The following is a 43,950-nucleotide window of genomic DNA, read 5'->3' as shown; positions in this document are numbered from 1 at the left end:
CCGGATCGGCAGACGAAACTGACTGTCTTGCGCCAGCGCGGCAACCATCAGGTCAAGGGCGGCCTGCCCTGCTTCTGGTGATGTTCACCTCGGGCGTTCTCGAGGTGGGCGCTATTTGACGCTTACCTTGGGCTGGTGCAGTTGGCCTGATCATTACGTATGGAAGTGACGCGATGCTCGGTCCCGCGGTCACCAGAGCGGTGGCCGGTGCTGCCCCTCTCCAACTCGCAACGAGTTTGGGTCTGCTCGGTAGTGTCCGCTCGCTGGTTCCCATTGCAGGGTCTTTGGCTTCGGCTATGGTGGCAGAGTCACTCGGTTGGCACTCTTTGTTCCTATTGAAAGCCTGCTTGCTATCAGGGGTCAGTGTGCTGCTGCTCAGAGTTCCCATGGGTGGAAGTACAGGCACACTTCAGAGCGGGCCGACGGCCGGTGCTACTAGGCGCATGGACCCTGTTGTGGCTTTGATCGCAGTGGGTGCTGTAGGCTTTTGCGCCCTAGATTTTGCGCCTGCGTTCCTGCCGTACCTGCTCACCAGTAAGTTCACAACCAGCGCAGTGCCGATGGGGATCCTCGATTCCATATACAACTTGGTGTGGGCCGTTGGGGCACTACCCGGGGGGATTCTGGCAGACAGAGTCGGCGCCTACTCAGTCACGGTGGTTGGCTATATGTTAACGGGTTTGTCCCGGCTGGTCTATCCTTTCGCGCCAAGTCTCCCTTTCGTTTACCTCGCAGGCTTTGTGAGCGCGGCGGGGAACTGCCTCGGTTCAAACGCGCCCGCTTTCGCAGTACGGCTGTTGGGTGAACGCAGGTCTGGAGTAGCAGCAGGCTACTTTTCGGCGGCCGTGGAGACCGGAAGCCTAATTGGCATGATGCTTGGCGGGGTGCTCTGGTCTAAGGTGGGTCCCGTGGCTGCATTCATAATCTCGTCGCTCGGATCTGCTTGGGCTATTACCTGTTACACCGTCGCCTGGCTTCGTCACCGCTCTCAGTGTGCACGATCGTGATGGTCGGCGCGGTTCCGGCCTACCCGTGTGCCTCCTCAGGGTGGCGGATAACCACTAAGTAGTTCATGACGCTGCACGCCGCCAGCGGGGATGAAAATCTCGTGCGAATGCGGTAGGCTGGTGGCCAAACAGCAGGACGCAGAAGACCGCGGGGTCTTGGTGCCACGAGCCCGTCACCAAGTTGGGTCTGGATGCCCTGAGGCGGCACCGTCTGTTGCCACCTTTCCAGGGTGAGCACGCGCGGGAGAACCGCGGGAAAGAGGGGGTACTCCGCCGGGGTTTGGGAGGCGCAGAGGATGCAGGTGGAGTACGAGCGGTGCCCTACTAATTCCTGGGATACTCGAGTTAGCGTTCATTGTCCGACGGCGCGGCCCCTGCGGTGGGGGGACAAAGTGGTGGCGGCGCGCTTGAAGGCCGCCGCTTCGGGTCGCATAACGTTGGGGCATGGGCTCTTGCCCGGCTCGGGGCGGGCCGGGTGGGTTTGTGGTGCGCTCCCGCAAGTCGTGTTCGTGCCCCGGGGCGCGTGACTGGTCTGCCGGGGCCCGCGACGAGTGCGGCGTCATGGCCGATCGGATGGCGGTCGGCGCCAGGACGCGGGGCTGCACTCCGGGGGCTTTCTCTTGGGTGACCTGCTTTCTGCCGGGTCCGTATACTGTTAGCGGCCCGACAGGAGGTGCCCGAGTTGGCGGTGCCCGTACCCCGCAATGCCGACGAAGTGCTCGAATGGGTTCGGCAGGGTGTGGTCTCGGCGCCGGAGGCCCTGGATTTGCTCAGCCGCCTGTGGGACGGGGGCGGAGGTGAGGGGTCGCTGGGCCCCCGGGCGGTGTCGCCCCCGCCGGAATACGGGGGTCTCCCTACACGGGCGGGATCGCCTGCCATGTGGAGGGGAGCGGGTCCGCGGACGGCGGTCCCGGCAGGGCGCCCCGGGGCACCGGATGCTTGGCCGGGACCGGCGGGAGGGAGCGCGGAGAAACCGGCGGGCGATACCCGCTCCCTCGAGGCTGTCTGGCGTGAACTGGACTCCCTGGTGGGGCTCAGAGACATCAAGGAACTGATCCGGGAGATTCACGCCTTCGCCGAGATCCAGAAGCGGCGGCAGCAGGAGCACCTGGCCGCGGAGCCGCCCGTCCTGCATATGATCTTCCGGGGCAACCCGGGCACCGGGAAGACCACGGTGGCCCGCATCCTGGCCCGCATGTTCAAAGAGATGGGCATCCTCAGCAAGGGCCACCTGGTGGAGGTGGAGCGGGCGGACCTGGTGGGGGAGTACATCGGCCACACCGCCCAGAAAACCCGGGAGCAGATCAAACGTGCCCTGGGAGGTGTTCTCTTTGTGGACGAGGCCTACTCCCTGGCCCGGGGTGGGGAGAAGGACTTCGGTAAAGAGTCCGTTGACGTGCTTGTAAAGGCGATGGAGGATCATCGTGACAACCTGATCGTCATACTGGCCGGCTACCGCCACGAGATGGACCACTTCCTGCGCACCAACCCGGGGCTCAGGTCGCGGTTCCCCATCCACATGGATTTTCCCGATTACTCACTGGACGAACTGGTGGCCATCGCGGAGCAGATGGTGAGGCAGCGCCAGTACACCTTCAGCCCTGCGGCCCGGGCACGGCTGGAGCGCATCCTGGCCGGGCGACTGCAGAGAGGGGAGGGAGCTACCGGTAACGCCCGGCTGGTGCGCAACCTGGTGGAGAAGGCTATCCGCAGACAGGCAGTACGCCTGGTGACGGCCGGACGCTTTTCACGTGGCGACCTCGTCCTGCTCACGGAGCAGGATCTGGGGGATGAATGACGGTGGAATGCATGCTCGTGGGTAGGCCCGGCAGCGGCAGGAGTTCCCTTCTGACTGCCCTGCTGCGCTCGTGGGGGTGCCGCAGCCTGCCCGTGACCACCTGGTTTCCCGGCGGGTCGCCATCGCGCTGGCGCGTGCGCCTCCCCGAAGAGGAACGGAAGGTTCACAGGCTGCGGCCCGCGGGGGGATTCCTCGCGATAGAGGTCGCCGCGGCGACGCTGGGCTTGCCCGGCCGTCGCTGGACGTTTGTCGAAACTCCCGGGATGGATGAAGAGGTGCCGGATGACCAGACCGTGCGCGAGGGGGTGGCAGAAGCCCTGGGAAGAATACTGGCTACAGACATGGTCGTTCATGTCGTGGACGGGGCAGCCACTGGAGAGCGGGGGCGGGTGTATGCCGCCGACATCGCTCTGTGGCGTTTGGCCCGGCTCCGGCCACGGTATCTCCTGGTGGTGTCCAGGATGGATTGTGCTTCTTCCCTGGCGGGCCTGGCCCTGGTGAGACAGATGTACCCGGAGATCGCGCTGGTGGCATCGTCTGCCTGGACAGGGCAGGGCATCCGCCGGTTGCGCAGGCTGCTCGCCGGCCGGGCTTAAGGCACCCGTTCTGCCGCAACGCTGCATGCACGATATCCAGGTGCTGGAGGAGAAGCCTGGCGTTCGCCCGGGCGTGGTATAATGGTGGCGGGAGCAGAGGAGGTGCCAGAACATAGGTAGAAGCGCCGAAAGGACGCTGGAACTTGTCAAGGCGCTCCGCAAGAGGAGCCTGCAGCCGGGCAGGGTAGTCGAGGACGAGTGGGCCCAGGACCTGGCGCGCCTGGTGGCGCGGGACAGGCAGGACTGGGCCGCCTTTTTTGACCGGCGTGGCCATCAGGTGGCTCTGGTTCGGGGAGGAGCAGCCTTTGCTCAGTGGGAACCACCCGTACGGAGGGGGTTGTGCGGAGTCCGCTGCATCCGGGCCAAGGCCGGGGGTACTCTGGGCCGGGAACTGGTACTGGCCCAGGCCTGGCGTCTTGACTCCCTGGCCGTGGTGCAGGTCAAGAACGGCCGTCCGACCGGGGTGGTGGTGGCATACCCGCGGGCGGACGATACATCATCCCCTGTTTACCAGGTAGTAGGACCCCTTTCCGTCGAGGAGGCCGCGCTCCTGGACATTACTTCCGAGGTGGAACGGGCTCACCGCATGCTCGACCACGCACGGGCGGGAGGGCGTACGGACCGGGTGCTGGTGGTCTCCCTGCACCTGGGCGACGAGCCGCCCTGGCGGGCGCAGGACGTGGCCGGCGAGATGGTGCTGCTCGCGCGGAGCGCCGGAGCCGGAGCCGTGCATTCCGTGGTCGTTAGCATCCGAGAACCAGACGCGGCAACCCTGGTGGGCAGGGGGAAGGCGCAGGAAATCGAGGCTGCCCGGCGGGAGGCGGGAGCCGACCTCGTGGTCTTTTCCCACGAACTGGCGCCAGCCCAGGCCCGCAACCTGGAAGGAATCATAGGCGGGCGAGTACTGGATCGCACCCAGCTGATCCTGGACATCTTCGCCCAGCGAGCCCGTACCCGGGAGGGCAAGCTGCAGGTGGAACTGGCCCAGCTCAATTACCTGCTTCCCCGCCTGGTACGGGCGCGGCCGGAACTGGACCGTCTGGGGGGCGGCATCGGCACGCGGGGACCGGGAGAAACCCGGCTCGAAGTCGACCGCCGGCGGGTGAGGGAGCGCATTCACCAGCTCGAGCGGGAAATCGCAGAGGTGCGCCGCACCCGCACGCTGCAGAGGAGCGAAAGAAAGTCTGTCCCTTACCCGCTGGTGGCCCTGGTGGGATACACCAATGCGGGCAAATCTACCCTGCTGAACGCCCTGACCGGGGCTTCTGTGCTCACCGAGGACCGCCTGTTTGCCACCCTGGACCCTACCACCCGCATCCTGGTCCTTCCTTCGGGACAGCGCGTCTTGATCTCGGACACCGTCGGTTTCATACGTGACCTTCCCCACCACCTGGTAGCAGCGTTCCGGGCCACCCTGGAAGAAGTCGTCGAAGCAGACGTGCTGTTGCACGTCGTGGACGCGGCTCACCCGGCCCGCGAGGAACAGGTACGGGCGGTGGAGGATGTGCTCCGCGAGCTGGGTGCCGACCGCACGCCAAGGCTGACGGTGTTCAACAAGGTGGACCTCCTCCCCCCGGGGGAAGGGCAGGGGTGGAACGGCAACTCGGAGTGCGCGGCTGTTTCGGCCCTCACCGGGCAAGGGTTGCACCTCCTGCTGGAGAAGCTGGACACCTTCTTCCGGCACGAACGGAACGTCCTCGACCTCTCCCTGGGATACGATGAGGGATGGGTCCTTTCGTGGATTCATCAGGCCGGTCGGGTGGCAGGGGTGGAATATACGCCGGAGAAGATACACGTGCGGGCAGAACTGGACAGGGTACGGGCGGCCCGCCTGATGAGGATGCTGGAAAGGGAAAGGTCATTCGCAGGAGCGGCTGCCGCCCCCGCGGAGGGAGTGCATAACGCATGAGTCCCAGGAGCAGGTGAGGCGAAGTATGAGTGTGCTGGCATCGTCTTTCTGGCAGGCTGCAGAGTCGGCCTTTTCTGTGGATCCTGACCTGGTGGCCCTGGCGAGGGAGGCCTGGGAAGGGAGCAGGCAGGAACGGGAAAAATACCAGGCACGGGCTGCCCTCAACCAGGTGCGGGTGACGCTTGCTCTGGCTCGTTCGGGGCTGGACGAGCCGGGCCTGGCTGGCTCCTGGGGCTATGGGTACGGGGACCGGGGGCGGGAGAGCCTGGAGCGGGCCTGGAGCGAGGTCTTTTCGGCGGAGGCCGCGCTGGTGCGGCCACAGATCGCCACCGGGACCCAGGCACTGGCCCTCTGCCTCCAGGCGCTGCTGCGGCCCGGTGATGAGGTGCTCACCTGGCCCGGCCACGCCTACGACACCATGTGGGGAGTACTAGGGGATCTGGCCGAGTGGGGGGTAGGAGCACGCGCCGTCGCGGTCGATCCCCATGACGATATCCGGGGATGGCTGGACGCACTGGGGGATGCTGTGGTGCCGCGCACCCGCCTGGTCCTGATACAGAGGTCGCGGGGATACTCCCTGCGCCGTGCACTCACGGTGGGGGAAATAGGGCGGGCGGTGGAGGTGGTGCGCAGCCATTCTCGCCGTGCCCTGGTGCTCGTGGATAACTGCTACGGCGAGTTCGTGGAAGAAACCGAACCCTGCGCGGTGGGTGCTGACCTGTGCGCGGGTTCTCTCATCAAGAACCCGGGGGGAGGACTGGCCCCCACGGGCGGATACATAGTGGGAAGGGTCGATCTGGTGGCGCGGGTGGCAGCAAGGCTGTATGCACCCGGGCAGGGCGGGGAAGTGGGGCCCACGGGGAGCTGGTTGCGCCTGGCTGCCCAGGGGTTCTTCTGGGCCCCCCACGCCGTGGGGCAGGCGCTGGGCACGGCGGTTTTCGCGGCTCATTTCTTCGCCAGGCTGGGCCTGGAGGTGTCGCCGGCGGCAGGGGAGGAGCGGGGGGATATCGTACAGTCGGTGGTGCTGGGGACTCCAGCTCGCCTGCGTTTCTTCTGCCGGGGGTTACAGCAGGCCGGTCCGGTGGACGCCCACGCCCGCCCGGAACCCGGGGAGATGCCGGGTTACCGGGACCGGGTTATCATGGCGGGAGGCACGTTTGTCCCGGGTGCGTCCCTGGAACTGGGGGCCGACGCCCCCTTGCGACCGCCTTACGCCGCCTATCTGCAGGGTGGCACCGTCACCGCCCACGGTGTGCTGGGATGCATGCTGGCCGCCGCCCGGCTGCGTAAAGACCACCGGGAGGATGCGGTATGAGTGCGCAGCGGCGTGACGAGTCCCTGGTGCACGGGATCGCGGTGCTCGGCGTCGCCGGCTTTGTGGCCAAGCTCCTGGGGGCGGTGTACCGCATCCCGCTCACCCGACTCATCGGGGCAGAAGGCGTGGGCATTTACCAGCTCGCCTATCCCGTCTACGTCACGGTGCTTTTCCTTGCCCGGGCGGGCATCCCGGTGGCGGTGTCCAAACTGGTGGCAGAGTACCACGCCCTGGGAAAGGACTCCCATGCGCGCCGGGTGTTCTGGCTGAGTTTGTTCTTGCTGGTCGCAAGCGGCCTGTTCTTTACCTTAGGCCTGGGGCTGGGGTCGCGAGTGGTGGCCCGCTGGCTGGGGGACCCACGGGCGGCACTGGCGTTGGCCGCCGTGGCCCCGGCCATCCTTCTGGTGGCCGCCGGGTCGGCGTTCCGCGGCTACTTCCAGGGCCTGCGCCTCATGACTCCCAGTGCCATAGCCGATGTGGCCGAACAATTCGTCCGGGTGGTGGTAATCCTGGTACTGGCCTGGGTGCTGGCTCCCCGCGGGGTCGAGGTCGCAGCAGCGGGGGCAGCCGGGGGGGCCGTAGCCGGGAGCCTCATCTCCCTCGCATACGTGGCGGGTCTCTACCTTCGCGGCGGGAGGCGCCTTCTTCGTGCCGAGCCGCCGCCCCGCGGGCAGGACGCGCTGCTGGCCCGGAGGGTGCTGGCCCTTGGTATACCCGTGGCCGCGGCATCCCTGGCCCTACCCCTGATGGGCTTCCTGGACGCGGTCATCGTGCAGAACCGCCTGCGGGTGGCGGGGTTTTCCCTGCGGGAGGCCACCACCATGTACGGGCGCCTCACCGGACTGGCCATGACCCTGGTGAACCTGCCCGCGGTGCTGGCGACCGCCATCGCGGCCAACATGGTGCCCTGGATCTCCCAGGCTCACGCCACCGGCAACCGGCGGGAACTGGGCCGTCGTGCTTCGCTGGGGGTGCGCGCGTGCTGCCTGTTTTCTGTACCGGCGGCAGCAGGTCTACTCGTCCTGGCTACACCCATCACGGATCTGCTCTACGCTGATGCGGAGGCGGGGCCGGTGCTGGCCTGGGTGTCGCTGGCCGTGGTGTTCCTCAACCTTTACCTGGTAACCACTTCGATCCTGCAGGGCATGGGATTGCCCGCGCTGCCCATATACCATATAGCGGCGGGGGGACTCGCCAAGGTCATCACGTCGTATACGCTGACCGCCATCCCGGCCTGGAATGTACGCGGGGCCGCCCTGGGGTCGGTGCTGGCGTACCTGGTGGCAGCGCTGCTCAACCTGCGCGCGGTGATGGTGCGGACACAACTGGCCCCCGACTGGCGGAGGTGGGTGGCGATCCCGGCGGGAGCCTCCCTGATCATGGTCCCCGTGGCCTTGCTCGTCCACAGGTATTGGCCGTGGGGCCGACACCCGGGGACCCTCGTTGCCATCGCTGTGGCTGCCCTCGTGTACGGTGTGGTGGTCCTGCTGGCGGGCGGAGTAAAGAAGGAAGAAATCGTGTCCCTGCCCGGTGGGGGAAAGCTACTCGGCCTGGCCGGCCGGCTCCGACTGCCCATCCGCTGAGTAGGGGCCTGGCCAGGGCTGAGAAGAGGTGCGCAAGCGGTGGAGGAAGTTGAAGTGCAGCAGGCGAGAGAGGCCCAAGTGCCCGCAACCGGGGCCAATGCCGCCACGCGAGGCGCCGCGGCCACAATACGAGGCGGCGCGGCAGCTACCCCTGGGGCCGAGGGTACTGTACAGGGGGCTGAGGCTCCGGGAATGGTCGTCTCGGATACATGCGTGGAGGTAGGGGGGAGGCGCTACCGTCGCCTTCTCGTGCGTACCCATGTCATCGGCGCGGGGGAAGACGTCCCCGCCCTCATGAAAAGGTACCTGGGGCCGCACGTGCGGCCCGGCGACATCGTCTTTATCGGACAGAAAGCCGCTGCGGCTGCCCAGGGCCGTGCCTACCCGGTGGACCAGATCCGACCCCGGCCCCTGGCTCGCTTCCTCTGCCGGTTTGTGCGCAAAGTGGGGTATGGGATTGGCCTTGGCATCCCCGAGACCATGGAGATGGCCATCCGGGAAGTAGGAGTGTGGCGTATCCTGCTCGCAGCAGTGGTGGGGGCCATCGGCCGCTTGCTGGGGCGACGGGGGGATTTCTACCGGGTGGCGGGCCGGTCTGTGGCCGCCATAGACGGCCCCACGCCTTACACGTTACCCCCGTACAACCGTTACGTTGTGCTGGCACCCCGGGACCCCAACGGCCTGGCCAGGCAGATTGCCTCTGCCTTTGCCCCCATCCGGGTGGCTGCGGCCGTGGTGGATGCCAACGACATCGGGTGCAACGTCCTTGGCGCCACCCCCGGGCTGGACCGGGTTCTGCTGGTGAGCGTCATGCGAGACAATCCCATGGGACAGGGTGTACAGCGCACCCCGCTGGGCATCATCAGAGCAGCCAGCTAACCGCAGTGGAACCGTTACCGGACCGCCAAGGGCAGGCGGTCGGACAGCCTGGACGGACAGCTTACTCGGGCCGGGTACAGGGAGCGGCCAGGCGGGCGGACGCGTCAGATACGACGGTACAGGCCGATTACTTTGCCCAGTATCTTTACATCCCTGGTGTAAATGGGTTGCATGGCCGGGTTCTCGGGTTGCAGCCTCACGCCGTCCTGGTCCTTGAAGAAACGCTTCACGGTTGCTTCTTCGCCCACGAGCGCCACCACGATGTCACCATTGTCGGCCGACTCCTGCTGCCTCACCACTACCCGGTCCCCGTCCAGGATGCCCGCACCGGTCATGCTGTCTCCGCGCACCGTGAGTACAAACACGTTCCCATCTGCGCCCCCTGTTAGCTCCCAGGGTAGCGGGACGTATTCCTCTATGTTCTCCACTGCCAGAATGGGCTCACCAGCCGTTACCCGACCGACCAGGGGCACCATGGCGACCTTGCCCCGGTAGCGAGTGCCGCCCGGCCCCAGGACCTCGAGGGCGCGGGAGGTCATGCGGCCGCGCCTGATGAGACCCTGCTTCTCAAGGCGGTCAAGCTGGGTGTGCACCGACGCCGGCGACTTGAGTCCCACCGCGCGTGCGATCTCCCTCACGGACGGTGGATATCCGCGCTCCTCGAGTGATTGCTGGATGAACTCCAGGATGCGCTGCTGCCGCTCGCTGAGTTGCTGCCTGTCCCTCGGCATCCCGATTCCTCCCCCCGTACAGGGATTCATGCCTGGCCTATTGTACCATGTCCTGTTACCGCGCGTAAACATCCATTCGAAGTCTCCACCCGGTTGATACGTAACTACATCCGTCCGGGGACCCAACAATCTTGCTACAGCCCCGGCCAGGCCGATTTGCTGGAGCTCCGTGCCGGGTGAGGCGCAACATTGCCCTGGGCCCAGGGAGGTGGCCTTGCCGGCAAGTCCAACGGGCGGCGCGTGTGGGAGGCGATCAGGGAGGCGAAAGATCGGGGTCGACGGTTCTCCTCACCACCCAGGCCATGGATGAGGTAGAGGAGTTGGCCGATGAAGTGTGCTTCCTGCGGACTTCCTTATTCATTTTTTGCTTTAGCCGCTGCTCGGGAAAGAAAATGCTGTTCATTGACAATAAAGCGTACGTGGGTACCACGGCCAATCAGCTCTTTGTCGTCGTACGCCTCTACCCGGAAGACCAGCCTCTTGCCGTCAATTTCTAATAGCTCCGAGCGGGCGGTAACTTTCATCCCTACAGGGGTGGCCGCCAGGTGCTCTACGTCCACCCGGATCCCGACAGTTATGTGGCCGGGTTCCAGCAGGGGGTCTACAGAAGAAAGGGCTGCGTTTTCCATCAGGCCAATCATAGCTGGAGTGGCAAAAACCCTTGCCCCCCCGCTGCCGTAGGCAATGGCAGTATTTTCTTCCCCAACCGTGGTTGAAGCTTCCCCCCGCAAGCCTAGTTTCAACGCCGCAGACATGTTTTTCACCCCCCGGTGTATTCTTCGTTTAAGGCAGTCACTACAGCCTTATTACACGAGCCAATATCGGAAGCCGAAAAACACCGATGGCGTACAGGTAGAAGCAGTGGCCTCCGATGGAAGGGGGCCCAGAAAGGAGCCGCAAAAGCCGCAGGTAGTGTACCACGCCACCGCAGCGGACGGCAATACGGGGTCCGGTGACCGCGCGTGCTTGGGCTTGCACCCCCTGTTGTTGTGGGCCAGGGCTGCTGCGCCGTTTACTTTCATTCCTCCGCCTTGAGGCGCTTAACCTGGCGTTCGCTGAGGCCAAGGAGCTGGGCTGCGAGCGATGGTGAGCTTACCCTGGAGCGCCTGTTCCATCACGTAGAGCCTTCTCGATTCCTTCCCGTTCAAAAAAGTGTCTCCTCTAACAGCACACGGGTGGGGGAGGGCCTTGCGGAGTCCGGGGCGGCGTGCTAAAATCCCAGCCGGTGGAATCAGACCCGATGGGTCGGGAACCCAGGCACGCCATGCCAATCGGTAACTGACGTTCGCGGCCAGGCGACCATCCGTGACGAGAGGGTTGTCTCTTCATCGTGGTGTTTCAGTGGCAGGAATGCCTGCCGGTCGGTGCGGTGGAGTGAGCGCGGATGCGAGCGTCGGTGGAGTCTGTCTTGGTGGGGGGCAGGCGGAACCTCTCTTGTCGTCTGATGGCCCTGGGGTTTGAAGGAAGATGGCGTAGCCGGCGTGCCGGAAAGGGGCCGTCGTGAGCCTCGCGCGAAGAGGACCTGCTTTTTGTCCGGTTCCACATTTCAGCTGCTTTTTGAGCAACTTAGCGCAATCCTCGGGAGAGTTGGGGATCTCGAACTCGGCATGGGTTACTTGCCGTCCCTGATGCGCTCGGTGATCGACGCACAAGGGTAGTTACGCCTCCCCAGGTAAGAGCTGGAGAGCTGCCTGTCAGGGCGGTAGTCTGTATTCTGGTACATCACTGTGCTGCAACTTCACTTGCAGTGCAGCATCGCTTTCTTTTCCCTGGATCACCACCCCAGAGCCGAAATTGAATCCCCTCGTTTGAAGCCTAACTTAGGAGGGGGTAGTGATGCGGCGCAAGATCGTGCTGGCCCTGGTGCTGTTCCTGGTCCTGGCCCTGGTGGCTGCTGGTACCGGCGCCTGGTGGGTGTACCGGCGGGGTGTTCCCGCTCTGGCCAGTGAACGAACTGCCGGTGTCCATGCAGTGGTGGAGATTTACCGTGACGACTACGGCATCCCCCACATATTCGCCCAAACCGAGGAAGATCTCTTTTACGCCCAGGGTTACGTCATGGCCCAGGACCGCCTCTGGCAAATGGACCTGACCAGACGCGCCGTGAGCGGCCGGCTGGCCGAGATCTTTGGCCCGGATTTCGTGGCCGCCGACCAGTTCCTGCGAACCATCGGCTTCATGAGGACGGCCCGAGAGTCCGAGGCATTCCTGACTCCCGAAGCCAGGCAGGCCCTGGAGGCGTTTGCGCGCGGGATAAACGATTACATCGCCGGGCACAGGCGCAATTTGCCCATTGAGTTCACCATCCTCGGTTACCGGCCCGACCCCTGGACGGTGGCCGACTCCCTGGCCATTGGTAAGTACATGGCCTGGGAACTGGGCGGCAACATGCAGACCGAACTCTTCCTGTTGGCCCTGGTAGACAAAGTGGGGCCCGAAAGGGCACGCACCCTTTTTCCCGCAGCTTCCCCCGAGGACCTGACCATCATCCAGAGCGCCGGTACGCCGGTTGCAGGCCCGTGGTGGGCCCTGGTGCAGCTCCTGGAACTGGCGGACCAGGGCCGCGTTCTGGGCATATCGGGGGAAGACCTCGGCAGTAACAACTGGGTGGTTGGGGGGCAGATGACCGCTTCCGGCCGCCCCATGCTGGCCAACGACATGCACCTGGCAATGGGAGCGCCGTCCATCTGGTATCAGAACCACCTGGTAGTGCCCGGACGCCTGAATGTCACGGGCGTCATGTTTCCCGGAGTGCCGGGGGTCATCGTCGGTCACAACGAACGGGTCGCCTGGGGGGTCACCAACGTTGGCCCCGACGTTCAGGATCTGTACGTGGAAAGGCCCAATCCGGCGAACCCCTATCAATTCGAATACAACGGCCGGTGGGAAAACGCGAGGGTCATAAGGGAAGAGATTCGTGTCAAGGGACAGAAAGAACCGGTGGTCAAAGAGGTGGTCATCACCCGGCACGGTCCCGTCATCTCGGACGTGGTCACGGGTGTAACCCAGCCGCTCAGCCTGCGCTGGACGGCTTACGAACATACCGGGGAGTTCGAAGCCGTGCTGGGCTTCATGCGTGCCCGGAACTGGGATGACTTCAAAAAGGCTCTGGAACACTTCATGGCTCCCGCCCAGAACTTCGTCTTTGCCGATATCGACGGCACCATCGCCTACCGGGCCAACGGTCTCTTTCCCGTCCGCAACAAGGGCGAGGGGCTGCTACCGGTGCCCGGATGGACGGACGAATATGAATGGAAGGGTTGGATACCGTGGGACGAGGTGCCCCAGGTGCTGAATCCGCCGGAGGGATTCATCGTCACCGCCAACAACAGGGTGGTTGGCGACGACTACCCGTATTTCCTCAGCCATCAGTGGGCCCTTCCCTATCGCGCCATGAGCATCCGGCAGGAGCTCGAGGGCAAGAAGGGGCTGACTCTGGCCGATATGGAAAAGATTCAGACCGACTGGAAGAACCTCCAGGCGGCCATCCTTTATCCAATTATTGGGCGGGCTCTGGAAGGGGGGCAATGGTCCCCCGAGGAAAACCGGGCCCGGCAGGTGCTGGCCCGCTGGTCCGCTGATCCTCGCGATGTACCCGGTGCAGCCGGACCGGCTATCTTTCACACCCTCTATCTGAAAATGCTCTGGCGCACCTTCCACGACGAGCTGGGAGAACTCTACCCCCGCTTCCTGCAACATGGCTCCGCCATGAATGTTTTCGATACCTTGCTGCGGAGGGATTCGCCCTGGTTTGACGACGTGACCACCCCCGAGAAGGAGACCAGGGACGAGATCATCCGCCTGGCCTTTCGCGATACGGTGACCGAACTGGCCGGCAAGCTCGGGAAGGACCCGGATAAGTGGGAGTGGGGGCGCCTCCACGCCATCACCTTCGCCCACCCCCTGGGCAAGGTCAAACCGCTTGACCGGCTCTTCAATCGCGGGCCCTTCCCGTACGGAGGCAGCAAGATCACGGCTGGGGCCGCCTCCTACAGCCTGACCGATCCCTTCGCCGTGAACGTAGCTGCTCCCTGGCGCTACGCCGTGGACCTGGGTGACCTAGACCACGGGCGCGACGTGCTGGCCATAGGCGTCTCCGGACAGCCCGCCAGTCCCCACTATCAGGACCAGATGGAGCTGTGGCTCACCGGACGCTACAAGACGATGTGGTTCGACGAGAAGGAAATCCGGGCCCGCTTTGCCCGAAACAAGACCATACTCAGGCCGGCCAGCAGCGTGCGCTGACCCCCGGGCGAGTGCGGTAACGATAAGGTGCAGGGGCCGGAACAGCGGCGCGTTACGCCCCCGGCGGCCATGAAGGGATGCCGGTTGACGCGGTGGGTGATACGCCAAGTTTCCTCGTCCGTGAGGGTCCACGGAGTCCTGATACCGGTGTAGGGTGTCTGCGGTCCGGGCCAGCTGCACGGTGGCTTGGTTCGGTGCTGCACGATTGTGACGTCCGATAATATACATTATGTAAATAGCAAGACTGCGCAGGGACTGCAGGCACCCGGTAGCCTGTTTCTGCCGTCCGGGTGGCGACCACAAGGGAACACGGGCGCGCCCGCTGCCGAGCCAGCGGTTCCCGGCCCGGTGCCGCCTGGCCTAAGAGAGGTTCGTAGATTGGGGCCCCGATGCGCCCGTCAATGGTGTCTACAGGCTGCCGTCCACTCTGAGAACAGAGATCGTGCAAAACACGGACGCGGGCTGCAGTAGAGCGCACCGCGGCGTACGCACTTCTCCAGGACAGCGATCATTGATTCTCATTGCCCGGCGGTGTTGTAGGGGCCAGCCCACCCGCACTGCAACAGGCGCAACCTCTCCACTGGCAGCAGCGAACAGGCGTGCGGCAGCGCTCAAGCAGATTCTGCCGATCGGGTAGCTGCGTAAGCCATTTCCAGGGCACGGCGGGCATCTTCCAGAGTCACCGCGGGCTGCCGTCCGGATTCGATCAGGCAGGCGGCCACGTCCTCCAACCCGGCCCGGATGGCTTGCCGGTACACGGCAGTCCGGTCAGGGTTCTCCACGAGCAGGCGGGCCCGGTAGCGCAGGGGCCTGCCACCCGTGCCTTCCGGAGCGTCTTGGCCTCCCCAGGCCGGGTCCCGGTCGGGTTGCGGCTGGTCGAGGGCGTCCAGGGCACACCCCAACCGCCACTTTAGCCATTGAGCCTCCTGGTCGGTGACGAGGACCTCCCCCCGGATTGCGGTCGGGATCCACCCCTCCACGTCCAGGAAGCCCCGGTGCAGTACCAGGTGCCAGGAAGCGCGCTCGAACCTCTCCACGGTGGTAAATGAGTGGTAGTAGGTGGCCAGCACGGGCGAGGCAGAAGCCCCGTGCAGGCAGGTGCACAGCACCCGGTCTACAGGAGCGTCCTTCCACCTGGTGCGGCGGAGGCCGAGGGCTCCTTTCACCTCCCCTACGCCAAACCACCAGTTGGCCAGATCGAAAAAGTGGACGCCGTGTTCCACGAAGATGCCGCCGGACAGGACCGGGTTCCAGAACCAGTGCCCCTCGGGAAGCCGCTCGTCGTGGGCCACATTCTCCAGAACCACCCGCTCGGCGGGACCCACGACCCCGCTGTTCACGATGCGGGAAACCAATGTTGCCAGAGGCGTACGGCGCAGGACGAAATCCACGGAAGCAGGAGCTCCGCTACTCTCCGCCAGCGCACCCAGCTCTTCCATTTCCCCGGGGCGGATGGCTCCCGGCTTTTCAAGGAAGACCCCCTTGCGGTGCTCAAGCGCCACCCTTGCCAGGGGATAGTGAAGGTAAGGGGGCGCCAGGATCCAGACCAAGTCCACCCCGGGATCCTGGCAAACCTTTGCCCCCTCCTCATACAGGCGCACGTCTGCTCGTTGCTGGGGGCTTACAGGGTCGTTCGTGCGGGAGGTAGGGGCATCATTCCCGAGATCGGGCGTTGAGACGGCCTGGTGCCAGACGCGGGCTGCTTCCAGGCGGCACTCCTCGCGGGGGTCGGCCAGGGCTACCAGGGTCACCAGGGGTGAGCCGGCAACCGCCTGCAGGGCGAACCGGCCAAAAGCCCCGCACCCCACCACACCCAGCCGGACCGGTGCACGGACAGGTGCGCTCACACATGCACCTCCCGTCTGGCATAGTGAGCGTAGCGTGTGGGGTCCGTCACGCGGCGTCGGGCCCAGCGGTAGATTTCGAGATGACGGCGGGCCACCCGGTCCCAGGCGGTGACCCGCGCCACGTAGTTCCGGGCGGACCGTGCGAGCTGACGCCGGAGGCTCCTATCGCGCACCAGGCGCATTACGGCCTGCTCTAGCTCCTCGTCGTCGCGCACCAGCAATCCCGCCCGGCTGGCTTCCACCGAGGACTTGAGGCCCTCCAGGGCCGCCACTACCACGGGAAGACCCACCTGATAGGCGTGAGCCAGGTTGCCCGACTGGGTAGCGTATGTATAGGGCAGGACCATCAGGTCGAACGCGGAGAGGATAGCCAGGTAACGATCCGGGGAGAAGGTGCCCAGCACCACGCGGATGGAATCCGCAGCGGGAGAGTGCCGGGCCAGGGCGAGGTATTCTTCCCGCGCGCGGGGACCGGTGGGGCTGCCCGGACGTGCTTCCCCTGCTAGCACCAGCACTGCCTCCGGGCAGGCTTTCTTGACGCGGGGCCACATGCGCAGCACGCGGTCGAATCCCTTGTTGGGCTCGAACCACCCCATCATGCCCACCACCACGGCATCTCCCAGTCCCAGTTCGTCCCTCACCTCTTGCCGGGCGGAAGCGGGTGGTCGCTCTCTCCCTGCCCCGTGAGGGCACACGAACACGTTGGCAGGCACCCGTCCCAGGTTGTAGGGAAGGTGGGTCTTCTGGATGGGCTCGTGGACGATGTTGGCCGTGGCCAGGGCCATCATGTGATCGTAGTAAAGCGCCTCCGCGTGGGTGAGATGCGTGAATACCGAGTGGTAGGTGACCACCACCGGGCGGCGTCTCACCTGCCACCGGAACAGGGGGACAGCCAGCCGGAAGGCATCCTCGGGAGCAAAGCTGAACTCGCCCGTGGGAAGGGGGGTGGCGAACAGGCCGAACTCATGCTGGATGTGGATCACTTCGGCGTCGAGTTCCTCTACCGCTTCCTCCAGCTTCTCGGGCCAGGCGGGGTCGGCCTGGTCTATGACCGCCCGGACGCCCCGGACGGCGGCATCGGTGTGGGCGACCACGGAAACGCGCATGCCCGCCTCTTCCAGGGCGGCGCACAACTCGGCCGAGTAGATGGCGATACCGCACCAGCGCGGTGCCCACGAGGTGACCATGGCCACGTGCAGCGCCATCCCACCTACCCCTCCCCAATCAGGCCGGCGTTGACTATGGGAAGCTTATCCGCATGCCCCCCGTCCTCATGCGTCAGCCGCCCGAGGCAGGAGCGATGAGGAGTAGCTCGTCGCTGTCGTGGACGAGGTCCTCCTTACTGGCGGGTTTGCCGTTCAGGAAGACCTTCATGATGAGCTTCGGGTTGACTCCCAGGCTCTCGATGACCCTGGTCACCGACATGGGTTCCGAGAGGCTAAGCCTGTGTTCGTGCTGGCCACCCGGAAAGAACTCGGCTACATGTCCATGCACCAGGATACGTACCACCATCATCACCACCATAAAAGGGCGCTGCCCGCGAGCAGCGCCCTTCCCAACCTGGTGTGCCGCCCGAACGCCGGGCAGACTACTCGGGTAGCTTGTCGGCCAGGGTGTTGGCCACGTCGTCCAGCCCGAGTTCGTGTAGCTTCCTGCGGGTAGGCAGCCCGTCGGGCGACCATCCCCGCAGCCGGTAATAATCGTCCAGCAGGTCGTCCAGCCGCTGGCGGGGGATAAACTTGCCCTGCGCCGGCCCCGTGGGGACGGGTTCCTCCCAGACACGGGAGGGTGGGTAATCCCAACTGCGCCCAAATCCGGGGATCTCCCGGACATTGAAGCAACGGTTCTGGTTCCAGATCTTCTCGGAAATGCGCAGGAGGTCATCCCACGAGTAGTCCCACCCTGTGACCAGGGGGAACACCTCGGCGTAGTGCTTGAGGTCAAACCCAATCTCCACCCACTGCAGACGGCACAGACCCAGGGCGTCGAACAGGGGCCGGATGTGCTGCAACTGGATCACTCGCTGGGCCTTCCCTTCCACCTTGTCCTGCCCTACCTGTACGTCGTAGGTGATGGCCCAGGCCCGGTTGTGGTGGGCACCGATGTCGCAGGTCATGTAGGCCAGCATCATGGCCGGCGCGTACCGGGACTCGTATCCGGACAGTTCCAGCCCCTTTACGTGGGGAGCGATGCGCTCTGCCTCCGGACCCAGTTCCCCGGCTGCCCTCTTGACCCCGTCAGCGAGCAGGTCCCCAATCCCGTCGCGGGCCGCGATCTTTTGGGCCAGGTACAGGACCGCCTCGGGATCACCGAAGGAAAGCTCCCTCCCCACCGCCTCGCGGGAAAGAATCCCCTTCTGATAACACTCGATGGCAAACCCGATCACGGCGCCGCCCGATATGGTGTCGATGCCCAGGTCGTCCAGCACGTGGTTCAGATAAGCGATATCTTCGATGCTATCGAGGCCACAGTTCCCTCCCACCAGGGCGATGGTCTCGTACTCGGGTCCCTCCACCCAGGCCTCCCCCATCCGCGACCGGGTGAAGGAGTATTTGCCGCAGGGAGTGGGGCATCCGTGGCATCCCTTGTGAGTGCGTACCAGCCTGTCGAGGAGGGCCTGCCCGTTGATCTGCCTGTACGCCTCGAAGTACGAGCTGGAGAAGTTGCGGGTGGGAAATGCACCTACCTCGTTGACCCAATCGGTGACACCGGCCGTGCCCTGGGGTGTCCACTGAGCCAACCCGGGATTGGAGAAGCAGGCCTGGAACATTTCCTTGCCCTTTTCCCAGGCCTGCCGGGGCCGAGCCAGGGGGATGGCCCGGGATCCCCGCACCGCGACGGCCTTGACCTTCTTGCTCCCCAGGACCGTGCCCACCCCGGTGCGGCCCGCCTGGCGGCCGAAATCGTGGCTTATGCAGGCGTAGCGTACCAGCTTCTCCGCCGCCGGTCCTATGGTGGCGATCTGGAAATCCTCACCCAGGTCGTTCTTCAGAGCCTCCTCGGTCTTGAGGCATCCCATGCCCCAGTAGCGGGAGGCATCCCGGATCTCCACCCGGTCGTCATCGATCACCAGCATGACGGGCGAGCTGGCCTGGCCGCGGAAGATGACCATGTCGTAGCCGGCATGCTTGAGTTCGGCGGCCAGATGGCCCCCCATGTTGGAGTCTCCGTATCCCCCCGTGGCGGGAGATTTGGTGCCGAAGTGGATCTTGCCCGAGCCCGGCAGGAAGCACCCCGCCAGGGGACCGGAGGCCATGATGACCAGGTTGCCGGGCCCCAGGGGATCGGTTCCTGGTGGTAGCTCTTCCCAGAGGGTACGGGACACGAAGCCCCGTCCCCCTAGCCAGCCGCGGGCCAGGCTCTCCGATAGCGGTTCTTTGGTCACCGAGCGGGAAGAAAGGTCTACCCGCAGGACGTGCCCGCCGTAACCGTACAGCATCAGTACCACCTCCGTTCGGCAATCTCACCGTCGAGGTCGTATACCGCACTCCGCGGGCAGAACCTTATGCAGTCGCCACAAAGGGTGCACTTGAAGGGGACGTCGTCGTCGGGGTGGGTGCGCATGGCCCCCGTTGGACATGCCTCCACGCAAGCCAGACACCCGGTGCAGGCCTCCCGGTCAATCCGGTAGGCGCCGTTGTCCCCCAGGGTGATGCATTCCACCGGGCACACTTTGGCGCATTCGCCGCACTGGTCGCAAACCAGGACGCTGTAGCGCCCCGGCTCGGGAAACTGCCCCCTGATCACGATGGCCGACTTCTTGGGGTTGAGTTCTCCGAACAGGTTGAGCGAACACGCCATCTCGCATACCAGACATCCCGAACAGCGCTCTTCCTTCAGCCCGATCTTCACCCCATACCCCCCCTGGCCCCACCGGTGCTATCATTACCGGGTCGCACCGGTGGCGTGATTTCGAGGCCCCGCCCGAACCCCTTCCCGGTCCTCGGGAGCCTCACCTGCATGTGGAACACGAGCGGGATGAGCACCCGGAGCACCCGCTGCCGGAGCCATTACCCCCGCCTGATCCCCCACCCACCCGGAACGCAGACACCAGCCTGGTCAGGCTCTTGGCCCCGCACCGGGGGCACTCCAGGCCGCCCTCCGTTTCCCCCACCCGGCACAGGGTTTCGAACTTGTGACCACAAGCGCTGCATTTGAACTCGTAAATGGGCACGAGCCCACTCCCCTTTCGCTTCATACGTTTTCTGCATCGAGTGTACTTCCCCTGCTTGACCGATGTCAACGCGACTTCAAACCGTGACTTCGGAGGGTGGCAACTTTAAGCGGTGTTGCCGGGCGGACCAGCAAATGCCGAAATGAGACCGACCGGCGCGTGCACAACATGACCCGAGGAGGTGAGGAGCGTGCCCAAATTCATGAATCAGCCCAAGGTGCTCCCAGAGTCCGTACTTGATACCTTCAAGTACGAACTGGCGAATGAACTGGGCATCACGCCCAAGATCCGCGATGCGTACTGGTGTGACTTTCCCGCGCGCGAATGCAGCGTGGGCGGCAAGATTGGTGGCAATCTGGTCAAGGTGATGATCCGCCACGCCGAGCAAGCGCTGGAACAAAACAGCCAGGGCCAGGGTCGCTCTAACCTCTAGCGAGGGCCTGCGCGAGTGTGGTCCTCGCGGGGGCGGGGGTAATGCCCCCGCCCCTTTCTGTTTGCTTCCTACAGGAGCCCCGGATCCCATAAATCCACTCGGGGAAACGGAGGTTTGTTCCTGTAGATACGCAACCGTTCCTCGAATTCCCTCCTATGTGCCCTTATGACCGCGAGATTTTCAAGGTCCGTGCGAGTCACGGCGAAGTCAATTTCGATAGCTTGGCGGAGGCCTTCGGCACCCTGGAACTTGTCCAAGTACGAGCCTACAGGGTGGAAAGGGGATGCCGGTGCAAGATGTTTAAGCCGGGGTCGAATTCGATGACCTGCCGAGTGCGAAAGCTCTTGACGTTCTCGACGGCGATCCTGTTGATGTGCACTTCGTATCAACTCCAGCATCCCTCCCAGGCGCAGGGCTTCCAGCTTTGGGTTCCAGTTGGTGCACCTTCTGCTCTCACTCCCCCTCCGCCGCCGGCAGGGCAAAGTGTGCTGGCCGTGGAGAAATGCCCCCACCCAGCTGCCGCCATCTTGCGGGATGTCCACGGGCCTTCCGTCCAGGTCGTTCTTCAGGATGTTCTTCACCGGGCGGTACCTGGGGTCGCCGTAGGCCAGGGCGCACCTGCAGGCAGCATCCAGGCGCTTGGCCCCGTACTTTTCCTCCAGGCGCGGTATCCCCTGTGCCTGCCTGAGGTGTGTTCACCGAGAGCACCCGGGTCACGGCCTCCAGTACGTCGGGCCCGAGTTCCCTGGCTCGCTTGACGCACCACTGGGGTGTGCGCTGGAAGAAGGCTCTGCGATCGGCAGGCAGGTCCGCAAAGTCGGTCTGCCTCTTGCCCGGCGCCACCCGCGGGTGGGGCTTAACGATCTCATCCCTAAGAAGAATTGAACCGTGTTCTCCCTCATGCAGACCTCCAGTCCGCAACCGATCAGGCACCAGCGCCAGGTCAGCGAGTAGAAGCCCTTGGCCACGTGGCAGTGGGCGTCCGGCGCCACCTTCGCAGTGGTCCACTGCCGCATCTCCCAGGGCTCGGCGGGCAGGGGAAGTAGGTGGGCTCGCTCCTCCTGCTCGAACAACTCCAGCGGCCGCTGCCGGGTGGTCCCGTGGATCCTGTGGCCCGCCACCTCCAGGCGCACCTCACCGCCTTCCGGTTCGCCTCCTGCTCACTGAGGAAGTTTCTGCCCCGCCACAGACTCTCTCTGACGTAAGGCACGGCCCGCTCGACGCGCGGCAGAATTTCTTGGCATTTCCAGCGGCCCGGTGGGCGAATTACATGACCCCTGACAGGGACGGACCGATGCCGGGATGCCCGTCCACCGCCGCTGCCACAATGGCCGAGGACCCTCCCCATGGTAGCTTTCTGTAACCGCAGTGAAGGCAGCGCGTCGCTCGCTGAGGCAATCCTGTTCAGGAGGAATCGGGTGTTGCTCTGCCGAAATGCCAGCCGGTGGCGTGGAAGTTATTGGCTTGTTCCTGGACCCCGTGCGGGAAGGGGCATGGCAGGAGTGCGCGGAAGCAAAAGCCCGGGGATCATCAGGGCGCTCACCGTCATCTTCCTGTGCGCGGTCGTCCTCCTCGCTTTAGCTGCGGGCTGTGGCCGTCCCGAGCAGACTGGCCCCGCAACGGGAGGTCGAGGGATATCAGGGCTCAAGGTTTTCCTGGCGAAGCGAAAGGGGGAGCTTCTGTGGGCAAAGAAGGTGCTGCGGGCTGGGAAGGGCCCGTGTGCCCGGATGGGCCGGGCTCGGCAGGGCCGGCGGGGCAGGGCGCGCCGGTAGGCCTGGCGGGACCAATGTGGTTGTCCGCAGCGCCGGCGGTGATAGACCCAGCGGTGTTCGCGAAAGAGATTGCTGCGGACCTGGCCGTGCTGTCTTTCACGAGGAGATCTTACCAGTCCTTGCTGCGGGCGTTCGGGCTTGTGGACGCCAGGGAGGCGCCCGTGCTCCCGGGTGCGGTGGAGGGCAGGATGGACAACGAGGCGGCCGTCTACCTGTCCTCCATCGGCGCGCCGGCAGCGGGCATGTTGATGGAAGCCCTGATCGCGTCGGGAGTAGGGCGCATACTCATGGTGGGGGCGGCCGGCTCGCTCAGCCCGCGGTGCAGGATTGGAGATATCGTCCTGCCCACCTGGGGTGTGCGGGAGGAGGGGACGTCTTACCACTACCTGCCTCCGGGTGCGGCCTGCCGGCCGTCGCCCGCACTGCTGGCGGAACTCAGGACAGCCCTCGCCGGGATGCGCGTGACGGAAGGGGGCGTCTGGACCATGGATTCCCCCTGCCGCGAGACAAGGGACAAGGTCGAGCAGTATGCCCGGGAAGGTGTTCTGGCGGTGGAGATGGAATGCACCGCCCTCATGTCTATCGCCATGTACCGCCGTATCGAGTTTGCCGCCGTGCTCTTCATCAGCGATGAACTCTTCGGCGAAAGCTGGGAGGAGGGGTACCGGACCGAGCGGGTGGCGACCACCCTGGAGGCGGTCTGCCACGCCCTACCCCGTGTCCTGGGACGCCGGGCGCCGCCCGTGGTCTGCGGGGCGACGGACGAGGTCTCAGGGTGACCGGCAGCCGGGAGCGGCCAGGGGTGAGGACACCACGGGAGTTCTGGGAAGAGTCTGTGCGCCGGGCCGTACACGCCAGTGGACCGGCCCGACCATCCGTGTTCGAAGGGCCCCGCCGGGCGCCCCGCAGCTTCCTGGCGCTGCTGCCGAAAGGCGGGCACGTCCTGGACTTCGGATGCGGCCTGGGTCGCAACGCTCTCGCCCTCGCCAGGCTCGGTTATCGCGTGACGGTGACGGATATATCGGCAGAGGCCGTCCGCCTTTGCGAGCAGAGGGCTCGGCGCGAAGGTCTCAGGGTGGAGAGATGCGCGTATGAGTGGGGGGCCATCGACGCAGAAGCGCAGTCTTTCGAGGGCGTGCTCGCCTGAGCGTGCTCGATCATATGACGCTCCTGGAGGCAAAGGTGGTGGCCAGGGAGTTCACGCGCATGCAGGTCCGGCGGTCTCCTGCTCTGTTCGTTTGATGGGGAGGAGGACCAGGCGGACGCGCCCCACCAGGTCCTGGCCGACGGGACCATCCGCTACACGGGCGGGGAGCAGGATGGGATGCTGCTCCGGATCTACGAGAACGACGAAATCGCCGGCCTGTTCGAGGCGGCGTGGGAGATGCTCGAGTTCTCGGGTTCCAGCCGCGCCGAGCAGAGGATAATCCTGGGGCGGAAGCATGGATAGGCGAGTTGGTCGGCCGCCGCCGGGGTGTAGCGGTGCCGCTCGAGCAAAAGCTGCCGGAAGGCCTGGCGGGGGCCACCACCGGGCGGCGCTGGCAGCACCCACAACCCCTCGCGCTTCACCCTCTCGGGCGGGCGGGCATCCTGCCTGACCTCGCCCCACAGCTCCCGGAAGCTGTTCACCAGGGCCGGCGGCTGGCCCAGCCGGCGGGCGGCCTCTTCGGGGCCCTCCTCGCCCAGGCCGCCCACCTGCACAAGATCTGCCACCACCTGCGCCAGGCGGTGCGGGAACAGCAAAGCTTCCTTCTCACCGAGGTGAGGTCCTCGCCCCGCAGGTAAAGCTCCACCGCCAGGGCCGGACGAGCCGCAACACCTGCTTGCCACCTGGCCATGAGCACCTCGTGATTGCAGCCTTCCTCCGCGTAGCGACGGCCACGGGCGCCGCGTCAGGACCCCGCCGCACTAGCCTGGCCCCGGCCTGGACTTCAAACACGGCACGGCCCGCTCGGTGCAGCGGTCAACCGCCGTCGGAACCCCAGCCGCACTCCCCCACCACCCCCACACCGGCCTGGGGCGGTGGATCCCTGCCCCCGGTGCTCGGCCGGGTACGACCGGACGCATTCCGGGAGCCCCCGCCCTCTGGATCCACCCGGAAGGGTGCTCCAGGTTATCCCGCTCCAGCATCAGCTCACTCGCGCCTGGCAAGCCCATGCGGCCTCGCCGTTTCCTCCCGCCGCGGGCTGCGATTTCGCTGACGTTCGCCCCCTGCTCCCAGACACCGGTAGGAGGGCTTCTGCTGACTCCCGTTGCGGCGCACCCCGCCCGGTCGCTCGGGCGCTCCTGGGTACTGCGCCTGCCGCGTTAACCGCCACGCCCCTCGGCAAGAGGGGTTTCGCCTTCCCTTTCAAGCTCACCCGAGCACGAAAGTCTCGGGCCATGGGCTTACTGCCGACTCGTCCACACCCCGTACTGCAGCGGCAGCCCTTTGCTCTTGGTTCCCCTGCGGGCCCCCAGCTGTCCCACCGCTCCGAGCTACTGCCCCACCACCCCCACACCACGCCCCGTAGCAGCGGGCTTGCCGCCTATCCCGCGACCCGGCCACCGGGACCTGCACCGCCTCAGCAGGTTTCGGCACCAGCCAGTCCCCGCATGACAGCCCGATCCTGGTACCGCTATTCCTGATGGGTTGCCACGCCGCCTTACCCCCGGGGCAGCCAGAGTTCACCGCCCAGAGCCACCTGCGAACCGGATGTCCCCGGTTGAGCCCGGTACTTTCACCCGGTCCGTGCTAGGACGAAAAGCCCACAACTCATACCAAACTGGTGGCTGAAAAAGCCCCTGACATTATCCGACGCGATGCGGCGCCCTTAACCGGCCGCCGCCGCCACCTTTCTCCCCCGAACAGGGAGTCCGTGTGTCGCATATTGAACGCTGCCCACCCCCGAACCAGTCTGCAGTACTTCGGCGTGCCACCTTCACCCATGCCCGGGGTCGGGTCACCGGACACAGCCCCGACCTGCTCAAAGAGCGCCTGAAACCCACCTTCAAGCGCCTGCCCACGCGAAAGGCCTTCGCATCATACCCAGGCCAGCGCGGCGTTACAGTGGAAGAGGTTGGTTCGGCGCCATAGTGGTTACCTCGCTCCCTCCTGGCACACCCGGAAGGTCGGCCAACCAGCAATGACCCCGGGGAAAACCTGGTTCATGGGCGCTTACCGAGGGTCATACCCGTGCCACATGTCTCGGAGATTCCCTACTTCGTCAAAAGGTAAGTCAAACGGCTCGCTCATAACCAACAGATCATCACGATCTTCTATTTCCGGCAAGAACGCTACCGAAACTGCTACTTCGTGTAGGCTGAGAGTATCGCGAATCCAAACCAGTCTCGCCTGCTCTGGCTCCACCAGGCCTACAGTCCCCAGAGCTGCCTCCACCGCATCGCGATCCGTTGGGCAAACCATTGGAAGACGTGCTTTTTCAACCACCAGCCCTGTGAGGCAATTCGTATACGTCACGTGCCAGTCTATCTTGTCCGCCAACCGCTTCGTTACAAAGTCGGCGAGTCCGACCCCGGTCGCATTCCCCAAGGTTTCGTCCGTGAGATCCCTTACCACTATCCTGGTTATCTTGGGCCACTCCGGTTCCGGTTCGTAAATGTTGTGGATGCGACCGATCACGTTAGTGTCCATCCCGGTGCCGCTAATGTTTTTCCCCATCCGGTCTATGATAAGCACATCGATCTTCTTAAACGGCAGCTTGGCCATCATTTCCCTAGCCTGTGCAAGTAACTCAGCCTCTCGTCTCTCGATGTCGTCCGGTAGAATCGCTTCCACAAGCGCAGTGTTGTCGTAAGCGTCTTCGACCACCGCCAGACCAAACGCCACCGGACAGTTCCTCAGCACCGCCCTCCCCACCGCCCTGATGACCCTACTTCCCCCGTAGGTCACAGCCGCCCGATGGTAATACTGCGCTCCACTGTGTTTGCCAAGCCCGATGGTCATCATCTTCATCAGGCCGCTTTCTATCGTGCCGCGAAAATCGGTGTGAGGCTTCACCCGGTTGAAAACGACAATATGGTCTGCCCCGAGGGCGTTCTTGTCGACAAACACCCTTAAACCCTCTTCGGTACGGGCAACTTCCCCCACGTCCATGGCTGATTCGATCGGGACACCCATCGAGGACTGCGTGATCCCGTACTCTTCTAACACTTTTCTCTGACCTTCCGCCGTGGCGCCGCCATGGCTCCCCATGCACGGCACCAAAAACGGCCTACAACCATAACTGAGCAGCTCATCAACAATCCCCCTTACAATCGTCGCCAAATTTGCGATGCCCCGGCTGCCGACCGTAACCGCCACGCTGTTGTCGGGCCTTATCCGGGTGTGGGGCAGCACACGCCGAACCTCGCTCCGCACCGCTTCGCGGACGTCAGGGAGAGCAAAGCTACTGAACTTTTGCTTTACCGTCAGCACCTTGGGAAACCGCATGATTTCTCCCTCCCCCGCACAGGCCCGTTGCCATATGGCGAAAGACGGTACGGGCAGGGAGAAGGCCCGCAGACACGTCTTCTCCCTGCCCGTGTTAGCCCTACTTGATGGCACCCGTCGCGTAGCCCCAGATCGTAAACACCCAAATCCCGAGCGAAGCCACCCACAACAACGCCCGAAGCCAGGACGGCTGAGCCAGATCAACCTGCTCGCGCCGCAACTTGGAATCCAGCAGGAGAGCCACAAGGGCCGCCAGAGGAAGAGACAACCCCAGAATCATACCACCCGTTATGATCAACACCGTCGGCCTAGGGACGAGGTAATAAAGGACGAACATGCATGCTGCACTCGCGACGGTAAAGAAGCGACGCCAGAACAAATACGCCTCGGGCGTGTCCAGCTTAATCAGGCGTAGGCGCGCGAGCACATCAGGAAACGCTCGCCCAAAGCCCGCAGTGTTTACAATGTAGGTGCTGTAGAGGATAGCGAATGCAGCGATCATGAAAAGCACCCTGGCCCACTCGCCGACCGTCTTCGTGTACATCGCCGCCAGCTGGTCAACGACCTTGAAACCAGCCGGGATCGTTCCGAGCTTTGCCAGCACGGCAGCGCCCAACACGTAGAAGGCCACCGTAGTGATGGTGTAGACGATCGCCGCGCACACCAAGTCCCAGTGCATCACGCGGATCCAGCCTCGCGCCCGGTGCAACCAGTTCGGTGAGCCCACAGGTCCGGACCATGCAGAGTAACCCTTCCCAAGTACCCAGTAGGTGTAGGTAATCATTTCATTTGCCGTTATGCCGGTCATGCCAAATACAGCCAGGGCTACCGCCCATCCTTCCTTGGGGAAATGCAGGGCCAACCCGCGGAGAAGATCTTGCCCTGAAGGAGCGTATGGGGTGAAAGGCAAGACTATGAATGCCAGCAGCACGGTGATAGCAGAGAAGGCTACCACCATGACCAGCCTCACCCTTTGCAAGTCGGTGTACAAACCCCGGAATATCAGGGCCAGGCCTACCACCCCGGCTATCAAGCCCCACAAGTTCGCACTCCCAACACCAAACAGTCCTCGTAAGGCGAGGCCAACTACGCCAACGATACCCGCCATTATGATCAACAAGAAGGTCATCAGAAACAGGACCCACCAGACAGCCCACGAAGCACGGAGCCGGGGCCCAGGTAACTCATCAAGGATAGTAAGCAAGCTCTTGCCTGAGTAAACGGCATACCTTCCAAATTGCTCTTGCACCGGCAGCTTGATGAGGCAACTAGCAATTATGGCCCACAGCATGACGAGACCGACCTTAGCCCCCAGGATAGGCGTAGCAATAATCTCGCCTGAACCCACGGTGGCTCCAGCAAGCACGAAGCTAGGGCCGAACGCAGCCAGGATTTGCTTCCACCCCGCCGGCGGCTCTTTCACGTCGGCCGTCGTGCGTTCCCTGGCTTCAAAGTCCTCTTGCAAGGGCTTTTTCTCTTTCTCCGACATTCTGGCGCCTCCTTTCAAGCCATCATCTTGTACCGTCTAGTCCGGACAGCCTAACGCGACTCGCTATTTCACCTCCCTTGATTACCATCACGGTTGATTAAAAATACGCGTCCCCGTGGTTTCTAGGCAATGCACTAGCCGCGTCAGGGTTAGGTTGACGGGAGTGATCACCCCGAGGCGCACCCCTTCCCTGACCACTGCTCCGTTGATGAAGTCAATCTCAGTCCTTCGGCCAGCCTCCACATCCTGCATCATAGACGAACGGTTGGCTGCGGTGAGCCGAGCTACCTCCAACACCCTTAACCAAGGATCACTGTACGGGATGTGCACTCCGGCGCGGCGAGCTACTTCCAATCCTTCCGAGACCGCCTCTTTCATCACCTCCATTGCCGCGGGCACATCGAGCAGCTGGCCGTTACGTACCCGTAAGATCGCCGTCAAGGGATTTATGGCGATGTTGACCAGCAGCTTGCCCCACATTATCCCCTCGATATTCGTGCTGGTCGAAGCGGGCAGCCCAGCCTCGTTGAAGACTTGGCTGACCAGCCGAAGACGTTCAGTTACGCGGCCGTCCAACTCACCGATCACTGTTTCACCAACGCCAGCGTGGTGGACACGCCCCGGTCCCAGCACATTCGCACCCTGCCCTGTGGTGCCCGCCAAGATCTGGTTTCTCGGAACACCCTCAGCCAAAGCCTCCACGTTGCCCAATCCATTTTGAAGAGTAAGCACCACAGTGCCGGAACCGACGATAGGGGTGAGTTCGCTCGCGACCGCTGCGGTGTGGTACGATTTCACAAAAACCAGTACGAGATCGCACTGACCTACCTCGCCGACCTCGGTAGTGGCCCGCACCCGCACAATCCTCTCCTCACCGGACGGTTCCATGATAAGCAGTCCATGCTCGGTTATCGCGCTGACGTGCTCGGCCCACTTGTCTACGAGCCACACCTCATGACCCGCAGCAGCCAAGTACCCCCCAAACAGAGACCCCATGGCCCCAGCACCAACAACGCCGACTCTCAATACTGGCACGGCCACAACGTTCACCTCATCTCACATGGGCACTTCCGTTAGGTGGCCGGCCTGAACCAGCCGGGCACGCACCTCGGTTGCTACTTCCGGTTTCATCGGGTAGCAGTGTTCTGCCGCCGGGAACTGACCCTCCCTAACCTCCAACGCAAAACGAGAAAGAGCCTCCCGCGCTTCATCGGCTAGCCGCGCGTAACGTTTAACGAACTTTGGCACAAAACGTTCGAACAGGCCCAGCATGTCATGGAGGACCAGCACCTGCCCGTCGCAATGGGGCCCCGCGCCTATCCCGATAGTTGGTACCTTGACAGCTTCAGTGATCAACTGTCCAACAGGTTGATCGTCTCCACCGGTGGCTCCGGCTCCTCAGGCCGGGCTTCTCTTTCCGCCTCGTTGAAGAACGAAAACTCCTCCTGGCCGGGAACCGTCCGTTCGCTGGAGGCCCCGAACTGACGGTGCTTCATCAAGCGGAACTGCTCCATGAACCACTTCAGTTTGGCTGTCAGCTCAGCGTTTTCTTGTTCGAGCAGAGCGCAGCGTTCTCTTAGCTCTTCTATGGTCATGCCGGAGGATGAATTGTCCATATCTGTGTTATTCTACATCTATCGCCGAATTCCTCCTAATTTGGACGGAATATGCAGTCTCACACGATCGTTCTTGCTTTCACCTCCGGGTGCGCCTTGGGCTGTTTCAAGGCCAGCCCGTCAAGGAGCCAGCGCAGCTGACGGTAATCGATCGCCACGGGGATGTTCTCGCCTGTTCTCGGCGGCCACTGGAACTTGCCCCGCTCCAGGCGGCGGTAGTACAGCCAGAACCCGTTGTGGTCCCACCTCAAGATCTTGACCTTGTCCCTCTGCCGGTTGCAGAAGACAAAGAGGCTGCTCGAGAAAGGGTCAAGATCGAAGGATTCCTTCACGAGCACTGCCAACCCGTCGATGGACTTCCGCAGGTCGGTCGGCCACAGGCAAGGTAAACCCGGTCCACGGGACTATCGCTCAGCATATGGCCAACAGTACCCGCACCCAGCCGGAAAGCAACTCGGGATCAAACCCGGCCCTCACCTCTACGCTGGCCTCGCCTATCCGGATGAGCCTCTTGTTGTCTTGTTCTTCGGTGCAAGCCGGGCCGGTCACCGTTGCCTGCAGCCATATCGGCGCCACACCGCTTCCCCTGTCGACCTTCCCTTGGCGTCTCTCCTGACGCAACCGGTACCATAACCGGCCAGGCTTTATGCCGTTGGCAGCGCACCACTCACTCACGCTCTGTCCGCTCGCCCTGAACTCCGCGATGCGGGTCTCCCATTCCTGTCGCTCTTTCTCCCGCTCGGCCCTGGTCACCACAAACCCTCCCCGATTCATACTTCGGGGAGATTATCCTTCAACTCCGGGCAGCAAGCCAGGTGGGTACAGTTTGACGCTTACCTTAGCTCGGCTTCCTCAGCCTCGCCCGCTCCGCCCACAACTCCAGGGCGCCAGCCGCAGCCGAAGCCGAAACCACAGCCTCCCTCAGCGCCGCAAGAGCGTTGCTCACGTCCTCGTCCGCGCCGCTCTTCGCCGCTTCCAGCAGGCGGCAGGCCCGCACCAGCACGGGAAGCTCATCCAGAACCCGCGATAGAAGGGTGTCTGCCACACTTGACACCTGAGCCTGCGTAAAGGTGAGCCGCCATGCCCGGGGTTGAGTTCCGGAGGCCACACTATAAGCTGAAGGCACCCCAGCAGGGGCGCCTGTTCGTTATTCTTCGCGCTTGAGCACGTCAATCAAATGATCGAGAAGGGTCAGCAACTCCCGTAGGATCTCTTTCCGCCTTGCTTCCGACTCGGTGGCCGTCACCTCCCGGCACAGCTGCCTGATCCTGTTGCACAGCTGTTCCAGTTCCACGGCTCACCCTCATCTCGGCCATGATGTCCAGGACGAGGCGGTCAAGCTCTTGAGACAGTGTCAGGAGCCTTGCCGAGTCCCCGCGCTCGGAGGCGAGGGACAACTCAGTTCTGAGTTGCGTAAGCCGGTCTATGTACTGTTCCAACTTGGCATACCTCCTGCTCCTTGCTCGGCGTAAACATATTCGCTGCTGGCAGAAGCTTCCCTGCAGCTGCATTGGCAGGAGGTAGCCTCCGGTGGCTGCAACCTTGTGAGGTGGGAGTGGCTCCGATAGATTAAAGGGTCTCGGACCTTGAGGAATGGCGGGTGAAGCAGAACGGCCTGCTCACCACCTCAAAAGTGGCGATGCAATCCGCGTCACGCTCCTGCTCTGGTGCCTCTGGCTGGAACTCTGGGCCCGCTACTGGGACAGCAAGGAGGCTGCCCCGGACAGGGTTGCCGAAAAACGGCGTGCTGCCTCCGCCCAAGACACCTCCTGGCCGGGAGCGGGAAGCTTCCCTGGCCCTGCTGAGGCAGTGGCACGATTGCACCCCCGCCTCCTCGGAGCGGTTCTACCAGGAGGTAACCAACCTCGCAGCGCGGGAGGTAGCCGGCAACCCACCGACATCACCGCGTGTCGGACAATTCACTTTCCGCGCCGTGGTATTTCGACCGAGTCGTTCACGTGTGAGGCAGCGTGGAGGTCAAAACCGAAAAGCTGTGCCGCACCATAGTGGCCATCTTGGAAACGTACCAGGACCGCTTCGCGGTGCTGCCCCCCACTGGAGGAACGGTGCTGGACATGGGCCGCAAGCTCACCCACAAACGTGGTGGACGTCATGCAGGGCCCTTCCACGCTCCCGAAATGCACCCGATCACCAGCACCACCACTCCCCTCGTGAACGAACAACTGGGGAAACGCTCCCGCGACCCGGGTACGATGAAGAACCACGTCGTCAACTGCAGCGCCAAGGTGGAAGATTACTTCGGGAGTCTAGCTAATCCGCACAGCATGCTGGGATAGCGTATCCGCACCTGCCCTCCGCATCCGAATGGGTGCTCAGCGGACAGGGCCGGGCCGCGGAAGGCTTCCCTTTCTTCTGCGCTTCGCTGGCTGCCTCTTCCCGCGTGCGGAAGACGGGGAGTTCATCCTCGTTCGAAGGGCCCCCGAGCGCTCTTGATAGCCCCAACCACCACTTGAAGTAGGTGTAGGAGTGAGTACTACACCAGTTTGCCCTTCCGCATCGCGGACACTTGGGGTCCGCGGACAGAGAGTGAATGGCCCCATCTTCGGTGACCAACCAGTAACCGGGCCGCACATCACACCGACGCATAATAAGTCACCCCCAATGGCAGCTTTGCATCTGGCCGCGGCGTGGCTCAAGGTGCTACACCGCCAGGTACCTGGATAGCCGGATCCCGGACACCTCCGCACCGAGCTTCCGATATCTCATGTTGCCAGACGACCCAAGGGAACTGCCATTACCGCATGGGCAACCCATCACAGGCCCCGGTACGCTTCCTTCCGGTGCCTTACCCGGTACACAATGACCCGAAAGGCCGCATCATCGACCTCGTAGACCACCCTGTAGTCTCCCACGCGCACCCGCCAGGCGTTGTCCGATCCGACTATCTTCCTCGCCCCAGGAGGCCTGGGATTATGGGCCAGACCGCGGACGCAGGCAATCACCTGGCGGAAGACCCGTGCTGGCAGGGCCTCCAGGTCTTTCCGCGCCGTCCTCTCCAGAAAAACCTCATACATCCGAGGCGTGCTCCGCCAAGAAGTCCTCCAGGCTCTGCAAGTCCAACGGCCTCTTCCGAATCTCTTCCAACATCCTCAAATCCTCAAGGTCTTCAAGGCGCTCGAGCATCTCCCGATAGACTTCAATATCGAGGATCACAGCAGTTGCCTTGCCGTCCTCCACCACCAAGCGCGGCACCCTACGCCGCATACCCATCTCCCCCAAAGCTGACTGGGCTGACGGTACTAGAGTAACACCGGACTGCACCGCTTGCAACCCGCCGCTGGTCCCCCGTGACGTTGTCCGGCAGGTCGGGCACCCGCACGTCCAACAGCAGCCCCGCCCCAAGACGTCTTCCAACGGAAGCCCGGAGGGCAACACGCCCGTCAGGTTCCGCCTACGGGAGAACACCGATCCCCGAAGCGCGTGCTCCCGTCCGTCGGACAACGTCCGTTGTCGAATCGATAGCCAGCCCCTCGACCTCTTCAATGCGTCCTCCAATCGCACGCAGCCCACACTTCACGTTTCCCTTGAGGCCCAGGCGACTCAGGCTACTACGCCGAGGCCGCTATAGGCGCCACGTCCCCCGAGACCGGCATGGTCGGTTGCTTCGGCGTGCTCCGCCCGAGCCGACGCCCAAGATCACAGCCATAGCTCCGTCCTGCCCAAAAGTGGATCCAGAGTTGTTGAACAGGCCAACTGTGAGTAGCCAGTGCCTCTCATGGACTATTACGGAAACATGGAGGTGCCTCGGTCCGTTCCACCGGAACACGATGCCGTCACGCCCTCCACGCCGTGAGACTCTCTGGCTCCCGCACCTCACTGTCCAATAAGCGTAACAGCTTGTAACCTTTGGGCGTGATGGCCGTTCCCCGCCGGGTGGGACCTGGCTGTACGCAGCCATACTGGGCAAACAACTGAAGGAGCGAACGCAGCCGCCCTTCGCTCACATCATACCCCCTTTGTTTCAATTGGCTCAAGATGCGGCGTCGGCTCGAACGGCGTCCCACTTGTGAATCGGAGTGCAACCGAATCAACACCTCCACTGCCAGTCGATCGCACCCCGAGGCTGCGAGACGGCTAGCCAGCTCTTCTACGGGGTAAGCAGCGTCGAGGCCTCCCGCAGGCTCCGGTCGGCTGTGGTCCGGAAGCAGAAGAGCGCGCAAGTGCGAAGCTGACACGATTCCTGCACCGCAAGTCACAGCCAAGTAAGCGAGGAGGTTCTCCAGTTCGCGAACGTTTCCGGGCCAGTGGTAAGACATCAGGATATCCAGTGCGCTGGCGTCAAGGGTGAAGCGGTATCCTTTCTCGCTCATAAAGTGCCGGATCAGGTCCGGTATGTCCTGTGGCCGGCTGCGAAGTGGCGGGATGTGCAGTGGCAGCACATGAAGTCGGAAGTACAGGTCCGGCCGAAATCGGCCACTCCGCATCAACTCCACCAGATCACGGTTTGTGGCCGCGATGATACGTACATCTACGGGAACCATGCGGCTGCCCCCAACGCGCAGGACGCGCTTTTCCTCGAGCACCCGGAGCAGCCGCGCCTGAATAGACGGAGGTGCTTCTGCAACCTCATCCAGGAAAAGGGTTCCTCGGTGCGCCTGCTCGAAGAGCCCAGGTTTTCCGCCCTTCCGCGCCCCCGTGAACGCACCCTCTTCATAGCCAAACAGCTCACTTTCCACCAGCGACTCGGGGACAGCAGCAAAGTTGATGGCCACGAAAGGTCCGTCACGACGCCGTGATGCCTGGTGAATAGCGTGCGCAAACAACTCTTTCCCAGTACCGGTTTCGCCGACAATAAGGACGGGCAACTCGCTGGCCGCAAGCTGCATGGCCTGACTCTTGAGCCTGGCCATAACGTCGCTCATACCGATGATGTCCTCAAACCGGTATTTTGCCAGGTACCCTGACCTAGTCAGACGCCACCGGACTTCTGCCTCGGTGGACTGAACCTCCGTCACCCGCCGGAGGATCGCAACGCTACCGAACATCTCGCCGTTCCGCGTGACAGGCAGCACGCTAACCGCCAAGCGGTTCCCCGCTGCCTCAACCACCTGGACACCGGAGCCTTCCTTCCACCCCTCTGCCTCCCAATCAACCTGCGGAAGCACTTCTCGTGCGGCGCGTCCCACCGTCTCCCCCGGCTTCGCCCCCAGCATAGCATGAGCTTCGCTGTTACAGAAAGTGACCAGCCCGCGGAGGTCTGCCCCCACAACGCCTATCCCTATGCTGTCCAGGATCGCTTCAAGCTGGGCCCCGAGGCGGGCCGCACGCTCGGCCTCCTGCAAGTACTTGCGCGTGGTCTTCACTATCTCATCCAGGTAGCCTATGGAAATGTAGTTTATCCTCTCGACCGGCACGCCGGCGGCCAACTGGAGGGCGACGAGGGTGGAGACATCCAGCTTGCGCACGCCGATGTTTACCACCCGAGACACGCCGCGGGGAACCAGGTGAGGGAGGCCACACGTGACAGCGACATCAGCCTCCTCTCGCATACTGCCGGCACCGGGCACGTAGGGCTTCCATTCGAGGTGCGTGAGTCCATGCCTCTTCAGCATCTGGATAGTGTCGAGGGCCGTCTCCATGAAGTTGCTAACCAGCAACACGCGCGTATTAGGGGGAAGCCGCAACAGTTCTTCCAGGTTCGCAGGGTCTATGGCTCGGCACGCAACCAGTAACTGCGCATCGGGGGCCAGGTAGGCCCTTATACGGTCGGCAACCGTGTTACAGGACGCAACCACGATGCGGGCTTGCAGCGGCTTTGGTTCCCATTCCTCCAGGACCACCTCTTCGATGTCGATGGCAGACCCGAAAAAGTCCAGCAACTGCCGGCGGAAAACCTCGAACACCAGCCGGTCGCTCGCCACCACGACCACACGGCACACCCGTCCGTCACCCAACATCTGTGCGCTGCCCCTCTGACACCCTTCGCTCCTACTATGCATTTTGGATGCCCCCGGCATACGATCCTGCCACGCCGGAACCGGCCCAGGGTGTACCCCGGGAGAAACGCGATGGGCCACGGAGGGACTAATAACCGGGAATGCCCAAGGTGTAGCCGCCGTCCACGACGATGACAGCTCCCGTGATATACGCCGCTTCGTCGGAGGCCAGGAAGGCAACCACTGCTGCAACTTCCTGGGGCTGACCGCATCGACCCTGAGGTATGCGCGCCAGCTTGGCACGGTGCTCTGCCTGACGACCGGGATCCTGAGCCTGAGCCACGATGGTCTCGGTGGCTATGAGACCGGGGCAAACCGAGTTCACTGTGATGCCGTAAGGGGCCAGTTCTATGGCCAGCACCCTTGTGAGGCCGTTGACGCCCGCCTTCGAAGAGGAATAGTGGGCGATGCCCGGGCGCGCGAGCAGGCTGGATGTTGAACTTATGTTGATGATGCGACCCCAGGGTTGGGGGGTTGCGCCGTCCGCCGTGCCACGCCGGGAACGCGGATCGGCCACCATCCGGCGTGCGAATTCTCGTGAGCACACGAACGGGCCGCGCAAGTTGGTGGCCACCACCTCGTCCCACTCCTCATCGGTGAGATCCAGGAAGGGCGTGACGGGGTATAAGCCGGCATTGTTCACCAGGATTTCGACGCGCCCGAATTCCCCATAGGTGGAATCGACCAGCTTTCTCACCTGAGCAGTATCCCTCACGTCCGCCGCCAGCGGCAGGCAGGTACCCCCCTCGTCCTGGATCATCTGCGCCACCGGCTGGAGCGTTTCCGCAGTGCGTGACACAACCGTCACCGCGGCGCCGCGCCGGGCCAACTCACGCGCGATGGCGGCTCCGATCCCTCGTGAGGCGCCGGTCACCACGGCCACCTTACCAGCAAGCGGGCGAGAGGGGCAATCCTGTAGACCAGCCACCCTGATCACCTCCCCCACCCCGAGCCAACTGCTGGGCCGCGCGCCTGATTGACAGAGCCAGCAAAGCAGCCCGTTGCGGAAGCGTGCCCAGTTCGACGTACTCGTGGTCGCTGTGCGTGCCACCGCCAACGGGGCCCATCCCATCGACCACAGGTATACCGACACTCGCGGCGATATTGCCGTCGGAGTACGCCCCGGTGGCCGCGCCTTCCACAGCAAACCCCAAATCCCTGGCCGCATCCTGTACGACGGAATGAAGGACCGCACTCTCGGGCGTCACTTCCAGAGGCGGGCGGGAAACCACCTCCTCCAGCTGACACCCCGTCCCGGGTATCGTGGGTTTTGAACACAGCTCCCGCATGGTCGCCGCTGCTCGGGCGAGGTCACTCTCGCGCCAGAATCTCAGGTCGACGTCCGCTTCGGCGTGCTCCGCCACCACGTTGGCCGCAGTACCCCCGAGCACGCGGCCTACGTTGACGGTGAGACCCACCGAGGGATCGTTGAGACCACTGAACTGCAGGATTTTATGGGCCAGTTCCTCCACAGCACTGGATCCCTTGTCTGGCTCGGAACCAGCGTGGGCCGCCCGTCCCCGCACCACCACCCGATACCAGGCCACCCCCTTACGCCTCACCACAACAGATCCGTCCGGCCGCGCCGGCTCCATGACAAATGCAGCAGCGCTCCGCCGGGCCACCTGCTCAATAAGGCTACGCGATGTACGAGACCCCGTCTCCTCGTCCGCATTGAACACCGCGATCACAGGCGGAAGGTCACCCTCTTCCAAGGCCAGATACCGCAAAGCAAAGACAGCCGTCACAAGGCCTCCTTTCATGTCGCACACTCCTGGCCCGCAGGCCCGATCGCCTTCGATTCGAAACGGTCGAGCTACAGTCGTCCCCCTGGGAAAAACAGTATCCAGATGGCCGAGAATGAGAACGGGCAACCCTGTCCCCTTACCCCCTTCGACAAGGAGGTTCCTCCCTTTATCGGAAGGGAACTCGGTAACCTTCACACCGACGGGCTTCAGCAACTCAAGAAGGATATTGCCGGCCGCCATGATCCCGTCAGCACAACCAGGCCCGGTATCCACGGCGACCAGATCCGCCAGAACTTGCACCATGACATGCTGCTGCGCATACATCCAATCCAGCACCGGGTGGGGCATGTCACTCATCCTTCTTCCAGCCACCCGAACAGGCTCGCCGTGCCAGCTCGACGTAAACGAGGGCGGCTACTTCCAGGTCGCGTACGGCTATGCGCTCGTTGGCGGCGTGCAACAGGGAACTGTCGCCCGGTCCCACCCATACGGCGGGGATGGACTTCTGAAGCACGTAGTACGCATCCCCCGCAGAAAGGGTCCCCAGCAGACGGGGCTCGCGCCCGGTTACATCCCTGACCACCTCGCGCACCAGGCGGACGGCCCTGCCATCGGGGTCAACTTCCAGCGGATCCCTCTTCTCGAACACCTCAAACCGGCTCACTACGAACTCCGAATCCTCTCGGCTCAACTTTTCTACAACCTGCCGGAAGCGCGCTTCAGCTTCCGCTGCCGAGCACGGAGAACAAACGCGGTAGTCAAACGTCGCCTCGCAGCAATCGGGGACGATGTTCACTTTTTCCCCTCCCCGAATAGTGCCCAAGTTCAGAGTGTCCCGCCCCATAAGAGGGTGTTCCCGGCCCGGCAGTGCCCGCAGGTGCCGGAACAGCTCAATCATCTTTTCGACCGCGTTGACGCCCGTCTCCGGGGCGCCTCCGTGGGCGGCAACGCCCCTGGTCGCGATGCGGAACCAGACCCTGCCCTTGAACGCCACCGTCACATTGAGGTCGTTGGCTTCCCCCAGCACGTGCAGGAAGGGTAAGGGCAAGCCCGAAGGCCACCCGGACTCGATGAGGTACTTCATCCCCATCGGCCCGGCCGTCTCGTCGTCCACCGTCGCGGCCACCACTAGCGAACCCGGCATGCGGCGGCCCGCGGCCAGCACCCGAGCCGCCTCTACCTGCGCCGCCAAAGCACCCTTCATGTCCGCCGTCCCGCGGCCCCACAAATACCCCCCCACCACCCTACCGCTAAACGGGTCTTCCTGCCAGGCACCCGGGTCGCCCGCGGGTACCACGTCCATGTGCCCGCTGAGGAGCAAAACCGGCCGGGCCGGGTCCGACCCCGGCAGGATTCCCAACACGTTCGGTTTACCCGGCTCGCCCTCTACGACCCGGGTAACCAGACCGGCCTCCCTCATCGCCTGCTCTACCTCTGCCGCCACCCGACCGTACTCGCCCGGGGGGTTGATACTGGGAATGCACACCAGGCGACGAGCTAAATCCAGAAGTCGCTCTGGGTTTACGCGTTCGGCCATCACTTTTCCCTCCCCGCTAGGCCATGCTTAGTCAATGAGCATTCCTCCGTTGACGTCCACGACTTCCCCTGTGATGTACGAGGCCTCCGGGAGGCACAAGAACAGCACCACCGCAGCCACTTCCTCGGGTCTGCCGAAACGGCCGAGGGGGATGGTCTTGAGGATTTCCGGGGCTTGGGGGCTTTCCACGAGCCGCGCGGTCATGGGCGTCGCGATCAAACCCGGACACACAGCGTTTACCCGCACCTTGGGGGCCAACTCCTTGGCGAGGCCGCGGGTGAAGCCCAAAACACCCGCTTTGGAAGCAGCATAGCACGCCTTGCTGACCGTACCGAAGCCACCCCCGTGCTTTGCACTAATGGAAGATATGTTCACCACCGCAGGGGCAGGTGCTGCCATGAGCAGAGGCAAGAATGCCTGGGTCCAGTTAAAGCCGCTCTTTAAATTGATTGCCAGGGTACGGTCCCACTCCTCCTCGGAAAGATCCGCCACCAGCTTGGGTTGCGACACCCCCGCGTTGTTCACAAGGTAGTCCACCCGGCCAAAGGCCCGCTGTACCGTGGCTGCGTGCTCCCTGGCTAGGCCGTGGTCGGACACATCGCCGGGGAGCGGGAGCACCGAGACGCCCAGGCCTTCCAGCTCTTGCACCAGGGCTCTCAACCCCTCCTCGTGCAAGGCGTTAACGGCTAGGTCGCAACCCTCTTGGGCAAAAGCATGGGCAATGGCGCGACCGATGCCCCTTGCAGCCCCCGTTATCACCGCTTTGCAACCCGCAAGACGCAAGGCAGCCCTACCTCCTCTCTTATCTGGTGCCGCACGCCTGCCGCGGCACAAACTACACGAACAGCGAAACCAGGCTCTCGCTCATCCTATCCAAGTGGTACAGGCGCTCTCCGGTGTGACCGTCAACCATCCTCACCTTGCGCCTTTCGTCGAGGCACACCCACACCGGCCTGTAGAGCAAGTCCATGGCCAGCACGGACACCTCGGAGAGCTGCCTCCACCGGCTCATCAGGTACTCTTGAGCCTCCCTGACGACAAGTGGTTCCAAATCGGCCGGACCAAACCGGACGGGTAGGAGCAACTCCTCGGCCCTGACCTCCTCGACGACCTGGAACAGCGGTGCGCCGGCCAGTACCGCGACCACCCCGGACCAGCCGTCAGCACCAACCAGCAAGGGCAGCTTCCTCGTTCCGCCAAAAGGCTGGCGCACCGTGCACAGGGTGTGCGCAACCCACACGGGCAGATACGCCAGCCGCCCCTCCCAGCAACGAACCACGGCTCCGCACGCTCGGGCGGTCTTCTCAACCACTGCCGTAGCAGCCTCTAGAGTCAGAAGGCACGGCACAAGCTTGTAGCCCACCGGCACACCCCCGAGGAGGGCGGCACTGGGGGCTGCTCCGAGAAGAAACGCTGCAACCATGCTCGATCCGCAGCCCCCACTGCCGCCCCGCACACTCTCATGGAGCGTAGAATTCATGCAGGACCTCTTTGGGCGCAGGCTTGGTGAGCAGGCTCACAGCCACGGTCAGCACAAGGGAAACTGCGGTGCCTATGATCGAGGGCCATATGCCATATGGGAACTTGGAAAACGACCTGTACCACGACCAGCTAAGGCCATACCAGAACAGGCAGACCGCAGCGCCACCCACCATACCTGCCAGGGCACCATCCTTGGTCGCGCGTGGCCACCACATCGCGAATAGCAGCGGAAAAGTGAAGGCAGCAGCTCCTACGGCGAACGAGAAGGCCACGAACCATTGCACGGCAGTAATGGGGCGCACGGCACCCACCACCCCAATAAGCCCCAGGATAATTGTGACGATGCGGGATATCTTGAGACGCTGCGCCGGGGTCATCTGCGGGTTCATGAATCGCTGGTAGATGTCCCGGCACACTGCCGACGCCCCCAGCACCATCACCGAGTCGACCGTGGACATGATGGCGGCGATGATGGCGGAGAGCATGAGACCCGTCAACAATGGGTGGAGCAGAGTGGCCGCAAGCAGCGGCGTCGTGAGGTCCCGATCCTTAAGCGTGGGGAACATCACCCGCCCGACTGGCCCCAGCATGCCGCAGGCGAACAGGAGAAAGCCATTGAAACATAGCGCCCACAGTAGCGCCCGACGCAACTGCTTCACGTCCTTCGCCGCCAGGAACCGGAAAATAGCGTGCGGTGCGCCTCCGATGTTGAGGACGGACCAGTGGATGATGTTAGAGAAACCCCAGATGGCAGGCATGATGCCGGCGAGGTGAACCAGCTTGGGGTCAATTGTGGCAAGCTTGGCATGCATGCCAGCGAATCCACCCGCCGCACTGACGGCGGTGGGGAGCAGGATGATCAGGCCGACCACCATCACGATGACCTGGATCAGATCGCTGTATGCGTCGCCAAGCATGCCGGCCGCTGCTGTATAGAAGATCGCAATAGCCGCAGACAGGAACACCGACGGAACGTAATCCCAGCCCAGCAGTACCTGCATTATGTTGCCGGCACCCTTAAACTGTGCCACGAGGAGGGGCACATAGAACAAGACGATAATCACCGCATACACGAGCCTGCAAGCAGGCCCGAACCGCCGTTCCAGTATGTCACCGTAAGTCAGCGCACCGATCCTCCCTGCGACCCGGCGCACCCGCTCACCAATGAACAAGAAGGTCGACCACGGCGCCGCCGTAGCACTGATGGCAACGGGGACGTAGTTGTAACCCATCGTGGCTGCTGCTCCCACGGCGCCAATGAACGTACCCGCGCTGATTTGGGTGGCGGAGTACGACGCACCGGTTACCACAGCGCTGAGCTTGCCTCCAGCAACGTAAAAGTCTTCGTCTGTCTTCATACGGCGCGTAAAGTAGGTACCCAATGCCAGTATCCCCAAGAGGTAAACAGCAAGCACGGAAATATACCACACGCGGTTGGCCACAATCGCCTCGGTCATTCCTTCTCCCTCCTTTCAGCAAGAATCACGTGGGCTACCGAGGAGGCCAGCAGAACCAAGTAAGCGAAGTAGCACACCATCCAGACTCCCCAGTCCAGCGACGCAGGCCCTGCCGGCCACCTGACGAATGGTGCCAGCGCCATGAGCAGCAGGAACAAGCTCATACCGATGAAACGGAACCACGGCACCCGAACCCACTCGCCCGATCCGCTGTTCACGAAACACACCTCCCTTCCCTGTAGCCTGTGCTTCCACGACACCCCTGGCGGGCGCCCCTTCCTCTGCACACCGCTTTACGCAATTCTCATGCCAGAGCGTGAAAAGGAAGCAGGGACCGTGATCCAAGTAGCTCAAGAATCCTAGAGCAGTCCCGCCCCCAGGAAAAAGATTGGGTGGGCTTCAAACGGACTTTGGGAATCCCAATCGTGGCGTGAGGCCATCTCAGCCGCCAATGCTAGGGGCAACCGGGGAGGCCTAGATGACTCGCAGGATCGACGCGATAATCAACCTCGATCCATGCCCCCAAGGGCGGCCTCGTTTTCACGCACAACCTCCGGCGACTACGTGAAGCTTTCGCATGGATCCTCTGACAGAGGACTTTCCCGCGCCGCGTTCTTGTACCCCCACCCCCAATTCCTCAGGCAGTTGATTCCGCACCTACTTGCCCAGGTCGCAACAGAACCCTTCCGTCACCAAGTCCAGTAGCTCAACGATTTTCGGACGCATCTTTGACAGTTCCCGAGACCGGTCCCACCAGAGCCTTGTGCGGCAAGCGTTTGCGCGAGCAGCAGAGTATCATAGTGGCAACGCATGCGTTTTCTGAGCGGCTTGCCCGAGATCTCTGCCACTAGTACAATAGTGGCAGAGGTGGTCGGCATGTTCCTTAAGCGCACGCGGGTGAGGTCGGGAGGGCAGGTATATACATACGCCCAGCTCGTCGAAAGCTACTGGGACAAGGGCAAGCCGAGGCACAGGGTGATCGCCAGCTTGGGCAGGGTGGACCGGCTTGACCCGGAATCAATGGCGCGGCTTGTGGATTCACTGGCCAGCCTCACAGACCGGGTGGCGGTGGTGAGAGGGCCCGGCGACGTGCGCAGCCGGGGCGGGAAGGTATACGGGAGCACCTGGGCCCTGGACCGGCTGTGGGAGAAGCTGGGGCTGGGATTCTGGTTCCGGGAACTCGCCCGGGACAGGAAGATCTCCTTTGACCTGGATGCTGCAGTACGGGCGATGGTGTTTGCCAGGCTGCACAGCCCGTCGTCCGAACGCAAGGTGTGCGAGTGGCTGAGGACCGCTCACGTGGAGGGAGCCGGAGGGCTCTCGCTTCACCAGCTGTACCGGGCTCTGGACGTGCTTTACCACGTCTGGCCGCGGCTTGAGCCTAAGCTCCTGCCTGCGCTGGGGCAACTGGTGGCGGTGGACGCCAGCCTGTGCCTGTTTGACACCACCAGCGTTTACTTCGAAGGGGATGGCCCGGAGGGCCTTGCGGAGTTCGGGTACAGCCGGGACAGGAGGCCGGACAAGAGGCAGCTCGTGCTGGGGCTGATGACGACCCGGGAGGGGTTGCCGGTAGGCCACCTCACCCTGCCGGCAGCACGGCCGACCTGAGGAGCCTGGAGGAGGCGGTGAAATCGCTGCTTGGCCGGGTACCGGCCACAAAGCCCATCCTGGTGCTTGACCGGGGGATGGTATCGGAGGCCAATCTGGCCAGGCTGGCTGATGCGGGCTGGCAGTACATCGTGGGCATGAAGCTCAGGCAGCATGTGGCCCGGCGGGCCCTGGGGAGGCCGGGGCGGTACGCGAAGGTGTGCGAGAACGTAAGCGTCAAACTGTACCCACCTGGTGTGCTGCTCGGCGCTGAAGGATAATCTCCCCGAAGTTCATCAATTCGGGGAGGGTCCGTGATGGCGAGTGGTGCGCGGCAGAAACTGCGGCGAGAATGG

General features: G+C 63.5%; 42 protein-coding genes and 1 pseudogene. 14 read left to right on the top strand and 29 right to left on the bottom strand.

The window, feature by feature from the left end:
• Positions 1-173 precede the first annotated feature (173 nt).
• From AB1446_07390 to AB1446_07360, 7 genes are all read left to right on the top strand, one after another.
• Positions 174-1,007 carry an MFS transporter gene (locus tag AB1446_07390; GenBank protein MEW6546723.1) on the top strand — a complete coding sequence of 278 codons (834 nt, stop codon included), beginning with the start codon at positions 174-176 and terminating at the stop codon, positions 1,005-1,007.
• Between the two features lie 682 nt (positions 1,008-1,689).
• Positions 1,690-2,805, top strand: a complete 1,116-nt coding sequence (locus AB1446_07385) for an AAA family ATPase (GenBank protein MEW6546722.1) — start codon at positions 1,690-1,692, stop codon at positions 2,803-2,805.
• Positions 2,802-3,401 carry a GTPase gene (locus tag AB1446_07380; protein ID MEW6546721.1) on the top strand — a complete coding sequence of 200 codons (600 nt, stop codon included), beginning with the start codon at positions 2,802-2,804 and terminating at the stop codon, positions 3,399-3,401. Before AB1446_07385 ends, AB1446_07380 begins: the two co-directional genes overlap by 4 nt.
• Positions 3,402-3,738: 337 nt before the next feature.
• The gene (gene hflX, locus AB1446_07375; GenBank protein ID MEW6546720.1) at positions 3,739-5,310 is read left to right on the top strand and encodes a GTPase HflX; all 1,572 of its coding nucleotides are present in this window, start codon (positions 3,739-3,741) and stop codon (positions 5,308-5,310) included.
• Between the two features lie 25 nt (positions 5,311-5,335).
• Positions 5,336-6,625 carry a methionine gamma-lyase family protein gene (locus AB1446_07370; protein ID MEW6546719.1) on the top strand — a complete coding sequence of 430 codons (1,290 nt, stop codon included), beginning with the start codon at positions 5,336-5,338 and terminating at the stop codon, positions 6,623-6,625.
• Complete coding sequence (locus AB1446_07365; protein ID MEW6546718.1) at positions 6,622-8,208, top strand: polysaccharide biosynthesis protein; 1,587 nt, start codon at positions 6,622-6,624, stop codon at positions 8,206-8,208. The genes AB1446_07370 and AB1446_07365 overlap by 4 nt, the downstream gene beginning before the upstream one ends.
• A gap of 192 nt (positions 8,209-8,400) precedes the next feature.
• On the top strand, positions 8,401-9,087 hold the full coding sequence (locus AB1446_07360) for a coenzyme F420-0:L-glutamate ligase (protein ID MEW6546717.1): 687 nt from the start codon (positions 8,401-8,403) through the stop codon (positions 9,085-9,087).
• A gap of 104 nt (positions 9,088-9,191) precedes the next feature.
• On the opposite strand, the gene lexA is transcribed toward AB1446_07360, so the two are convergent.
• Both lexA and AB1446_07350 read right to left on the bottom strand, forming a co-directional pair.
• Positions 9,192-9,818 carry a transcriptional repressor LexA gene (lexA, locus tag AB1446_07355; protein ID MEW6546716.1) on the bottom strand — a complete coding sequence of 209 codons (627 nt, stop codon included), beginning with the start codon at positions 9,816-9,818 and terminating at the stop codon, positions 9,192-9,194.
• Between the two features lie 353 nt (positions 9,819-10,171).
• A complete protein-coding gene (locus tag AB1446_07350; protein MEW6546715.1) occupies positions 10,172-10,573 on the bottom strand; it encodes a thioesterase family protein in 402 nt (133 codons plus the stop codon).
• 1,081 nt (positions 10,574-11,654) lie between these two features.
• On the opposite strand from AB1446_07350, the gene AB1446_07345 reads away from it, so the two are divergent.
• Entirely contained in the window at positions 11,655-14,063 is a 2,409-nt protein-coding gene (locus AB1446_07345; GenBank protein MEW6546714.1) for a penicillin acylase family protein, read from the top strand.
• Here AB1446_07345 and AB1446_07340 read toward each other — a convergent pair.
• The 7 genes from AB1446_07340 to AB1446_07310 form a co-directional block, all read right to left on the bottom strand.
• Complete coding sequence (locus AB1446_07340; protein ID MEW6546713.1) at positions 13,973-14,266, bottom strand: SdpI family protein; 294 nt, start codon at positions 14,264-14,266, stop codon at positions 13,973-13,975. The genes AB1446_07345 and AB1446_07340 overlap by 91 nt on opposite strands.
• Positions 14,267-14,674: 408 nt before the next feature.
• Complete coding sequence (locus tag AB1446_07335; GenBank protein MEW6546712.1) at positions 14,675-15,910, bottom strand: Gfo/Idh/MocA family oxidoreductase; 1,236 nt, start codon at positions 15,908-15,910, stop codon at positions 14,675-14,677.
• Positions 15,907-17,115, bottom strand: a complete 1,209-nt coding sequence (locus AB1446_07330) for a glycosyltransferase (GenBank protein ID MEW6546711.1) — start codon at positions 17,113-17,115, stop codon at positions 15,907-15,909. Before AB1446_07330 ends, AB1446_07335 begins: the two co-directional genes overlap by 4 nt.
• Before the next feature lie 73 nt (positions 17,116-17,188).
• A complete protein-coding gene (locus tag AB1446_07325; GenBank protein MEW6546710.1) occupies positions 17,189-17,425 on the bottom strand; it encodes a MoaD/ThiS family protein in 237 nt (78 codons plus the stop codon).
• A 73-nt stretch (positions 17,426-17,498) separates the two neighbouring features.
• A complete protein-coding gene (locus AB1446_07320) occupies positions 17,499-19,349 on the bottom strand; it encodes an aldehyde ferredoxin oxidoreductase family protein (protein MEW6546709.1) in 1,851 nt (616 codons plus the stop codon).
• A complete protein-coding gene (locus AB1446_07315; protein MEW6546708.1) occupies positions 19,349-19,762 on the bottom strand; it encodes a 4Fe-4S dicluster domain-containing protein in 414 nt (137 codons plus the stop codon). Before AB1446_07315 ends, AB1446_07320 begins: the two co-directional genes overlap by 1 nt.
• Before the next feature lie 100 nt (positions 19,763-19,862).
• Complete coding sequence (locus AB1446_07310) at positions 19,863-20,108, bottom strand: zinc ribbon domain-containing protein (protein MEW6546707.1); 246 nt, start codon at positions 20,106-20,108, stop codon at positions 19,863-19,865.
• A gap of 166 nt (positions 20,109-20,274) precedes the next feature.
• Between AB1446_07310 and AB1446_07305 the strand changes: the two genes are divergently transcribed.
• The 3 genes from AB1446_07305 to AB1446_07295 all read left to right on the top strand — a co-directional run bounded on the left by AB1446_07305 (position 20,275) and on the right by AB1446_07295 (position 23,436).
• Positions 20,275-20,517, top strand: coding sequence for an alpha/beta-type small acid-soluble spore protein (locus AB1446_07305; GenBank protein ID MEW6546706.1), 243 nt, complete (start codon positions 20,275-20,277; stop codon positions 20,515-20,517).
• 1,681 nt (positions 20,518-22,198) lie between these two features.
• Positions 22,199-23,068, top strand: coding sequence for a nucleoside phosphorylase (locus tag AB1446_07300; GenBank protein MEW6546705.1), 870 nt, complete (start codon positions 22,199-22,201; stop codon positions 23,066-23,068).
• Entirely contained in the window at positions 23,065-23,436 is a 372-nt protein-coding gene (locus tag AB1446_07295) for a class I SAM-dependent methyltransferase (GenBank protein MEW6546704.1), read from the top strand. The genes AB1446_07300 and AB1446_07295 overlap by 4 nt, the downstream gene beginning before the upstream one ends.
• Before the next feature lie 191 nt (positions 23,437-23,627).
• On the opposite strand, the gene AB1446_07290 is transcribed toward AB1446_07295, so the two are convergent.
• The 10 genes and pseudogenes from AB1446_07290 to AB1446_07245 form a co-directional block, all read right to left on the bottom strand.
• Positions 23,628-24,002, bottom strand: a complete 375-nt coding sequence (locus AB1446_07290; protein MEW6546703.1) for a hypothetical protein — start codon at positions 24,000-24,002, stop codon at positions 23,628-23,630.
• 1,444 nt (positions 24,003-25,446) lie between these two features.
• The gene (locus AB1446_07285) at positions 25,447-26,721 is read right to left on the bottom strand and encodes a DUF362 domain-containing protein (protein MEW6546702.1); all 1,275 of its coding nucleotides are present in this window, start codon (positions 26,719-26,721) and stop codon (positions 25,447-25,449) included.
• 100 nt (positions 26,722-26,821) lie between these two features.
• Positions 26,822-28,210 carry an Nramp family divalent metal transporter gene (locus AB1446_07280; GenBank protein MEW6546701.1) on the bottom strand — a complete coding sequence of 463 codons (1,389 nt, stop codon included), beginning with the start codon at positions 28,208-28,210 and terminating at the stop codon, positions 26,822-26,824.
• 87 nt (positions 28,211-28,297) lie between these two features.
• Positions 28,298-29,245, bottom strand: coding sequence for a 2-dehydropantoate 2-reductase (locus AB1446_07275; GenBank protein MEW6546700.1), 948 nt, complete (start codon positions 29,243-29,245; stop codon positions 28,298-28,300).
• Positions 29,246-29,266: 21 nt separating this feature from the next.
• Entirely contained in the window at positions 29,267-29,566 is a 300-nt protein-coding gene (locus AB1446_07270) for a 3-methyl-2-oxobutanoate hydroxymethyltransferase (GenBank protein MEW6546699.1), read from the bottom strand.
• 47 nt (positions 29,567-29,613) lie between these two features.
• Positions 29,614-29,826: pseudogene (locus AB1446_07265) on the bottom strand (IS66 family transposase).
• A 59-nt stretch (positions 29,827-29,885) separates the two neighbouring features.
• Positions 29,886-30,191: an IS66 family insertion sequence element accessory protein TnpB gene (tnpB, locus tag AB1446_07260; GenBank protein MEW6546698.1), complete on the bottom strand. Its 306-nt coding sequence runs from the start codon at positions 30,189-30,191 to the stop codon at positions 29,886-29,888.
• Between the two features lie 46 nt (positions 30,192-30,237).
• On the bottom strand, positions 30,238-30,579 hold the full coding sequence (locus tag AB1446_07255) for a helix-turn-helix domain-containing protein (GenBank protein MEW6546697.1): 342 nt from the start codon (positions 30,577-30,579) through the stop codon (positions 30,238-30,240).
• 85 nt (positions 30,580-30,664) lie between these two features.
• Positions 30,665-30,871: a hypothetical protein gene (locus tag AB1446_07250; GenBank protein ID MEW6546696.1), complete on the bottom strand. Its 207-nt coding sequence runs from the start codon at positions 30,869-30,871 to the stop codon at positions 30,665-30,667.
• Between the two features lie 102 nt (positions 30,872-30,973).
• Positions 30,974-31,120 (bottom strand): hypothetical protein, encoded by a 147-nt coding sequence (locus AB1446_07245; protein ID MEW6546695.1) that lies wholly within the window; start codon positions 31,118-31,120, stop codon positions 30,974-30,976.
• Positions 31,121-31,796: 676 nt separating this feature from the next.
• Between AB1446_07245 and AB1446_07240 the strand changes: the two genes are divergently transcribed.
• Positions 31,797-32,123: a hypothetical protein gene (locus tag AB1446_07240; protein MEW6546694.1), complete on the top strand. Its 327-nt coding sequence runs from the start codon at positions 31,797-31,799 to the stop codon at positions 32,121-32,123.
• Positions 32,124-32,600: 477 nt separating this feature from the next.
• Here the strand turns inward: AB1446_07240 and AB1446_07235 are convergent, their stop codons facing one another.
• The 10 genes from AB1446_07235 to AB1446_07190 all read right to left on the bottom strand — a co-directional run bounded on the left by AB1446_07235 (position 32,601) and on the right by AB1446_07190 (position 42,225).
• Positions 32,601-32,861, bottom strand: a complete 261-nt coding sequence (locus AB1446_07235) for a type II toxin-antitoxin system RelE/ParE family toxin (GenBank protein MEW6546693.1) — start codon at positions 32,859-32,861, stop codon at positions 32,601-32,603.
• A complete protein-coding gene (locus tag AB1446_07230; GenBank protein ID MEW6546692.1) occupies positions 32,854-33,051 on the bottom strand; it encodes a type II toxin-antitoxin system Phd/YefM family antitoxin in 198 nt (65 codons plus the stop codon). The genes AB1446_07235 and AB1446_07230 overlap by 8 nt, the downstream gene beginning before the upstream one ends.
• 569 nt (positions 33,052-33,620) lie before the next feature.
• Entirely contained in the window at positions 33,621-35,744 is a 2,124-nt protein-coding gene (locus AB1446_07225) for a sigma 54-interacting transcriptional regulator (protein ID MEW6546691.1), read from the bottom strand.
• Between the two features lie 127 nt (positions 35,745-35,871).
• A complete protein-coding gene (locus AB1446_07220; GenBank protein ID MEW6546690.1) occupies positions 35,872-36,711 on the bottom strand; it encodes a 3-oxoacyl-ACP reductase family protein in 840 nt (279 codons plus the stop codon).
• Complete coding sequence (locus AB1446_07215; protein MEW6546689.1) at positions 36,668-37,888, bottom strand: M20 family metallopeptidase; 1,221 nt, start codon at positions 37,886-37,888, stop codon at positions 36,668-36,670. Before AB1446_07215 ends, AB1446_07220 begins: the two co-directional genes overlap by 44 nt.
• Positions 37,881-39,068: a M20 family metallopeptidase gene (locus tag AB1446_07210; protein ID MEW6546688.1), complete on the bottom strand. Its 1,188-nt coding sequence runs from the start codon at positions 39,066-39,068 to the stop codon at positions 37,881-37,883. Before AB1446_07210 ends, AB1446_07215 begins: the two co-directional genes overlap by 8 nt.
• Before the next feature lie 27 nt (positions 39,069-39,095).
• A complete protein-coding gene (locus tag AB1446_07205) occupies positions 39,096-39,851 on the bottom strand; it encodes a glucose 1-dehydrogenase (GenBank protein MEW6546687.1) in 756 nt (251 codons plus the stop codon).
• Between the two features lie 52 nt (positions 39,852-39,903).
• Entirely contained in the window at positions 39,904-40,431 is a 528-nt protein-coding gene (locus tag AB1446_07200) for a hypothetical protein (protein ID MEW6546686.1), read from the bottom strand.
• 97 nt (positions 40,432-40,528) lie between these two features.
• On the bottom strand, positions 40,529-42,007 hold the full coding sequence (locus AB1446_07195; GenBank protein MEW6546685.1) for a sodium/proline symporter: 1,479 nt from the start codon (positions 42,005-42,007) through the stop codon (positions 40,529-40,531).
• The gene (locus tag AB1446_07190; GenBank protein ID MEW6546684.1) at positions 42,004-42,225 is read right to left on the bottom strand and encodes a hypothetical protein; all 222 of its coding nucleotides are present in this window, start codon (positions 42,223-42,225) and stop codon (positions 42,004-42,006) included. Before AB1446_07190 ends, AB1446_07195 begins: the two co-directional genes overlap by 4 nt.
• A gap of 658 nt (positions 42,226-42,883) precedes the next feature.
• Between AB1446_07190 and AB1446_07185 the strand changes: the two genes are divergently transcribed.
• Both AB1446_07185 and AB1446_07180 read left to right on the top strand, forming a co-directional pair.
• A complete protein-coding gene (locus AB1446_07185) occupies positions 42,884-43,615 on the top strand; it encodes a hypothetical protein (protein MEW6546683.1) in 732 nt (243 codons plus the stop codon).
• Between the two features lie 17 nt (positions 43,616-43,632).
• A complete protein-coding gene (locus AB1446_07180; protein ID MEW6546682.1) occupies positions 43,633-43,875 on the top strand; it encodes a hypothetical protein in 243 nt (80 codons plus the stop codon).
• Positions 43,876-43,950 lie beyond the last annotated feature (75 nt).

The organism is Bacillota bacterium (assembly GCA_040757085.1).
Lineage (GTDB): Bacteria > Bacillota > Sulfobacillia > JACIYH01 > JACIYH01 > JACIYH01.
The sequence above is the reverse complement of the archived record's forward strand: the minus strand, read 5'-3'. Positions and strand labels throughout refer to the sequence as shown.

What these genes read in the sequence shown, in the direction of transcription:
- AB1446_07390 (MEW6546723.1), top strand. Translation starts at nt 174, where the DNA reads ATGCTCGGTCCCGCGGTCACCAGAGCGGTGGCCGGTGCTGCCCCTCTC.
- AB1446_07380 (MEW6546721.1), top strand. Translation starts at nt 2,802, where the DNA reads ATGACGGTGGAATGCATGCTCGTGGGTAGGCCCGGCAGCGGCAGGAGT.
- AB1446_07370 (MEW6546719.1), top strand. Translation starts at nt 5,336, where the DNA reads ATGAGTGTGCTGGCATCGTCTTTCTGGCAGGCTGCAGAGTCGGCCTTT.
- AB1446_07365 (MEW6546718.1), top strand. Translation starts at nt 6,622, where the DNA reads ATGAGTGCGCAGCGGCGTGACGAGTCCCTGGTGCACGGGATCGCGGTG.
- AB1446_07360 (MEW6546717.1), top strand. Translation starts at nt 8,401, where the DNA reads ATGGTCGTCTCGGATACATGCGTGGAGGTAGGGGGGAGGCGCTACCGT.
- lexA (MEW6546716.1), bottom strand. Translation starts at nt 9,818, where the DNA reads ATGCCGAGGGACAGGCAGCAACTCAGCGAGCGGCAGCAGCGCATCCTG.
- AB1446_07350 (MEW6546715.1), bottom strand. Translation starts at nt 10,573, where the DNA reads ATGTCTGCGGCGTTGAAACTAGGCTTGCGGGGGGAAGCTTCAACCACG.
- AB1446_07345 (MEW6546714.1), top strand. Translation starts at nt 11,655, where the DNA reads ATGCGGCGCAAGATCGTGCTGGCCCTGGTGCTGTTCCTGGTCCTGGCC.
- AB1446_07330 (MEW6546711.1), bottom strand. Translation starts at nt 17,115, where the DNA reads ATGGCGCTGCACGTGGCCATGGTCACCTCGTGGGCACCGCGCTGGTGC.
- AB1446_07325 (MEW6546710.1), bottom strand. Translation starts at nt 17,425, where the DNA reads ATGATGGTGGTACGTATCCTGGTGCATGGACATGTAGCCGAGTTCTTT.
- AB1446_07320 (MEW6546709.1), bottom strand. Translation starts at nt 19,349, where the DNA reads ATGCTGTACGGTTACGGCGGGCACGTCCTGCGGGTAGACCTTTCTTCC.
- AB1446_07310 (MEW6546707.1), bottom strand. Translation starts at nt 20,108, where the DNA reads ATGAAGCGAAAGGGGAGTGGGCTCGTGCCCATTTACGAGTTCAAATGC.
- AB1446_07285 (MEW6546702.1), bottom strand. Translation starts at nt 26,721, where the DNA reads ATGCGGTTTCCCAAGGTGCTGACGGTAAAGCAAAAGTTCAGTAGCTTT.
- AB1446_07280 (MEW6546701.1), bottom strand. Translation starts at nt 28,210, where the DNA reads ATGTCGGAGAAAGAGAAAAAGCCCTTGCAAGAGGACTTTGAAGCCAGG.
- AB1446_07235 (MEW6546693.1), bottom strand. Translation starts at nt 32,861, where the DNA reads ATGTATGAGGTTTTTCTGGAGAGGACGGCGCGGAAAGACCTGGAGGCC.
- AB1446_07230 (MEW6546692.1), bottom strand. Translation starts at nt 33,051, where the DNA reads ATGCGGCGTAGGGTGCCGCGCTTGGTGGTGGAGGACGGCAAGGCAACT.
- AB1446_07225 (MEW6546691.1), bottom strand. Translation starts at nt 35,744, where the DNA reads ATGTTGGGTGACGGACGGGTGTGCCGTGTGGTCGTGGTGGCGAGCGAC.
- AB1446_07215 (MEW6546689.1), bottom strand. Translation starts at nt 37,888, where the DNA reads ATGAGTGACATGCCCCACCCGGTGCTGGATTGGATGTATGCGCAGCAG.
- AB1446_07210 (MEW6546688.1), bottom strand. Translation starts at nt 39,068, where the DNA reads ATGGCCGAACGCGTAAACCCAGAGCGACTTCTGGATTTAGCTCGTCGC.
- AB1446_07195 (MEW6546685.1), bottom strand. Translation starts at nt 42,007, where the DNA reads ATGACCGAGGCGATTGTGGCCAACCGCGTGTGGTATATTTCCGTGCTT.
- AB1446_07185 (MEW6546683.1), top strand. Translation starts at nt 42,884, where the DNA reads ATGTTCCTTAAGCGCACGCGGGTGAGGTCGGGAGGGCAGGTATATACA.